Source organism: Paenarthrobacter sp. 10L412, from assembly GCF_056395565.1.
Genome location: NZ_JBFTJT010000018.1, coordinates 56,565 through 110,805 on the forward strand (window position 1 = coordinate 56,565; position 54,241 = coordinate 110,805).

Here is a 54,241-nt window from a genome sequence, read left to right on the forward strand (position 1 = left end):
CGCGTCAAGCCCTGGCGAGCCAGCCGTCACCTCCATCGTCGCCGCTCGTGTGTCCGGTTAGGCTGGACGGCCACAAACACTTTCCGGTATGCATCGAATTCATCAAAGAGCACGGCCGCTTCAGGCGCGCAAGCCACCATCACGCCCGGTCGTGCCGCAACCCGCACGACTGGAGGGAGGTAGGGCACGTCCTGGCGACGTTGTTGGTCCTAGACGTTCCGTCTGTCGCAACCCTCTGCGCGCGGGGGACAGTACATCGCCCGCTGCTAGCTGACCACGGCCACTACGAGGTCGACTCAGGAGCACCCGCTACGCCCGGGTGTGAGAAATTTCACGTCTTAACTTGCGCGCGCTAACTGGCGTCCGTATAGTCGGATGAGCTACGCAGATAGCGCGCGCTAGCGTGTGCGTACATCGCGCGACGCCGACGGCCTCGCCGGTAGCCATCCAAAGCAGACAAGGAAGTCAACGTGAACATGAGATACAGGCGTCTCGCGGCGGTTGTTGCCGCTGTTACAGCGCTCGCGCTCGGAGGATGTTCCTCCACAGGTGACACCGGACCAGATGCAAATAAATCCGCGATTAAGACGCTTCGGTTGCCACTCTCAACCGCGCCCGGGAACTTCCAGATCGGGAACTGGCCAGGCGGCGAGGCCTACATGTTCCTCTCGGTGTACGACACCCTTGTCGGTCGCGGCCTCGACGGAAGCGTCGTCCCTGCGGTTGCAGAGTCGTGGAAATACTCGGAGGACCAGAAGACACTGACGTTCAAGATTCGTGAGGGTATGACCTTCACAGACGGGGAGCCCGTCGACGCCAATGCGGTTGTGGCCTCGCTCGAGGTGGCCAGAACAGGCCCCGCCTCGGCCAGTTCCCTTACAAAGATCGCCGGTGTGGAAGCTCCGGATGAGTCAACTGTGGTCCTGGACCTGTCTGAACCGGATGCGGCGCTACTTCCCATCCTGAGCAGCAATATCGGGGGCATCGGTTCTCCGAAGGTACTCACCGATGAGAGCTCGAAGCTAAAGCCCGTCGGATCCGGACCCTACGTCATCGATGACGCTGCAACCACAGTTGGCGCTGTCTACACCCTGAAACGCAACCCTGGCTACTGGAACTCCAAGGCATACCCTTACGACACCGTTGAGTTCCGTGTGATCGAAGACCCGGTTGCACAGCAGAACGCGATGCAGGCCGGCCAGCTGGATTTCGTCAACATCTCCGCTGACCAGAGGAGCCAGTTTCCTGAGGACAAGTTCACCGTTGGAGAAGGCACACCATCGGGTATCGCCGCGCTGTGGTTGATCGACCGAAACGGGGACATCATTCCCGCACTGAAAGACAAGCGCGTCCGCCAGGCAATTAACATGGCGTTCGATCGATCACTGATCGCGAAGTCTCTCGGTGAAGGCGGCACCTACCCCTCCAATCAGTTGGTGAGTCCACGCGGCAAGGTCTTCAGTGAAGATCTTTTGAAGGTCAATGACTACGATCCCAAACAAGCCAAAGCGCTTCTGGCCGAAGCCGGCTACGCCGACGGGTTTGAGATGAAAATGCCCAGCACTGCCCTGACGACGACCTACGAGTCAGCGATCGCGCAGGCGCTCGGTGATATTGGCATCACAGTGACGTGGGAACCCATCCAGTTCCAGGATCTGTTCCCCAAGATTTTTGCGGGTAACTACGGTGCGTACTTCTTCTACAACGGCCTCACAAGCAATGATGCCCAGGACTTGGCGGGAAGCCTGGTCGGAATCTTCAACCCCTCCAACAACACGTCTCCCGAGTTGACCGAGCTTATGAAGGCTGCGAACAGCGCACCTATTGAGAAACAGGCCGATGCATTCCGAGCGGTCAACGAGTACCTGGTAGAGGATGGCTGGGCTGCACCGATCGGCTACACCTCGGGGTTCTACGCCACGACGAAGGATGTCAAGTACACCCCGCCCTTGGTAAATGGACAGACTGTCCTGCCCTTCGCCCCGGCAGGTTCATAGAAACATCAGTTAGGTGGCGTGGAGCGTCGCTCCACGCCACCCTTCATAGGAGCGAATGAATGTTCTCTTTCATGATTCGGCGATTAGGGCATGGCGTGGTCTTGATCCTCATCGTTACTGCAATCACGTTCTTTCTTACGTACGGCGCGGGTATCCCTGTAGCCACCAACATCCTCGGTAAGAACGCAACACCTGAAGCAATCGCCAAGTTGGAAGCCCAGCTGGGCCTTGACCTTCCAATGGGTCAGCAGTACCTCAACTGGCTTATCAATGCGGTGCAGGGGGATTTGGGCCGGTCGTATTTCTCGAATGAACCCGTGGTGGATGCCATGGCAACGCGGCTGCCGGTCACGCTGTCCATAGTCTTCGTCGCTGCCGCCCTCATGCTGATCCTCAGCACAATCCTCGGGGTGGCCTCGGCCGCACGTCCGGGCATCCTTGACAACATCCTGCAATTCATCTCGGTAATTACCTTCATTTTCCCGACATTGATCCTCGGTCTCGGAATGGTATTTCTCTTCGCGGTCTCCTTGAAATGGGTTCCAGCAGTCGGCTATACGGACCTGAGTGATTCGCCAACGCGTTGGTTCGCGGGAGTCATTCTGCCCGCCATCGTCCTGGCAATCGGCGGGATTGCAGCCCTCGCCGCCCAAATCCGCGGTTCGATGATCGACGAGCTTGAAAAGGACTACATCAGGACGTTGCGCAGTAGAGGAGTGCCCGAACGCTCACTGTTGTTGAAGCACGCACTGCGAAACGCTGCCAGCCCAGCCTTCACCACCTTCTCCCTTCAATTCATCGGCATGTTTGGAGCAGCTCTCTTCGCCGAGAAAATTTTCGCTCTGCCGGGGTATGGAACATATGGCTACCAAGCGACCGTCACCGGAGACCTTCCTGCGCTCCTTGGCGCATCCCTCTTCGGAATCCTTATCGTCGTTGTTGTCAACCTCCTGGTCGATCTTGCCAACGGCTGGCTCAACCCCAAAGCGAGGCTCACATGACAGTCCCCGAACGCCAGGCAACCCTCGATGCAAATCACGTTGAAGAACGTCGCAAAGGATCGTTTGCCCGTATGCTCAGAAACCCACTTGGCCTAGGGGCACTTGTCCTTCTGACCGCCGTGGTCATGCTCGGGTTACTGGAACCTGTGCTGAGCGCGCACGACCCAAATTTCAGTTCCCTGACGGCGGTCAACACACCGCCTTTCTCCCCGGACTACTTACTCGGTGCTGACCAGTACGGACGCGACATCTGGTCACGCAGTCTGGTCGCAATCAACGTCTCCGTCATTTCAGGGCTGCTCGGGGCAGGTGTGGCAGTATCCATCGGTACGGTGTTCGGGCTCATTTCCGGCTATGTAGCCAAACGCACAGACGCAGCCTTGTCCTGGCTGTTCAACCTGGTCATGACCTTCCCGGCACTGATCCTTGTCATGATTCTCTACCCCATCACCGGCGGCGACTACAAGATCATGATGGGCGTCTTCGGGATCTTCATCTCGGCTGGCATTTTCCGTCTGGTCCGCAATCTCGTCCTCGGCGTGCGGAACGAACTATACGTGGACGCCGCGCGCGTAGCGGGGCTCTCCAACGTCCGCATCCTTTCCCGTCACGTTCTCTACGCCGTTCGAGGCCCCATCATCATCGCCTCCGCGTTTCTCGCCGTCGCCTCCATTGGCATCCAGGCAGGCCTGGCATTCCTTGGGCTAGGGTCCAGCCAGCTACCGAGCTTCGGCTTGATGGCGGGAGCTGCGTTCTTGAACATTTACCAGCATCCAATTCAGATGCTCTGGCCCTCCCTCTTCCTGGCCGTCATGACCGGCGCTTTAGTGATGCTCGCCAACGCCTACCGGGACTCCCTCGCAGCTCCAAACGCCGTACCCAAGAAGCCGCGCACGCACACAGTAGTGCCGCCAATAGAAGAGACTGGTGCCACTGATAGCGCTGCAAGCATTGATGGCAACCAGGATCAAGCCAGAAGCAAAGGCAACCTGCTGACGGTTCGAAATCTTCGAGTCGAGTATCCGCAGGCCGATGGCACCTACAGGAGTGTCGTCAAAGGAGTGTCGTTGGACGTCAACCTGGGTGAAGTCGTGGGTGTCGTCGGAGAATCCGGGTCAGGAAAGACCCAGACAGCCTTCTCCATTCTCGGCCTATTGCCCCGCCAAGCCCGGGTCAGCGCCGATTTACTCGAAATTGCAGGCGAACCGATTTCCGCGCAGGATGACCGCACACTACGGCGCATGCGGGGCAGTGCCCTTGCATACATTCCCCAGGAGCCTATGTCGAACCTGGATCCGTCCTTCACCGTCGGTAGCCAACTCATAGAACCCCTGACAGCTGGTATGTCGAAGAAAGAAGCGCGGGCCACCATTCTGGCCCTGCTGGCTCGGGTCGGCATTCCCGATCCTCTACGAACCTTCAAGTCCTACCCTCATCAGATATCCGGTGGCATGGCCCAACGCGTCCTTATCGCCGGGGCTGTTTCATCGCGGCCAAAGCTGCTCATCGCTGACGAACCCACCACTGCCCTGGACGTGACGGTGCAAGCTGAGATCCTTGACCTTCTGCGTGATCTCCAAGGCGAGTTCGGCATGGGAGTCCTCTTGGTAACGCACAACTTCGGGGTTGTCGCCGATCTCTGCAATCGAGTGGTTGTTATGAAGGACGGGGAAATGGTGGAGTCGGGCGACGTGAGATCTATCTTCCACGCGCCGTCCAAGGAATATACCCAACAACTCATCGCCGCGATTCTGGATGAGAACACGACCCGCTCTGACCCGCCCGCAGCGGCGCCGTCTGCACTGAACAAGGAGCATGCTCGATGAGCAACCCACTGCTAAAAGTCTCCGACCTCCGTCTCCGATACCCTGGCACCGGGTTCCGCACAGCGTCACCGGAGGTGCTCCGCGGCGTTTCCATCGAAATCACCCCCGGTGAGACGCTCGGCGTCGTAGGGGAATCCGGCTCGGGAAAAACCACCCTTGGGAGGGCGGTATTGGGTCTCGCTAGACCGACCGGCGGAACGATTAAGTTTGACGGGCGCGACATCACCCACATGAACCCCCGCGAACGGCGACCCCTCGCCCGCGACATTCAGGTGATTTTTCAGGATCCGTACACGTCCTTGAACCCCTCCCTTCAGATTGCTGACATCCTCACTGAGCCGCTCATCGCCCAAGGAACGTCCTCACAGGCGGCTCGCAACTCCGTGCGGCAACTGCTGGACTCGGTCGGACTGCCGGCTAACGCCGCCCAACGCTACCCGAAAGAGTTCAGCGGCGGGCAACGGCAAAGAATTGCTATTGCCCGAGCCGTGGCTCTTAAACCACGCCTTATCGTGTGTGATGAACCCGTTTCGGCTTTGGATCTGACCACCCAGTCACGAGTGCTCGATCTACTCATCGACTTGCAACGCCAAACCGGCGTCGCCTACCTGTTCATTACGCACGACCTGTCAGTGGTACGGCATATCAGCCACCGCGTCACGGTGATGTATCAAGGCGAATTGGTCGAGACCGGTCAAACCCCAGAAGTCACCACCAACCCGCAGCACGAATATACACGGAGCCTGTTGCTCGCCTCGCCGACAGCTGACCCCGACCGCCAAGCTGAGCGACGTGCTGCACGACGCCTCCTTCGTTTGGCGAACTCCTAGTCAATAATTCATATGTAGGTTGGGGCGCCAAGGGCAGTGGGGAGCGGCCCGCATGGTGGTTGCGAGGGCCGCTTGAAGGGGTGGCGCCCGGTGTTGGCTGCTGGCGAGTCTTTAGCGACTGCAATGGTCAGACTGAAATGCGCTGGATGGGTGTCGCATGACGATTGTGCGAGCAGGAGCGTGGCGGTGTCTAAGTTCGAAGCATCGGCAATGGTTCAGGTTCACCAATGCCGGGCACAGGTGCGCCCAGAGAGGAGCGGGCTACTCCAGCCTGGCGTGGCGCAGGTTCTTGGCGTGCGGTCTTCCCACCAACCCCGCATCGCCGGCGGGTCGCTGCTGTGGCAATTGTTGCATCGAGGGCAATTGTTGCATCGAGGCGAAAGGCCATGCTCGTTCTGCCGGCCGCGCTTCACCGGTGTGGACACAAAGGCAAAAGACCTCATCGCAATGAATCGATACAAAGTTACTTGCGCGTGCTAGCTCTGCGGGTGTACGCTCTCGTAAGCCAGCTCACAGTTGTGCATCCTTATTAGTAGACATTGACGATGGAGTCTTCGATGGCAATACGCCCAGGCGATCTTCCCGCCGCCCCTCAGCCTCTGCCGACCGCGCCGGGGGCGCTGGCGGAGGTTATGCAGAACGCACCGCAACCTCCGGCTGAACAGAAAGCCAGCACCTCGTACATCTGGTTCCAAGTACTGGGTCAATTCGGTGTATTCGTAGCATTCATCACGCCTCTGGCGATTTCATTGGCCATTCGTTTGGCGGAGCTGGCGCCGGGCCGTGACGAGTATCTGGGATACATCACCGGCGCTGGATCCTTGGTAGTGATGGTCACAGCTCCGCTTCTGGGTGTGCTCAGCGACCGAACGCGCTCACGAATTGGACGTCGTCGTCCGTTCATGATCGGCGGCATGCTGGTGGGCATCCTTTCACTCTTCGTTATGGCGATGGCACCAAGCGCGCTGGTTCTCGGCATCGGCTGGGTCCTCGCGCAGCTCGGCTGGGGTCAAGTCCTTCAGGCCCTGCTGACATCCATGGCCGATAAGCTATCGGAAACCCAGCGAGGGAAAGTCGCCGGCCTTGCAGGTTTCGCCACCCAGGTGGCGCCCGTTGTAGGTGTTGTAATCGCTGGCAGCTTCGCTGCTGATGCGCTTCTGCTCTTCCTGCTGCCCGGTTTGGTCGGCGTGATCTTTGTGACCCTCTTTGTGTTGTTCACGAAGGAAAACGACACCCGAAACGCCCGGTTCGACGAGAAACTGTCCCTGGGTACGCTGTTCAGCAAGTACCTGTACAACCCCCGCTCGTACCCGGACTTCTCATGGGTATGGCTTGGCCGGTTCCTCTTCTACTTCGGTCTTACCTTGAACACCACGTTCACGGCGTTCTTCTTCGCTGAGCGTCTCGGCGTCAGTGTTGCCGATTCCGCACCCATCATCGCCACCATCAGCCTGATCGGGATTGTTGCTACAACCGCCGGTGCCATTGGAGGCGGATTCCTCTCAGACAAGCTGCGTCGCCGGCGCGTCTTCGTCCTTTACTCAGGTGTTCTTTTCACACTGGGCACGGTTGTCATGGCCGTTGCCTCCGACTTCACTCTGCTGGTGACTGGTTCGATGATCGTGTCTGCGGGAATCGGCATGTTCTCGGCAATCGACCAAGCCCTCATCCTGGATGTTCTGCCGGAGAAGGACACCAACGCCGGACGATTCATGGGCATCATCGGCTTCGCAGTGTCGATCCCGCAGGCAGTTGCACCCTTTATTGCACCGGCATTCCTCGCAATCGGAGTCGTAGCGGGTGGCGAAAAGAACTACACCCTGCTCTACCTCATCGCCGGCGTCTTCACCCTCATAGGCGGCATGGTGGCCATGCGCGTCCGCTCAGTCCGCTAACCCAACCAGCCAGCCAATACCCAGCGTTACAAGGAGTTCCACAATGACCGCCGACTGGTCCGCATCTTTCATCACCCCCAAGCATTCAACAGGCGAACCCGGAGAGCCCGCTTCGTATCTTCGTCGTGAATTCGAAGTACCCGAACTGCCGGTCAAAGCAACGCTCCACAGTACAGCTGTAGGCCTGATCGAAGCGCACGTCAACGGGAACGTTGTGGGAGATGAGGTCTTGACGCCCGGCTGGACTTCTTATCGCCATCGACTCGTTGTCAGCAGCCACGACGTCACGTCGCTGATCACCCCGGGAGTCAATGCGCTGGGCGCAATTATGGGGGAGGGGTGGGCGCTGGGACGCCTCGGCTGGGAGGAAAAACGCAACCACTATTCGGAGCGGCCAGCCGCCTGGTTGCAGCTTGATGTGGAGTACGCCGACGGCCGGACAGAACGGATCACTACAGATGGTTCGTTCCGGGCCGGAACCGGTGCTGTGCTCGCGAACAGCATTTACGACGGCGAAACTTACGATGCGCGTCTGGAACCCTTCGGGTGGGACAAGCCTGGGTTCGACGATTCGCAGTGGGCCGCTGTTGAAATCTTCGACTGGCCGCTCGAAGCACTCGTGGAGCCCACAGCTCCGCCCATCCGGCGGATCGAAGAGCTGGCTCCCGTGGAAATCCTGACAACGGCCTCAGGGCGCACCGTGGTGGACTTCGGCCAAAACATCTCAGGTTGGGTACGGCTCGACGTCCAAGGTCCAGCCGGTACGACAGTGACGCTTAAGCACTCGGAGGTGATGATTGCCGGCGAAGCGGACTTCGAGACGATCCGGACAGCAGCGGCCACTACCCGGTACACGCTGCGCGGAGAAGGACGCGAAATCTGGGAGCCCCGCTTCACTTTCCATGGATTTCGCTACGTCGAGATCGACGGTTGGCCCGGAGTGTTGACCTCCGAGTCTCTGCGGGCCGTTGTTGTCCACTCCGACATGACCCGCATCGGGTGGCTCGAGACATCAAATCCGTTGCTGAACCAGCTGCACTCCAACGCGGTCTGGTCCATGCGGGACAACTTTGTTGGCGTCCCCACCGACTGTCCCCAGCGCGACGAACGCCTTGGCTGGACCGGTGACATCAACGCGTTCGCCCCCACTGCGGCGTTCCTCTACGACGTCCGCGGTGTCCTCGGATCCTGGTTGAGCGACCTCGCCGTTGAACAAAAGGAAAGTGGCTATGTGCCATGGGTTGTCCCTGATGTGCTCTCCACGCCATCTTCCCCGACGGCGCTGTGGAGCGATGTCGCAGTCAGCCTTCCCTGGGCGCTGTACAGGGAATATGGCGATGAACAGATCCTTGCGGACGCTTATGGTTCGATGACCGCCTTCATCCGTCAGGTTGCCGGCCTGCTGGATGACAACGGATTGTGGAGTACTGGCTTCCAGTACGGTGACTGGCTCGATCCGGACGCACCGATCGACAACCCGGCCGGTGGTAAAACCGACAGGCATCTTGTCGCTGCAGCCTACTTGTGCCGCACCACCCGGGAGATGGCTGACACCGCAGCCATCCTCGGACACGAGGCAGACGCCGTCGAATTCAATGCCCTTGCTTACCGCGTCCGCGGAGCGTTCCTGGACGAGTTCGTCAGCAAGACCGGCAGGGTTGTCAACGAGACCGCCACAGCATACGCATTGGCGATCACCTTCAATATTCTCGACGACACCCAGAAAGCGCATGCAGGTGACCGGCTGGCGGAAATCGTAGCCCGCGCCGGCTACCGCATCTCAACAGGCTTCGCCGGCACGCCGCTGGTCACCGATGCCCTCTCTGTCACAGGTCACCTCGACGAGGCTTACCTTATGCTTCTGGAAACGGGCTGCCCGTCCTTCCTGTACCCGGTGACGATGGGCGCCACCACCATTTGGGAGCGTTGGGATTCGGTACAGCCTGACGGGACCATCAACCCCTCCGGAATGACCTCCTTGAACCACTACGCCCTCGGGGCGGTTGTGGACTGGATGCACCGAACCATTGGTGGGCTGAACGCCGTCGAACCTGGCTACCGACGCATGCGAATCGCACCCCAACCGGGCAAACATCTCACTTCCGCAGACCTGAAACATGTCACCCCGCACGGGGAAGTGCGCGTGAATTGGAGCGTGAAAGAGGGCACAGCCCTGCTGGACGTGGCCATTCCGGAGGGGACCAGCGCCGAGGTGGTCCTGCCCCTGCACCCGGATGGGCTGAGAGTAGAGATTGCAGCTGGTGAGCATCAATGGAGTTATGCGGCTGAAATTGCCTCGGCCCGGACCACCTTTGACCTGGACTCAACCATTCGCGAGGTTGCCGAGGATCCGGCCGCATGGCGGCTGTTCAGCAACACCTTCGCTAGCCATTACCCCGGTGTTCCTCTGGACGGCAAGGACCCGGAAGCCGCTGCCATGTCCATCCGCACGCTGCTCGAATACATCCCCGGTGCCTCGGACCAGTTCCGCTCTGACCTTTCAGAGTCACTGGCAGCTGCATCGAACGGAGACAACTGATGACCCTCCACGACGATGCAGCCGGCGCCACCAAACAAGAACGAACAGAGGACCCATTGCCTGTACTGCCCTTCCGTGAATCCACACTGCCAGTGGAGGTCCGCGTCAAAGACCTCCTTGGCCGGCTCACTCTTGAGGAAAAAGCCGGTCAGCTGACACAGTATTTCTACACCGGGGACGGGGAGCCGATTCCGGACGATTTTGACATCGAGTCCCTTCCCCCTGAGCACCGTGTCCACATCAAGCTGCCGCAACTGATTGAGGAGGCCGTAAGCGCAGGAAAGGCCGGTTCCCTTCTCTTTATCCGGAACCCGGAACTCGCGAACCGCCTGCAGCGCCGCGCTGTAGAGGACAGCCGGTTTGGCATTCCGCTCCTCTTTGGGTTCGACGTCGTGCATGGGTGGCGGACCATTTTCCCCGTGCCAATCGCCATGGCTGCTACTTGGTCCGAAAATGTGATCGAAGCGGCGCAGACAGTGGCAGCACGGGAGGCCCGTGCCGCGGGCGTGCACTGGACTTTCGCCCCCAATGTCGACATTGCCCGGGACCCTCGCTGGGGACGCATCGTCGAAGGAGCAGGCGAAGACCCTGTCCTTGGTGCCGCCGTAGCCGGCGCTAACGTGCGCGGCTTCCAAGGTGACCTCGGCCCCGAGCGGATTCTCGCCGGGGTGAAGCACTTTGCAGGCTACGGGGCGGCCCGCGGGGGCAGGGATTACGACGACGTCGACATCTCCGACGCTGAACTTTGGAACGTGCACATCCCGGCGTTCCGCGCCGCTATCCACGCCGGGACGTCGAACGTGATGAGCGCCTACATGGACTTCAACGGGGTTCCAGTCTCTGGAAACCGCCAACTGCTCACCACCATCCTTCGGGACCAGCTCGGCTTCGATGGCTTTGTGGTTTCTGACGCAAACGCCGTGCGGTCTTTGGAGACGCAGCACTTCGCCAAGGATCAGGCAGATGCCGCCGTGCGAGCGGTGACGGCGGGCCTGGATATGGAAATGGCCATGATGGAACCCGCGTACACACGGCTTCCGGAAGCAGTCCAAAACGGTACCCTCAGTGAGAACGTGCTGGATGCCGCCGTCGAACGCGTCCTCACTGCCAAGTTCCGGCTGGGCTTATTCGAGAACCCCTACACTGAGGAATCTGCCACAGAGGCGGTCCTCGCTGCGCCAGAGCACCGCGAACTGGCCCTGACCGTTGCTGAGCAGTCCATGGTGCTGCTCAAGAACGATGCGGATGCGCTTCCCCTGGATGGCGAATCCCTTCGCAAAATTGCTGTCATCGGCCAACTGGCCCAGGCCTCACGGGACGCTCTTGGACCTTGGGTCTTTGACCATGACGTGACGGAGACCGTGACCATTGTGGACGGTCTCCGCTCGGCGCTGGAGGGGTCCGCAGAAGTGCTGCACGAACCCGGAGCGGGTATTCCTGAGCGTTTTTACCCCACGCCTTTCGATCAGTTGGACACCTCCATCGAGCGGACACCGGATGATTACGACGACGACGCCGCGATCGATCACGCCGTGGAGCTCGCCTCCAGTGCCGACGTCGCAATCGTGGTTGTTGGCCAGCGGCAGAACCAGATTGGCGAACGGGCGTCCACAAGTACGCTGGATTTGCCGGGTCGCCAGCTTGAACAACTGCAGCGCATCCACGGCACGGGCACCCCTGTGATCCTCATTGTCATGTCTGGCCGGCCGCTGGACTTGCGATGGGCGGATGAGCATATCCCTGCCATCGTTCAGACGTGGTATCCCGGTACCCGGGGCGGGGACGCGGTGGCCCGTACGCTGCTTGGCGCTGTCAGTCCGGCAGGGCGGTTGCCCTTTACGTGGCCCCAACACGTAGGTCAGGTGCCGCTTATCTACTCCCATCACCGGACCTTCGAACCGGAGCATCAGCAGTCCCGCTACTTCGAAGGATCCAATGCGCCGTTGTATCCCTTCGGCCACGGCCTGTCCTATGCCAGCTTCAAGTACGGCAATCTCTCAACCGGGCAGGCGGCAATCGCCCGAGGCGATGTTGTTACCGTCAACTGCGACGTGACCAACGTGTCGGACCGGGACGCCGATGAAGTGGTCCAGCTGTACATCCACCAACGCTACGGGACCTCCTCCCGACCCGTCCGGGAACTCAAGTCCTTCCAGCGGATCTCGCTTAAGGCAGGCGAAACCCGCACCGTGGAGTTTGAGCTGGGACCGGACCAACTCCGGTACTGGAGTGCAGCCACCCGCGACTACGTTCAAGACGCTACAACGATCGATATCTGGGTCGGCGGAGATTCCGAGGCTGACCTGGCGGCAGTACTGGAAATCACGTAAGCCGTTGCTTCGACCTGCGGAAGGTCCGGGACCGACAGAGCCCCGGACCTTCTTTTCCGTGCCCTGTTCCTGTTGTTGGTCGCGGCAGGGCCAATTGTTAAGGGAACGGATAAAAACCGAGATCCTGATTAACCCTCTGCTGCGAAACAGCCCGAGCTGGTGCAGACAGTTTGCTGCGGTGTTGCCGTTTCGGCTTGATCGTGGGGTTGCCGTAGTAACTGTCGTCAGCGCTTCGGCCTCGCCAAAAGACATCATTGCTGCCTCGCTTCGGCCAAGTCATTGAAGCGTTGTCCGGTGCGCTCCACGACAGAAGGGGGTACTAGCTCGCGCAAGGTACGATTTTTGGATGAGCACGGAGAATAAAGGCCGTAGAGTTACCGCAGCGGATGTCGCGAAGTCTTTGGGTATTTCCAGGGCTACCGTGGGTTTCGTCCTGAATAAAACGCGAGGCCAGACCATTTCGGAGGCAACCCGTAAGCGGGTCATTAACGAAGCTGCGAGGCTCGGGTATCGTCCGCACACGGCCGCTCAAGCTTTGGCCCGGGGTCGAAGCCGCATCATCTTGTTGGTCCTTCCCGATTGGCCTCTCGAATACAGCATGCGCCGTCACATCGCCGAGGCCTCCGGTTTTCTGGAAGAGGCCGGGTACTCTTTGGTCACCTACACAATTCACGAAACATCCAGGCCGCTGTGGGAGTCCCTTGATCCGGACGTCGTTATTGGGCTTCTCCCGTTCTCGGAGGAGGAAGTGGAATCGATACGGGCGAGTGGTATCACCAACATTGTCCCGGTTCCGGATGCGCATACGCCCGCCTGGCAGACAGGGCCGAGTATTGTCGCGGGGCCGGAACTGCAGGTGGAGCACCTCGTTGAACGCGGCCACCGCAAAATAGCTTTCGCGGCGCCCGGAGACAACCGTCTGCGCTCCTTTGGTGAGGCCCGTCGCAATATCGTCACCAACAAGGCGCTGGAGCTTGGTCTTGGTGAAGTGGATTGCCGTCAGATCGACCGCCAGGACGATTCGCCCCAGGTTGCCGTCCGAGAGTGGGTGAATGCGGGTGTGACCGGGGTGGTTGCCTTCAATGACGAGATCGCGGCAGTTGTTACCAGTGCCGCATTGCGCCAAGGCCTGGCGGTCCCCGGTGACCTTGCTGTCATCGGGCATGACGATGACCCGTGGGGCGAGATTCTTGTGCCCGCACTCTCGACTATCCGTATGGACGTCGAAGGACTGGGCCGGCTGTTGGCACTGACAGCACTGAACGCCGTGGACGGCAGGGACGTGCCCCAAGGGGAGCCCAATGCGGTGGCCACTCTCGTCCGACGGGCGTCGACCTAAAACACCGCCTGGCCTTTGTGCGGCCCGTGTGGAGCCGATCGCAGGGCTCGCGATCTGAACTTCTGATTGTGCCGGCATATCGGCGGCGGCACCTACTTGCGCGTGCTAGTCTTTTCAGCACACACCAAGAAGCACCTCTTACCGCCTCGACGATGGAGTCTCATGCCCACCGAAGCTATCAACCTCATTGACTGGGAATTCGCCAATACCAGTGCTGGCTCCTGGACTTCAGTCAGGCTCCCGCACGATGCCATGATCCACGAGACCCGCACACCTGACGCGCCCGGAGGTGCGGATGTGGCCTACTTCCCCGGTGGCTTCTACACATATCGGACCACGTGGAGTGCTCCGAAGGATCCGGCTGCTTGTGCGGCACTGCGCTTTGAGGGTGTCCAGGGCGACGCCACGGTTACCGTCAATGGCAAAGCAGTGGGTTCCATACGCGGCGGGTACACCGAATTCGAGTTCGCAGTGCAGGACCAGGTCCTTTGGGGTGCTGCCAATGAAATCGTCGTCACCGTAGATAATTCACTTCAGCCGGGAAGCAGATGGTACCCGGGCTCAGGGCTATATCGCGGAGTTTCCGTTATTCTGCGACCTGCCCTCCATTTCGCCAATGACGGTCTACGGGTGCGCACGCTGGCCCTCACGGCCAAAGCCGCAACGCTCGAAGTGCAATATGACCTGAACACACCCCACGACGCTGCAGGCATCTATGTGGAATTGTTCGACGGCGGCACTCTGGTCGCCGCCGCGAAGGCAAATGGAGCGGCGGGAACACTAGATTTGCACGTCCCGAACCCCAAACCCTGGAGCGCAGAAACACCGCACCGCTATGAACTCGTGGCAAAGGTTTATGCAGCTGAAGGGCTGATTGATGAACGACGCGAGAAGGTGGGGCTCAGGACGATCACGGTTGATGCCCAGCGGGGCCTGCGAATCAGCGGAGTCAGCACTTTGCTTAGGGGTGCGTGCATTCACCATGACAATGGAATTCTGGGCGCCGCTACGCACCGGGCAGCAGAATACCGGCGCATCCGGTTATTGAAGCAGGCGGGCTTCAACGCTATCCGCAGTGCCCATAACCCGATGTCACGGCACCTCCTGGATGCCTGCGACGAATTGGGCATGTACGTCCTGGATGAACTCGCCGACTACTGGTTCGCTTCCAAAACCCGGTACGACTCGGCAAGCAGGTTCCGGGACACCTGGTCCGAGGACGCGGACCGCATGGTGGAAAAAGACCGCAACCGCCCGTCGGTCATCATGTATGCCGCCGGAAACGAGATCCCGGAAACTGCAACGCCTGAAGGGGTCACTGTGGCCCGGGAGATCACGGAATACCTGCATCGTTTGGACCCGGACCGGCCGGTCACCCTTGCAACGAACCTCTTCCTGAACGCGATGGTGGTCTTCAACCAGTCCCCTTACAAAGAAGCTCCTGAGGCTGAGGGCGAGACATCGCTGGCCGGAAGTACCGAAGCGAACGTTTGGATCAACCAGATCGGACGCATGATGGACCTCGTTTCGAGGCTCCCACAGGCGGACAAGGCATCCAGGGATGGGTTCGCTGCAGTTGATGTCGCGGGTTACAACTACGGCCTGGCCCGGTACAAGCGGGACCTGCGCGTCTACCCCCAACGGGTAATTCTCGGCTCGGAAACGTTGCCCGCGGACGTCGCCCGGTCCTGGCACTTGGTGGAGGAGAACACCGCGGTCATAGGGGACTTTGTGTGGGCAGGCTGGGAGTACCTGGGCGAAGCCGGAGTCGCGGTTTGGGTCCCTGGGAAACGAGCGGGCTTTTCCAAGCCATACCCACACATCCTGGCGGGCCCTGGCATGTTCGATCTCATAGGCCAGCCGGACATCACCCTGCGCCTGGCGCAGGCTGCTTGGGGTGTCCTGGACGCCCCGGCGATCGGTGTGCGACCCCTGGACCGCAGCGGAGTGCCCATGGTGCGGTCGGCATGGCGCGTAACAGACGCCGTCGAAAGCTGGTCGTGGCGCGGGTGCGAGGGACGCAAGGCAGAGATCGAGGTCTATTCAGCCGATGACCATATAGAGCTATTCCTCAACGGCCGCCGGATCGGGCGCCGCAGAGCCGGCCGAAGCCGGGGTTACGTCGCCAAGTTCACAGTGCCATACGAGCCGGGGTCGCTCACCGCTGTGAGCTACCGAGGCGGCAACGAAGTTTCCAGGACAACCCTTCAAAGCGCCAACGGCCAGGTGGGGCTCCGTCTCACCACCGACAACACAAGTATCGCAGCGGACGAAGCTGAACTGGTTTTCGCCGAACTGGCCCTTGTGGGCGCTAACGGTCAGGTTGAGATGCTCGGCGACGAGAAAGTGCAACTGACTGTCACCGGTCCGGGTGAACTTATCGGCTTCGGAACAGCAGCGCCGGCGCCGACGGAAGCATTTACGGGCACCTTAACCACCACGTATCGCGGCCGTGCGCTCGCCATCGTGCGCCCCACAGGGGCAGCGGGAGCCATCACCATCACCGCACACGCACAGAATGCCGGCTCAGCCGAGCTTGTCGTCCAGGCAGCCGCTACAACACCTGAGCCTGTCGTCTTGGAGCCGGCATCGGTCCGGTAGACCCAATTACCCACGTAAGGAACGGCCGGGCATTCCGGTGGAAAATCGAAGGAGAACACATGAACCGCTATGAAGGACGTCGAGTACTCGTTACCGGTGGAGGGTCAGGAATCGGACAGGCCACCGTGCTCCGTCTGCTGTCCGAGGGAGCAAATGTCGTTGCCGCCGATGTGTCGGTAACAGGCCTGGAGGACACCAGAACAGCGGCCGGTCACGTATCCGGGAAGCTCACGACGGTGGTCATGGACGTCGGCAACGAAGCGTCCGTGAATCACGGCGTAAGTCAGGCCGCGGAGGTTCTGGGTGGGCTGGATGTCTTAGTAAACGCTGCAGGGATTCTGCGCTCATCGCACACAGAATCGACATCGCTGGAACAATTTGAACAAGTCATCCGGGTGAATTTGACTGGGACTTTCTTGGTCATCAGACAAGCCCTTCCTCATCTCAGGGCCGGCCGCGCAGCCGCCGTGGTGAACTTCTCATCCACATCGGCAACATTCGCCCACCCTTACATGAGCGCATATGCAGCGAGTAAAGGTGGCATCCAATCGATGACCCACGCACTCGCGTCTGAATATTCAAAAGCCGGTATCCGCTTCAATTCCGTGCAGCCCGGCTCCATCTCGTCGGGGATGACGGACGGGTCGGGGCAGAGCAAGCAGAATCAGGGTCCCGGCCTCCCCGACGATATGGACTACAGTTTGGCCAGCAAGCTGGTCCCCGCCCTCGGAGAAGGCTTCGCAGGACCGGAGACCGTCGCAAGCGTTGTCGCCATGCTGGCCAGCGATGACGGGAAATTCATTACCGGCACCGAGGTTCGCATCGACGGCGGCACCCACTTCTGACGCGTGGTCTGTCCGGGAATTCGGGTACTCACCTCTATGACGTACCTTCCACCCGGGGCCGGTCAGGGGCACCTCTGGATCCCCGGACCGGTCTCACGCTGCAGGTCATCGACAAGCTGCCACATTTTCGGCGTAGCGGCTGAGTAGGAGATGGCTCGCGCCGCACGTTGGCTGTTTGGATCCAACGCGCCAGGCGTGAGTGAAAAATTCCCTGGTCCCGCACGCGTCCAGGGGCGGCGTCACGCCCATTACCGCTGAAATCCAATAGTCCCATCAACAAGGACTCTGATCATGAATCGACGCTTTAGTCTGCGCCCACCGTCGAAGCAGCGAACCGTTTCCGCCGAAGAACCCGGTGTCGCCGAACGAGTGATGAATGCGTTTGAGTCCATCCTCGTAGAGGCGGGCGAGCGGGCTGCCACTCTGGAAGCTGTGGCAAAGATCGCGGGCGTATCGAAGGGGGGCTTGCTCCACTATTACCCAAACAGGGAAGATCTGGTTTCTGCACAGCTTGAGCGCTTTGATGAACTAGTACGGGAAGACATCCGCACCATGAAGGCAGCCGCCGGAGGGGCGGTCATGCACTTCCTCCAAACATCACTTTGGAGCAGTTCGCCCTTAGACAAAGCGTTTGTTGCCGTGAATCGCCTTGCGCCTATAGCACCTGCTGAGACGCAGCGCAGGCTAGCCGACGTCCAAAAGCAGTGGCTAGAGGTCCTGGAAGCAGAAGTCGGCCCAGAACTTGCCTTAGCGATCCGTTATATAGGAGACGGCTTGTTTTTCAATGCCGTGTTCCACCATGGCGAACCAGGCAACCAGCACCGCCGGGAAACCGATGTGGCCGACTTGGTAAGTCTTTTGCGAAATGTGCGAGGTTCCTAATTCTGGGCGCAGGTGCGCGTCCTTCACTCGCGCACGGCCCCGCTAACGGCGTGGTGCTGCGTGCGAGCCCGCTGGTATCACCGGGGCACACGCGCGGCTCGGGAATGAGCAAGGCAGCCTTACGACGCCAAAGTGCTCACGGTCTGGAAGTCGACGGCCAAAATCGCCCGGGACAAGGTAACGGCGCGGTCCGCCAACTTGTCAAGCTCGGCGTCGGTGCAATCGGTGGGAGCCCAGCGCGTGGCGCCCTCCAGGAGCGTGACCACCACCTGCACGTGCTCCGTCGGATTGGCAAAGCCCATGTCGCGGGCGGCTGCCTCGTACATCCGTTCGTGGAGCGTCACCCAATCGTCCACCTGCGCTCGGAGATCCTGGGGCAGGACTTCTGCCATCCTGTCGGTGGCTACGAGCAAATCCCATAAGTTGCTTTCCGGGAGCCGCACCTGCCGGGTGAAATGCAGTCTGACCATGGCGTCCCAGAACTCTTCCGCATTTGTGGCCGGCGCTACCGCCTCAAGCAGAGCGACGCCGAAGCGGTGGAAATGCCAGCGGAGCGATTCGGCTACGATCTCGTCCCGGCCGTCGGGGAAGTGGGAGTAGAGGCTGGGCGGTTTGATATTGACGGCATTTGCGATGGTCCGCATCGAGACGGAATTGAATCCATTGGCAATGGCGAGCTGAAGGAAAGCCTCAAGAATGTTCTGCCGGGCAGCTTTCTGGCCCGCCCAGTTCCACTCCTCCAGCCTGATTTGGAAGGCTGCCTTCGCAGCTTCGTAGGACGTCTCGCTCATAATGCGCCATCCTAACAGTCGTTAGGTAAATACAGACACATACCCTGTTGCCTCACGTCAATAGGTCCGGGAAGAGTGATTCGTTGCCTCACGTGAAAAGGTCCGGTTCAGGGGCTTGTTGAACCAGGTGTTGGTTTTGTAGTCCCTGGCCGGGGCTTTTGCTTTGGCGAGGGTTTCGAGTTCGCCGGTGAGGGCGAGGATCTGCCGAGACAAGGCGGCGGGTTTGATCCGTTTGAGCTGGGCGTTCATGCCGATAACTGCCCTTTTCCGGACTCCGGGGTGCGCTGCGGCCCGCTGGTGCGGGGTGAGGGCATGGTCGTGTTTCTTTACGACTTTCGCGCCGTGACGGGTCTTCGACAGGAGCTTCTGCTGGGGCAGCAGGTAGTTAGTGAAGAGCGCATCGAGGTCCCAGATCTCGTTGAGCTTGGCCAGTTCCGCCGGGGTGTCGTACCGGTAGTACCCAACGAGCTCACGGACCCTGGCCCAGTTCTTTTGCTCCACGTGCGCGCCGTCGTTCTTGTTCCCGGGCCTGGAACGAGTGAAAGTGATCTGCTGGGCGTGGCAGTACTCGAGCAGGTAATCGTTGATGAACTCGGTGCCGTTGTCCGAATCAATCCCCACGATAGGAAACGGAAACCTGCCCATCGCGTGCTGCAGGGCCTCGAACACCCACTTCTGGGCCTTGTTCGGCACGGACCGGTTCACTGTCCAGCCGGTGGCAATATCGGTGACCGTCAGCGTGTAACAGAACTGCCCCGACGCCACACCGCCTTCATGACCCACCAAATCGATTTCCACGAATCCCGGGACCGCGTCGTCCCATTCCGCCCATGTACGGATCGGGATCTGTGATTTCAACAGCGAGCCCGGTTTGGTATGGGAGCGCCCACGCAACACCAACTTCGCCCGTTCCGGTGCCAGCTTCCGGTCGATCGTGGCCGCGCTCATCCGCATCAACAACACCGCTTCATCATCATCCAAGGACAGCTCACCATCACGACGAAGCATCGGAACAAGAACCGGCAGCATCGGTGCCAGGCGTTTACCCGCCGGAGCCCGCAGAACGGCCCAGCACACCACCAACGCCTCCACGATCCGCGGACCATACACCGGCACCGGAGCCGGCCGGGCCCGCACGGGTCTGAGTTCCAACGCCCTTCGCAACGCACGCCGAGCATAATCCCGGTTCCACCCCGTCAACTCGACCAACTCATCGAGGATCCGGACCTTCTCGGCACGCGTTCCCCGGGCATAAGCACGCGCTTTGATCAAAGTGACCGCCTTACGCTGGCTCATCGTCAGACCCATCCCTCAAGGATGTCCGCGCCCAGCCCCAACCGGACCTTTTCCAGTGAGGCAACGTATCCACCCCAGCGGACCTTTTCCATGAGTCAACGCGCATACTTCCCTAACGTCTGTTAGTTAGGTACTCTGGAAGTGGCGCGGAGCACATGCACCCACCAACCCGGATGGTTTGAGGGAAGAGCAAACAATGGTCACCGAAAACGCGAGCCTGGGGGCTGCTCGGAACAACAACGTCATCCTCGGAAGCGGGCTTTCGGGAATGGTTGCTGCGTACATCGGCGCAAGGGCGCTGGAGGAAAACGCATCACAAGATGAGAACTGGAGCGCCGAGCGGGTGTTCCGTCCCATGCTGCCGAGATGGCGGCCACGAAAGTCCAGGCCAGGTGGATCTGGCCCGGCGTTGGCGTCCTGAACCGCATACTCAGAGAGAACCTCCCATGTCTGCAGAAGTACTGTCACCGTGGCCGAATGAAACCCCACGTGAAACCAACCGCGTCCGCGAGCTCTTCCTCATGCAACCCCATACCGACCTCAGCGGCATCCGTCCCATGGTGGCCCGTTCGTGGTACCGCAGCCGTGCTGCGGGCGTCGATGCCTTCGCGGACCGCGGGTTCTACGACGAAGGGCGGGTGGACGAGTACACGATCGCGGCGGCGGGACCGCACCTGCAGAAACTGGATGAAGTGGCTGCCGACTTGGGCGGATACGTCAACATCACCGCCCCCAACGGTGTCCTGGTCAAGGCCAGCTTCCTGCGGGATGACGGATTCCCCGCTGGGTATTCCCTGCTGGAGGAGAGTTGCGGAAGCAATGGCGAAGGTTTGGCCCTGGAAGAAGGGCGCGGTATCTGGCTGGCCCCGGAAGAACACTTTCGGGAGGACATGAGGGGCAACTGGTGCTTTGCTTCCTTGGTCCGGGACCCGTTCCATAACCGTGTGCGGGCCGTGATAGGTCTGACGCTCCCGGCAAACCGGGTCAGCACGCTGGAACCATCATCGACCCTGCTCATGCTCGAAGGCGTCGCTTCCCGGATTGAGCGCGACATCGAAGTCCGCACCTCATCGAAGGAGCGGGCACTGCTCAGTGAGTACCTCAGGATCTCACGCCGAAGGGGCAACCGGGCGGTCATTGCCGTCGACGGTAAAAACGCGCTCCAGAACGCATCCGCGACTGCCACGCTGGTGGACAGCGACTTTTCGATCATTTCCGGTTATGCCAAGGCCGTCATGGCGTCCGGCCGCGACATGAACTGCGAAGTTATCCTGCAAGGGCCGGGGCGTTCCACGCTGGAAATTTCACCGGTAACGCTTTCCGCGGCCAACGTCGGAGCAATTGTGGTGGTCCGGCCGCACGCGCCCGCCAAGGAGCGGGCAAAAGCCGCCGCCGGTGCTGCAATAACGCTGGAATCGGCGCCGCAAGGAACTGCGGATCGCTTATTGAAGCACGTGGACGGCACCAGCACGGAGTTTAAGCGAACCCTTAACCTGGCGCGGAAGGCTGTGGACCAGGACCGGTCCGTGGTGCTGATCGGTGAATTGGGCAGCGGGAAATTGCGGCTGGCCGATGCAATCGGGTCACTGCGGGGTGGCCGCGCGATAGTTGACGCACGCAACGGTGACCTCAGGAACCCCAACTTCAGGGACGTCCTGCACCGGGTGGCCACGGAGCTTCCAGCCACGTTGATCGTGGAGCACGCTGACGAGCTCTCACAGAATGAAGCAGTCGAGATCGCCCGGAACCTTCGCGGCCATTCCACCACCAAGCTGATCTTCACCATTACCCGCCCCACGGACGCGACCCTGCTGCTTTCCGAGGCGTTCGACGTCCTTGAAATCTCGGTGGCACCACTTCGCAACAGGAGGGAAGACATCCCACAGCTGGCGAATGCGATTGCCGGGGAGATGGGGGAGCGGCGGCTTTCCCGCAGGCTGCTCACGACGCTCACGCAAGCCGACTGGCCACGTAACATCGACCAGTTGAGGGCCGTCGTCTCCAACGCCGTGGAACGGGCAGGCGGTGCCGAAGTAACAGTGGATGACTTGCCACAGGGATTCCACCGAGTTTTGACGAAGGGTCGGCTTTCCCGCCTGGAAGACGCGGAACTCAGCGAACTGCGCACGGCGCTCCAGGAAGCAAACGGCAATCGCAGCCTTGCCGCGGAGACCCTGCAGATCGGGCGCTCCACTCTGTACCGGCGCATGGACTACTTCCGCAGCCGCGGCTTCGACCTCTGATTCCACGCAGGCAGCAGCCGACCTCCTAAAGAGGCCGGCTGCTGCGCGCTGCCCAGGCGGCGAAAGCCGGACGGCGGGTGGCCGCTTGTGCTGCCCGGCCCTCCCCAGTCGGTGGGACAAAGTGTCCCACTGTGGTGTCTCGATATGGCACGGATGGCCGCCGCGATATCGCGTTGTACTGGAAATCACCCGGCACCGGCACCCGTCCCAAGGAGTGTCCGGCAGCGACCGAGGGTACGAACACGAACAGGACGACTGACTATGACCCGCGATGCCCAGGGAACCATTCTTGTGGCCCCTCACCATTTCCCGGACCTGGACCGTGAGCACGCGCTCGCGGAGGAGTTCGGCTACACACTCAACCCCGCGGCAGACACCGATGCCTTCCGCGAAGGGCTTCCCGAAGCCGACATTGTGATGATCACGCCCTATGCCAAGCTCACTGCCGCCGACTTCCCGTTGATGACCAAGTGCCGTGCAGTGATCCGGTACGGAATCGGCTACGACAACATCGACGTCGCCGCGGCTACCGAAGCGGGTATCCCGGTCTCGATCGTTCCGGGCACGGCCTCGGAAGAAGTCGCCTCCCATGCCTTCGCCATGGGCCTGGCGTTGGCCCGCCGCCTACCTGCCGGAAACGCCGCCATTGACAACCTTGGCTGGGCCGGAACCATCGGCTACGACACCCCTGTCCTCTCCGAGCTTGAGGTCGGCGTCCTGGGCATGGGCCGCATCGGGCAGCACGTGGCTCGCATGTACTCCTCTGTAGGAGCTCGCGTGCGCGCTTATGATCCCTTTGTCACGGAGAGTTTCGTGGAGATGACGGGGCTTCAAGACATCCTGGAAAATTCCGACGTCGTCTCCCTCCACCTGCCGCTGAACGACGAGACGACGAACCTCATCTCCACCGACGTCCTCGCCAAAATGCGTCGAGGCACAGTGATCGTCAACGTGTCCCGCGGCGGACTCATCGATGAAACCGCGCTCGCCGAAGCATTGGCCTCCGGGCACATCTCAGGCGCCGGCATCGACACCTTCGCCCAGGAGCCGCTCGGTGCGGAACACCCCCTGCGGACGGCGCCAAACGCCATCCTCACGCCGCACATCGCGTGGCGTTCCAACCGGTCGACAGGTGCCCTACAGGACGGTGCCGTGGAGCGCGTACGCCTCGCGCTGACCGGCCAGCCGCTCATCGACCTCGTGAACTGAAACGACTCGTGAACTGAAACGACTCGTGAACTGAAAAGACTGGAGAAACCCGACTTGGCTACCACCAATCATTTGGAAGACCTCGCTGCGTTGCAGAACCCTGCAGAGGATCCGCATCTGCGCCGTGGGCCGCGCGGCTTCCCGCTGCTGCCTGGCGGCTACGGCCGGTCAACCTACTACACCGGCGCACCAAGCCCTTACGCCATCAAGGGCGAGGGCTACCGGGTGTGGGATGACCGCGGCCGTGAACTGATCGACGCGAACAACAACTTCACGTCCCTGATCCACGGCAATGCCCACCCGGAAATCACCGAAGCTGCAACCAAGGCCCTCACCACTGGTGCAAGCTGGGGTATCCCGAACCTCTACGAATGGGAACTCGCCGAACTCCTGCTCGGCCGCCTTCCCGAATTGGACCAGGTCCGTTTCGCAAACTCCGGCACCGAAGCCGTCATGTCCGCGATCCGCATCGCCCGTGCCAGCACTGGCCGAGAGCGCGTTATCGTCACCAAGGGCGGATACCACGGAACGTCCGAGGTTGCCCTGGTTCCCGGTGGACCGTCCTACCAGCGCGGCGTCACCCGCGGCGTGATCGACGACGTCACAGCGGTTCCGCTGAACGACGTCGAATTCCTTCGCCAAGCGGTCGAGGCCGCTCCGGACGCCTACGCTGCCATCATCCTGGACCTGCTGCCCAACCGTGCCGGCCTCCTTACCATCAACGAGGACTTCGTCCGGACTGCCCGGGAGCTGGCCACCCGTTACGGCATTGTCCTGATCATTGATGAGGTCATCAGCCTCCGCCTTGGCTACAGCGGCTTCAGCGGCGAATACGGGGTTACCCCGGACCTGCTGACCACGGGCAAGCTCATCGGCGGCGGATTCCCCGTTGGAGCTGTCTGCGGCACGGCCGAGCTGATGGCCGAAGTGGACCCGACGCTCCCTGGCAGCCTGCCTCACGGTGGCACCTTCTCCGGCAACCCAGTGAGCATGGCAGCGGGTTCCGTCGCCCTGCGCCTTTACACGGAAGATGAGGTCAAGCGCCTGAACCAGTTGGGCGACACCGCTCGCGACACGGTCAACGCCAGTGTTGCCGAAGCCGGCTGGGAGATCCGCGGCCGCGGCTCACTCCTCCGCGCGGTTCCGGCCGGTGCAGAGAAGGTGGACGAACACACCCAGCACAAGCTGTGGTGGGCCTCTTACGAGCGCGGCCTGCTGGGCTCCCCGGCCAACCTGTTGTCGCTGTCCACGCCCATGGACGAAAAGGTTGTCGCTGACATTACGGACCGCCTGGCCGACGCTGTCCTGGCAGTCGCCGCAGGGGCTCCCACCACGGAAGGCGCAAAGTAGCCATGAAGATTGTTTCCTACGAACACGAGTCCGGCGTTCGCGGCGGCGTCCTGATCGATGACACCGTCTATGACCTGGAGCTGCTGCTGCAGGGTTCCCGCCAGGCGGTGCACGGAGCCACGACGTCCGTCCGGGAATTCCTGGAATTCTACGGTGACAGGCTTGAGGCCATTTCGGCCGAGGTCAGCGCATTGGCTGGTCGGGACCCCGAAGCCCATGTGGGTACCCGGGCCGATATCCGTTTGACCGCACCTGTACCCAATCCTTCCAAGGTGCTGTGCATAGGACTGAACTACAAGGACCACGTTGCCGAGACCGGCCGCGCGTTCCCGGAGTACCCGGACGTTTTCGCCAAGTTCGCCTCCACCATGGTTGGACCCGAGGACGAGATCGGCGGTGCGAAGATCAGCGAGAACCTCGACTTCGAAGGCGAGTTGGCAGTAGTCATCGGGCGCACGGCCAGCGGGGTCACCGAAGAAGAAGCGCTGAACTATGTTGCAGCGCTTGCCCCGCTGAACGATGTCACCGCTCGCGACTTGCAGTACCGCGGGACCCAGTGGCTGGCAGGCAAGGCCGTAGACGGCTCAAGCCCGTGGGGTCCGGCCATGGTCACCCTGGACGAAGTGGGCGATCCCCAAAACCTGGACCTCGCAACCCGCGTGAACGGCATCGAAGTGCAGCGCTCCAACACGAGCCACCAGATCTTCCCGATCGCGCGGATCGTCTCCTACCTCTCAAGCTTCCTCACCCTGGAACCGGGCGACGTCATTGCCACAGGGACCCCGCAGGGCATTGGTGCCAAGCGGAATCCACCTGTCTGGCTGGAACCGGGAGACACGGTGGAAATCGAGATCGACAAGGTGGGGCTGCTCCGCAACACCGTGGGCAAGCCCCAGCTCTAACCCCCTGCAAGCTCTACGAAAGTAATGAAGACCATGAGTGATGTACAAACACAAGCAAGTGAGGCCAGGTACCGCATCGCCGTCGACACCGGCGGTACCTTTACCGACGTCGTGGTCGGTTCCAACAGCGGTGACATGGCGGTGGGCAAGGCGCTGACCACCTACGACCGCGTGTTCACCGGCTTCGAAGCGTCCGTCCGCCGTGCAGCCGAGTCCGTTGGCTGGAGCGGTGACGATGTTCTGCGCAACGCAGACGTCATTGTCTACGGCACCACCCACGCCACCAATGCAGTGCTCACCGGTAAGGTCGCCAAGACTGCGCTGCTGACCACGGACGGTTTTGCCGACACCCTGCTGCTGCGCGAAGGTGGTCGCCGTGACGCCTTCGATTCCAAGGCTGCCTACCCGCCGCCGTACATTCCCCGCCAGCTAACCTTCGAAATCACCGAGCGCATCTCTGCCGAGGGCGAAGTCCTGGTGGCACTGGACGAAGAACAGGTCCGCGAAGTCCTCGGATCCTTCAGGGAACAGGGCATTGAAGCCGTAGCCGTTTCCTTCCTGTGGTCCATCATCAACGACCTCCACGAGAAGCGCGTTGCCGAGCTGATCCAGGAAATTCTTCCCGGCGTTCCGTACACGCTCTCCAACGCGGCAAATCCCACCATCCGCGAATACCGACGCTCCTCGGCAGCCTCGATCGACGCTTCCCTGAAGCCGTTGATGGCCGACCACCTGGGCAAGCTCCGCTCCGACCTCCAGGAATACGGCTTCGCCGGGGACCTGCTGGTGGTCACCTCAGAAGGTGCCGTCCTCGACGTCGCCGATGTCCTTGACCGTCCCGTCCTGCTTCTGAACTCCGGCCCGTCCATGGCACCGCTGGTGGGTGCGGCAGCTGCTCCAGACCACGACACCGTGGTGGTCTGCGACATGGGCGGCACCACCTTCGATGTGTCCTTGGTGGAGAACGGCGTGGTCCGTCACACCCGTGAAGCGTGGCTGGGGGAGCCGTTCGTCGGTCACCTCACCGGCCTGTCCTCCGTAGCGGTGTCGAGCATTGGCGCCGGCGGCGGGAGCATCGCCTGGATCGACGGCGGCGGGCTGCTTCGCGTGGGCCCGCAGAGTGCGCGCAGCACCCCCGGTCCGGCAGCCTACGGCCGCGGCGGCGAAGAACCAACCGTCACGGACGCTTGCGTGGCGCTCGGCTACCTCGACACAGAGGGCTTCGAAGGTGGCTTCACCCTGAACCGCGAGGCTGCCATCAAGGCCATTGACACCCGCATCGCCGGGCCGTTGAAGATGGACACCCTCCAGGCCGCCCAGGCCATCCTGGATGTCTCCGCCAACCACATGGCCACCGCCATCCGACAGTCTGCCCTCGAACAGGGCGTTGATCCCCGGGGCGCGCTCATTGTTGCCGGCGGTGGCGCAGGTGCCATGGTCGCAGCGATCATCGGCAGGCTTCTGGAAGCCGACACCGTCCTTGTCCCGGCGACCGCCGGCGTCCTGGCCGCCTACGGCGCCCACCGCGCCCCGATCGCCACAGAGTTCCTCTCCCCGCTGCACAACGACACCCGCAGTTTCGACGCCGGTTCGGCCTCCCGCGCTGTGGAGGATCTGACAGCCAAGGCTGAGGCCTTCGTGAAGCGCTTCGATGGCGTGGGCGAGGCACCCAAGGTCACCTACTTCGTGGATGCCCGGTACCCCGGCCAGGCCTGGGACCTCCGCGTCTACCTCGACGCCGCCCCGGACACCTCCGGCGATGCGGCAGGCATCATCGAGCGCGCCTTCCACGAAGAGCACGACCGCCGCAACGGCACCCACGACCCCGACAGCCGCGTGGAGATTATCACCTGGGGCGTCCGCGTGGAGATCCCGCGTCCGGAGAACGCCAAGTCTGAAAGCGAACTCAGCCGAACGGCGGAAATCCACCGCACCGACGACATCGTGTTTGGCGGCGAACCTTTCAGCACCCAGCGCTACCGCGGCGTGACGCTCGCCCCCCGCGACAAGATCATCGGGCCTGCCGTCATCGACCAGCCAACCACCACCATCGTCGTGCCGCCGGAGTGGGACGCCACGCTCGATGAACGATCCAACATCTACCTCACCCGTAAGGAGGCGTAACCGTGACCCGCGAATTCGATCCCGTAAAGCTCTCGGTCCTTGCCAACGCATTCGACGGCATCGTCCGCGAAATGACCAACGGCCTGCTCCGCTCCGCCCGCTCATCAGTCATCAACACCGCCCGCGACTTCTCCTGCGCCGTACTGACTGCAGACAACCAACTGCTCGCCGCGGCCGAAGGAGTCCCCGTGCACGTCTTCGGTGCCGGTCCGCTGGGCGAAGACATGGTGGAACTGCACAAGGACATCCGGGAAGGCGACGCGTTCCTGCACAACGATCCCTACATGGGTAACTCGCACGCTGCAGACCACGTGATCCTGGTGCCCATCTTCATCCAAGGACGCCACCTCTTCACCGCCGTGACGAAGGCCCACCAGGCCGACTGCGGCAACTCGCTTCCCACCACGTTCTTCGCAACAGCGCGGGATGTCTATGAGGAAGGCGCGCTGATCTTCCCCTGCGTCCGGATCCAGCGCGACTACACAGACATCGACGACATCATCCGCATGTGCAGGTCCCGCATCCGTGTGCCCGACCAGTGGTACGGCGACTACCTCGCATCCGTGGGTGCTTCCCGTATCGCCGAGCGCCGCATCCACGAGCTCGCAGAAAAGTTCGGAGTCGATGACCTGGTGGACTTTGTGGACGCCTGGTTCGACTACTCCGAGCGACTGACCGCCGGCGCAATCGAGAAGCTGCCCGAGTACGTCCTCCACGGCACCTCTGCCCACGATCCCTTCCCCGGCACCGGACCGGACGGCGTGCAGCTGCAGGCGACCCTCGAGGTGAAGCCCAAGCAGGGCAAGATTGTGATCGACCTGCGCGACAACCCGGACAACCTTCCCAACGGCTTAAACCTCACCAAGGCAACGGCCACCGGCGCCGCATTGGCCGGCATCCTTTCCGGCATTCCGGAGAACCTGCCGAGCAACGCTGGAACCTTCCGCCGGGTGGAAGTGCTGCTGCGTGACGGCTGCGCCGTCGGTGTTCCGAAGCACCCGTACTCCTGCTCCTCGGGCACCACCAACCTCGCCGACCGCGTAGTGAACATCGTCCAGGCCGCGTTCTCCCAGATCGACGACGGATACGGCACCGCCGAGGGTGCGGCCGGCCAGGCACCCGCCAAGTCGGTCATCTCCGGCACGGACGAACGCAACGGCAACGCCTATGTAAACCAGATCCTGGTAGGCGGTGTCGGCGGGCCGGCTACCCCGTTCGTCGACGGATGGCCCACCTACCAGCGTCCAGTGTGCGGCGCCCTGCTGTACCACGACAGCGTGGAAGTGGACGAGCAGCGCTACCCGATCCTGGTTCACGAACGCACCCTGGTAGCAGACACCGGCGGAGCCGGCCGCCAGCGCGGCGGACTCGCAACCCGCGTCACCATGGAACCCCGTGGGGAGAGCGTCACCCTCACCTACGGCATCGAAGGCAAGATCAACCCGCCCAAAGGTGTCCGTGGTGGCCACGACGGGGCAGAACCGTCCGCCTGGGTAGAGGACCTCAAGACCGGCGAACGGCGCGAGATCCCGGTAGTAGGCCGCTACGACCTGCAGTCGGGCGAGAAGGTCGTATCCATCACCCCCGGCGGTGGCGGCTACGGCGATCCGCTGGAGCGTGACGTCCTCGCAGTCCTCGACGACTACCGGGAATCCCGCGTCACTGCCGAGGCAGCAGCTGCCGATTACGGCGTGGTCATCACCGACGGCGCAGTTGACGAGGCAGCCACAGCGAAGGCCCGTCAGGAACGCCTGGCCGGCTAGCCGACAGCTATCGCAACCCATCCCGAGGCGGGGTATATTCCTCGCCTCGGGATGTTCCAACAAACATTTACGGAGATTCACATGGAACCCATTCGAGTCGGCATCATCGGCGTCGGAAATGTACTTAACCAATACCTGGACAAGATCGGCGTCCACCCCGACGTCAACATCGTTGCGCTCGCGGATGTGAACCCCGAGGCAGTCCGGAAGCGTGCTGCCGAGTACGACGTTCCCAAGGCCCTCACCCCGGACGAGTTGCTCGCAGATGAAGACGTGGAGTTGGTCCTCAACCTCACGCCGCCCAAGCTCCATGCACCGGTCACCCTCCAGGCGATCGCGGCCGGCAAGCATGTCCTTTCCGAGAAGCCCTTCGCCACGTCCCTTGAGGAAGCGAAGCAGATCCTGGACGCGGCACGGGAAGCCGGCGTCAAGGTTGGCTCCGCTCCCACCACCTTCCTGGGTTCCGGCATGCAGACCAGCCGCAAGCTCATCGACGACGGCTGGATCGGTGAGCCTGTTGCAGCTTTCGCGTCCTTCGCGTGCCGCGGTTATGAGCACTGGCACCCGAACGTGGACCCGTTCTACAGCCCCGGAGCTGGCCCCATGCTGGACATCGGACCGTACCTGATCACCAACCTGGTGAACTTCTTCGGCCCCGTTTCCCGCGTCTCAGCAACCACGCCGCGTTCGTCCGAGACCCGTCCCCGCCCCGGCAAGGAGGGCGAAGTCATCCAGATCCAGACCCCTACGCACGTCACGGGCACCCTCGACTTCGAGTCCAGCGCCACAGCTACGGTGATCGTCAGCTGGGACATCTGGAACCACAACCTGCCGCACCTGGAAATCTACGGCACGGGCGGTTCGCTGGCCGCCCCGAACCCGGACCACTTCTCCGGCGCTCCCGTGCTGCGCCGCGGCGAGCCTGGCGACCTTGCACTGGACATGACCCCTCCCGGTGGCGGAGATTGGCGCGAAACACCCATCACCCACCGGGACGACGCCTACCGTGGCATCGGCCTGGCCGAATTCGGTTACGCCATCCGCAACGGCGTGGAACCCCGGACCGGCGGCGACTTCGCCTACCACGTCCTGGAAGTCCTCCTCGCCTTCGAGGCGTCCTCTGAGCAGGGCAAGCACATCGCGATCAAAAGTACCTGCGAGCGGCCCCGGCCGCTGCCCTCCGTGGGACCGCAGGAGCCTTACCGCTTCGACTAAGACAACCGAAAACAAACAGCAGCCGACGGCGGTACGCACGTACCGCCGTCGGCTGCTGTTGTTTTCGTGTCCGGGAACATGGGTGCTGCGTCCCAAACTGGGACACAACTTTGCTTCCCCATGGTGAAAACCTGATGTTCGGGCGAATCGGTTTGCAAATGCCGACGCACCTACGAATTTAGGAGAACCCATGACTAGCACAGCCGCTGCTGATATCGGCACCGAGGTCAATATCGCAGCCGATAAAAAGGCCGTCCGCCGCCGCACTGTCGCACAAGCCATCGTTGAGTATTTGCAGGTCCAGTACAGCGAACTCGATGGTGAAAAACGGCGTCTGATCGCCGGTATGTACGGCATCTTCGGGCACGGCAACTCCGTTGGCCTGGCCCAGGGCATCGACGAATACGGCGTGGACTTCCCGCATTACCAGGGCAAGAACGAGCAATCCATGGTCCATGCGGCCATTGGTTTCGCGAAGGCTTCCAACCGTGCTGCCACTCTGGCCTGCACCGCTTCAGCAGGCCCAGGATCCACCAATATGGTCTCCGGTGCCGCCACGGCCACCACCAACCGCCTCCCTGTGTTGCTGTTCCCCGCGGACATCATCAACAACCGGTTCGGCGACCCGGTGCTGCAGCAGATCGAGCACCCCGTTGAGCGAGATGTTTCCGCCAACGACTGCTTCCGTCCCGTCAGCCGATACTTCGACCGGATCACCCACCCTGCACAGTTGCTGTCAACGCTCCCGGAGGCCATGCGCGTCCTCACCGACCCGGTGGAAACCGGTGCCGTGGTGGTTTGCCTTCCGCAAGACATCCAAGGTGCCGAGTTCGACTTCCCGGAGTCCTTTTTCACCCCGCGCGTCTGGCACATCCGCCGTCGCCCGGCCGTTGAAGACGAGCTGCGCGACGCCGTCGAAATCATCCGCAACGCCAAGCGTCCGCTGCTGATCTCCGGTGGCGGTGTCCGCTACTCCAAGGCACAAGACGAACTGGCACGCTTCAGCGCGGAATTCGGCATCCCGGTGTCAGAGACCTACGCAGGCAAGGGCAGCGGACCCATCACCGATCTCAACCTCGGTGCGCTGGGTGTGACCGGAACCGTGGGCGCCAACGAGATCGCAGATGGTGCTGATGTGGTGGTGACAGTGGGTTCACGCCTGCAGGACTTCATCACCGCTTCCCACTCGCTCTTCCAAAACCCGGACGTAAAGTTCGTGAACCTCAACGTGGGTTCGTTCGACGCCCACAAGATGGGCTCGTTCCCCGTGATCGGGGATGCCAAGCTGAACCTGGCCGCCCTGCGGGAGCGCCTCGCCACCGTCGGATACTCGACGTCGGACGAGTTCCGCAGCGACATCGCAGATGCCCGCAAGGCCACGCAGGAGGTGCGCAAGCACGACCTTCAGGATTTCGCCGGCGAACTGATGAGCCAGGCCCAGGTGATTGACGTACTCAACAAGTGCACCACCAGCGACGATGCCCTGATTTTGGGATCCGGCGGCGTGGTTGAAGGCATCCATAAAGCGTGGGATCCCTCCAACGGCACCGAAATTCACTTCGAATACGCCAACTCCTGCATGGGCCATGAGATCCCGGCCGGCCTCGGCTACCGTTTGGCCCGTCCCGAAGCGCCGGGCGAGGTGTACGTCCTGATCGGTGACGGTACCTACTTCATGCAGCCCACGGAATTGGTCACGGCTGTCCAGGAACGCAAGAAGATCATCACGATCGTGATCGACAACCGCGGACACCAGTGCATCTGGCCCCTCCAGGTTGCTAAGGGTGGTCCGGGCCGCGAATTCGGCACCCAGTACCGGGAACGCAGCAAAGAGTCAGGTCGACTGGACGGGGCGATCCTCGACTTCGACATCGCAGCCAACGCAGCCAGCATGGGCTGTGCTGCCTGGTCCACGACGACGATCGAAGAGTTCTCGGCCGCCCTCACCGAAGCGCAGGAAGCCGAGGGCCCCGCCGTGATCGTGGCCCGTGTTGAGCCGTGGCGCTACCTTTCCGGCAATGGCGCCTTCTGGGACGTTGGAGCTCCGATGACTTCGGAGCGACCCGCCACCCTGGAGGGTGCTGCCAAGCACCTCAAGGGCCGTGAGCGCCAGCGCTTCTACGCTGCCACCACCGCACCTGAAACGCGCTAAGCGCACCGGGCGGGATCGCTACGCAGCGGTCCCGCCCGTCGTCTTACGGGCTTGCCCGTTCTTTCTGATTTTCGTAACAAAGGAGCATTCATTATGAGCGCATTTGCCGTTACTGATCCGGCCACCGGAACCATCCATGCTGAGTACCCCGCCGCCACTGACGCAGAGGTGGAAGCCGGGCTCAGCGCCGCCCAGCAGACCTACCAGGAATGGTCCCGCACCACCACGGTGGCCGAGCGCGCGGCCTTGGCCAAGCGTCTTGCGGACCTGTTTGTCGAGCGCAAGGACAAGCTGGCCGCCATCATCAACCGTGAAATGGGCAAGCCGCTGCAGCAGGCCGTGGGCGAGGCCGAGTTCTCCGGGTCCATCGCAGCTGCTTTCGCCGAGCATGCCGAGGAATGGCTGGCCGATGAGCAACTCGAAGTAGCCGACGGGCTCCGGAGCTTCTTCCGGTACCAGGGCCTTGGCGTGATCCTGGGCATCATGCCGTGGAACTACCCCTACTACCAGGTGGCACGGTTCGCGATTCCGAATATCATTCTGGGCAACACTGTTATCGTCCGCCACGCCAGCCAGTGCCCCGAATCGGCGTTGGCGCTGGAGGAACTCTTCCGCGACGCATGCTTCCCGGAGGGCGCCTACGTCAACCTGTTCGCCACCCATCAGCAGATCTCGGAGATCATTGCCGACGACCGTGTGCAGGGTGTCTCACTTACCGGTTCGGAGCAGGTGGGAGCGATCGTGGCTGAGCAGGCGGGGCGCGCGCTGAAGAAGTGCGTACTGGAGCTTGGCGGCGCCGATGTGTTCCTTGTTCTGGACACGGACGACGTGGACCTTGCGGTGAAGAAGGCCGTAATGGGCCGCATGGGCAACACGGGCCAGTCGTGCAACGGTTCCAAGAGGATCGTGGTGATGGACAAGTACTTCGACGAGTTCTCGGAGAAGTTCAAGGCCGCCATCGCCGGACAGTCCTACGAGAACGGCGATTTCGGGCCGATGTCTTCCGATTCGGCCACCAAATTCCTGGCCTCGCAGGTGCAGGGCGCCTTGGACCAGGGCGCCGAGATCCTGGTGGGCAACAATGAGCCCAAGGGCAACGTCTTCACGCCGACGGTGATCACCAACATCACCCCGTCCATGGATGTCTACAGCGAGGAGCTCTTTGGCCCCGTGGCCCAGTTGTACAGGGTCGGCAGCGACGAGGAAGCGATCAAACTGGCCAACTCCTCGCCGTACGGCCTGGGCTCCGTGGTGATTTGCGACGACATGGAGCGCGCCGAGCGCGTCGGCAACCAGCTCGACGTCGGTATGGTCTTCGTGGGTGCCTACGACCTCAGCGGTGCGGACGTGCCGTTCGGCGGCGTCAAGAAGTCCGGGTACGGCCGCGAACTCGGCAAGGTGGGCATGCTGGAATTCGCCAACAAGAAGCTGTTCCGCTTCGCCAAGTAGCTTCAGCGCAGCAAAATCAGCGCACCAAAAGGGAGGCCGGATCATCGCGATCCGGCCTCCTTCTGTGTCCAAAGGGCTTAGGCCCCGTACGTCGTCTTTCCGGAGACTTCCGGAATCTCCACCCAGTCGCCGGAACCGGCGCTGCGCAGCGAGGCATCCACCAGCTCCGAGGCCGACCAACCATCGGCCACCGAGGGTCCAAGCTGCTTGCCCTCAGCCACGGAACGCAGGAAGAGCGCGGCTTCGATGGTCTTGAGGTCGTTGAAGCCGATGCCCGGGCCGGGGCCCGGCTGGAAGCGCCCGAACTCGCCGTAGGCCGGAGGGGTCATGATGGTCCGGTAGCCGCTGCGGTCCGTAGCGAGTTCAAGTTGGTTCATCCGTTCGAAGTTCCAGCGCAGGGAGCCTTCCGTGCCGTACACCTCGACGATGTATTCGGCGTGCGGACCAATGGCAACGCGGGTGGATTCGAACATGCCGATCGCGCCGCCTTCGAAGCGGGCCAGCATGGCGGTGTAGTCCTCGTTTTCCACCTCACGGGTGACATCCGAGGCCTGGCCCATGTCGAAGGAGTTGGAGGAGTTGCCGGCCGGCAGCGGGCGGTCCTTGATGAAGGTTTCCGTGACGGCATTGAGCGAAGTGATGCGCCCAACGAGGAACTGTGCAAGGTCAAAACCGTGACTCAGCACATCACCCAGGACACCGGAGCCCGCCCGAGCCTGCTCGTAGCGCCACGTGAAGACCTGCGTCGGGTCGGAGGCGTAGCCGGTCAGCAGGCGGATCTGCACGTTGGTCACCTTGCCCAGTGCGCCGGAGCGGATGAGCCGTCTGGCTTCAGCTACGGCCGGTGCATGCCGGTAGTTGAACCCCACGGACGTGATGAGTCCTGCAGCCTCGGCACCTTGGGCAATCTCGCGGGATTCCTGGGCACTGCGGCCCATGGGCTTCTCGATCCAAAAGTGTTTTCCGGCCTCGATGGTAGCCAACGCAATTTCGTGGTGGAGGAAGTTCGGGGAACAGATCGAGACGACATCAACGTCCGGGTTCTCGAGCACCTTGCGGTAGTCGGTGGCGGTTTCCCTGTAACCGAGCGCGTCCTCGGCGTGGTGGCGGCCGGCGTCGTCGGGGTCTGCCGCGATCACAAGCTCGGGGTGGCGCGGCAGTTCAGGGAAGAACTGCTTGGTGGCGAGGTAGGCGCGGGAATGCAGTCGCCCCATCCACCCCACCGATATGAGGCCAACGCCAATGCGTTTCTGGTCTTCCAAAGTGGACTCCTTAGTCTGTGCCGCTCTCCGGCGGTGCTGTGCCGCAGAGATAGGCGGCATCTGCGCATCAGCCTATGGAGGCAAGGTGTGTGCGCTGTGTCTCAATCTGAGACATCCGGAGCTGGCGTCCGGCTGTTTGAGTGGAACGTACTAGTCCAGCAACGCCAACCAAGAGGAGCCCGTCGACGATGATGGACCGCAGTCAACAAACCCGTAACGAACCTTTGCGGGTGCTCGTCACGGGCGCAACGTCCGGCGTCGGAGAAGCGACCGCAAAACTCTTCGCGGCGCGGGGTGCGCGGGTGGCCCTCATGGGGCGGCGCGCCGGAGAGCTGCAACGGGTTGCAGGAGAGATCGACGGCGGCGCACACCAGGTGGTCACCGACGTCGCTGACGCCGACTCAGTCCGGAATGGCGTCCGGGGCGCCATCCACTCCCTCGGTGGGCTCGACGTGGCGGTCAACGCTGCCGGGGTTGCCGGTTACGCGCCCCTGGAGGACCTGGACGAGCACCGCTGGCGCGAAGTGCTGGACACCAACCTCTCCGGCACGTTCTACGTTGCCCGGGAAGCGGGCCTCCACATGCGCAGAGCCGGGGGAGGAGCGATCGTCAATGTTGCCTCGGACCTCGCAACCATGGGAGTCGCCGGGCTGGCCCATTACTGCGCAGCGAAGGCAGGCGTCGTGGGGCTTACCAAGGCGCTTGCCGTGGAGCTGGCGCCCCATGTCCGCGTCAATGCCGTCTGCCCCGGTCCGATTGATACGCCCATGCTGCGCTCGGGCCTGGACGCCGAGCCGGATCCCGTCCTGGCTCTGCAACAGAAGCAAAGCACTGTGCCGCTGCGCCGGTTCGCTGATCCCGAGGAGGTGGCAGCAGCCATCTATTTCCTGGCCGTTGACGGCACCTTCGCCACCGGCACCAGCATGGCGTTCGACGGCGGCACATCCGCCGCGTAACTGCCACACCCAAGACCTCATAGAGACAAACAAGCCAAGGAGCCTTGAAAGATATGTCCGAGTCGAACTACAACGACCTCCGCAGCGCACGATGGTTCGCGCCACACGACCTCACCGGATTCGTACACCGCACCGCCATCCAGGCTGAAGGCTTCTCACGCTTCGCCCTCAAAGACAAGCCAGTCATTGGCATAGCAAACTCCTGGTCGGAACTGGTCAACTGCAACATCCACTTCAAACTGTTGGCCGACGCCGTGAAGCGCGGGGTCCTCATGGCTGGCGGGCTGCCGCTGGAGTTCCCGACGATCTCCCTGGGTGAGAGCTTGATGAAGCCTTCGGCCATGCAGTTCCGGAACCTGATGGCCATGGACGTTGAAGAGTCCATCCGCGCCTACCCGCTGGATGCCATCGTGCTTCTGGGCGGCTGTGACAAAACCGTCCCAGCACAGCTCATGGGTGCCGCCAGTGCGGATGTTCCCACCATCATGCTGACGGGAGGCCCCCAGGAGCCCGCCCACTTCCGGGGGAAACAGCTCGGGGTTGGCACTGACACCTGGAAGTACGCAGATGAGTTGCGTGCAGGAAAGATCACCGAGGCGGACTTCGACGAGCTTGAATCCGCAGCGAAACCATCTGCCGGACACTGCAGTGAGATGGGCACTGCCTCCACCATGACATCCCTCGTCGAAGCCCTGGGCATGTGCCTGCCGGGTACTGCCTCAATCCCTGCAGTGGACGCGCGCCGCGCCCAAGCAGCCGAAGCCACAGGACGCAGGGCAGTGGAAATGGCCCTGACCCAGGGGCCGAAACCCAGCGAAATCTTGACCAAAGAAGCCTTTGATAACGCCATCACGCTCTTGATGGCTGTAGGTGGCTCCACCAATGCCGTCGTGCATCTCCTGGCGCTAGCGAGGCGCGTTGGTTACGAGCTGCCGTTGGATCGCTTCCACGAAATCTCGCAGCGCACGCCTCGCATCGTCAATGTCCGCCCATCGGGTGAATACTTGGTGCAGCAGCTGTTCCAGGTAGGTGGCATCTCCACGGTACTCAAGGAGCTGGCGCCACTCCTGAACAAGGACGCCATCACCGTCACGGGTGAGTCCCTTGAAGATGGCTACAAGACGGCACCGGAGCCGGACGGTGTCGTAGTCAGCACCCTCCAAGAACCCTTCGACGCTTCAGGTGGCATCGCCGTCGTCCGTGGCTCCTTGGCACCCAATGGTGCCGTGATCAAGAGAAGCGCAGCCTCCAAGGACCTGCTGCAGCACAAGGGGTCGGCGGTGGTGTTCGAGGACATTTACGACCTCGGCCGCAGGATTGATGATCCAGATCTGGATATCACGGAAGACTCCGTACTGGTCTTGCGCAACAGCGGCCCCGTAGGAGCTCCCGGTATGCCCGAGTGGGGCATGCTTCCCATTCCGGAGAGGCTGCTGCGCCGGGGCATCCGGGACATTGTCCGGATCTCCGATGCGCGAATGAGTGGCACGGCCTTCGGCACCACGGTCCTGCATGTTTCGCCGGAGGCTGCTGTGGGCGGTCCGCTGGCCATTGTCCGCGACGGCGATCCGATCGTGCTGGACGTCGAAAATCAGCGCCTCGACCTGGACGTCCCTGCCGAAGAGATCGAGGCCCGATTGGCCGAGCTCAAGCTCCCCGCGCCAAAATACCGGCGCGGCTACGGACGCTTGTTCATCGACCACGTGAACCAGGCACATGAGGGCTGCGACTTCGACTTCCTCAAGGGTTTGCCGGATGAAGAGCCGCAACGGCTGCCGTACGGACTGATGAGCGGTTGGCAGGGCGGCTGGTAGGCCGCCGCCGATACTAAGCACGAGTTTTAGGGGCGCTCCTGCGGAAGCGCCCCTTAAAAGGAGAAAATATGTCACGACCTAAAGTGATTGTCATCGTCCAGGAGGGCCGGCCGGTGCCACCCGTGGAACGTCTGAAGGACGAAGCGGAGGTGGTGGTGGTCCGGACGGCGGACGAGTTCCGGGCGGCGCTGCCGGGAACGGAGATCCTGTTCCTCAACGATTTCCGGACAAAGCTCCTGCGCGACGTTGGCCCGGGACAGTTGCGGTGGATCCACACCTCCAGCATCGGCGTCGACAGCCTCATGACCGAGGAGATCATCAACAGCGACATTGTTGTCAGCAACTCACGGGGCGTGTGCGAGAGGCCCATCGCGGAATGGGTCCTTGGCGTGCTGTTGATGTTCACCAAGGATCTGCGGCGAACCATCGAGCTGCAGCAGGCGCGGACATGGCAGCACCGGGAAACCGAGCCCTTGCTGGGCCGCAACGTGCTGGTGGTCGGCCCGGGACCGGTGGGACGCGAAACTGTATTGCTGTTGCGCGCGGCGGGCATGGAGGTGTCGGTGGTGGGCCGGACCGCCCGCGAGGACAAGCAGTTGGGCGCCATTGCCTCCTTCGACGAGCTGGATGCGCTCCTTGGAAAGGCCCAGGACGTGGTGCTGACTGTTCCCCTCACGGAGGAGACCCGCGGCCTGTTCAACGCCGCCCGGTTCGATAAGATGCGTGCCGGTGCCCGGTTGGTCAACGTAGGCCGCGGGGCCGTGGTGGTGGAGCAGGACCTCCTCGATGCGATCGACGCAGGTCACTTGGGTGCGGCAGCCTTGGACGTTTTCGAGAACGAACCCTTGGCGGCCGAAAATCCGCTGTGGAGCCGCAGCAACATCCTGGTTTCGCCCCATGCCTCCGGTGACCTGATCGGGTGGCGCGGACGTGTGGTGGACTGCTTTGCAAAGAACCTGCAGCAGTGGAAGACAGGGCAGCCGCTGGGCGACGTCGTGGACCTGAAAAAGCTCGGCGGGACTGCTCCAAAAGGGCTGTCTCAAGCTGGTACAGTACTCCCACAATCCGCGTCGATAGTGTGATTCAGCACTTTAAATTTCGTGACGAGGATTACATGTCTAGCTCAATAAAAGGCAAGCCAATAACGCCTACCCAGACCCAGGAAAACAAGCTCAGCGGAAATATGGGGGTGGGCGAGCTCGTGATGAACGTGCTCGCGTTCTCTTCCCCGCTGACCACCGTTGCCGGCACCTTGCCCGTAATGCTACTTTTCAGCGGCCGCACTGCTCCGGGGATTTATCTCCTGGTGACGCTGATGCTGCTGATCTTCTCGGTGGGGTTCGTCAAGATGAGCCGGAGCGTCGAGGCGCCAGGTGGCTTCTACTCCTTCGTCACCGCAGGGCTGGGAAAGCCGGCCGGGCTTGGCGGGGCGCTCTTGGCCCTGGTGGGCTACATCTTCATCGGATTCTTCGCGCCGTCCCTGTTCGCCCTCACGCTGCAGAGCTTTGTGGTCAATACCATGGGCGGTCCGGAAATCCCGTGGTATTGGTACGGGCTGGGCATCATCGTCATCACCACTATGTTGGCGTACAACCGGATCGACCTTTCCGCGAAAGTGCTGACTGTCGTCATGCTGCTTGAGTCAGCGGTTGTCATCATCTTCGATGTTGCGGCGTTCGCCTCGGGCGACGTGTCCCAAGGCGTTGGGTTCTCCATGCCGCGGATTACCGACGCCGGCTTGGGCCTTGCGCTGCTTTTCGCCGTCGGTAACTTCTTCGGTTTTGAAGCCACTGTCATCTACCGGGACGAGGTCAAGAACCCGGACCGGACCATCCCCAGGGCAACCTACCTGGCCGTGGTGGGCATCGGTCTGTTCTACGCAGTCGCAGCGTGGGCTTACACGGCGTTCCTGGGTGCGGATAACGTCCAGGAAGCGGCCAAGGCCAACACCGTGAACCTGTTCAACGACTCCGCAACGGTGCTGGTGGGCAAGATCTTCGCTGACATTGGTGTGGTCCTCCTGATTACGTCGATTCTGGCCTCGATGCTCTCGATCCAGAACATCGCGGCCCGTTACAGTTTCTCGCTGGCCGCTGATGGGGCACTCCCCAAGGCCTTGGGCCGGGTGCACCCCCGGCACAAGTCGCCGTACGTTTCAGCGCTGGCCGTGGGCATCTTGTGGGCCGTAGCAACCGTCCTGTTTACCGTAATAGGGGTTGCTCCTGAAGCCCTTTACCCGATCGCCAGTGGAAGCGGCACTTTCTCGGTCCTGTTGCTGATGTTTATCACGAGCTTCGCCGTCCTGGTCTACTTCGTCCGCCGCCGCGGATTCGCTCCTGAGCCCGTGTGGAAAACGATCGTGGCACCGATAGTGAGCGTGATCTTCCTCGGGTTGATCACCTACCTGGCGATCGCGAATTACCCGGAGCTGATCGGCGGTTCCGCCCTTATGACGGCTATTTTCATGTCCTTCACTTTCACCCTGTTTATTGGCGGAATTATCTACGCATACGTCCTGCGTTCAAGGCGTCCGGAAGTTTATGCACGCTTGGGCAGGCAAAAAATCGACCAATAGACATCTCAACGTCTGGAGACCTGCAATGACGCAACAGATCAGAGTGGGCCTGTTCGGGACCGGCAGGATCGGTCAAGTACACGCCATGAGTTTGGCAACCTTGGAAGAAGCAACGTTGGCCTGGGTGTGCGATCCATTTATAGAGGGTGCCAAGCGAACAGCCGCCGAATACGGTGGGCGCGTGAGCGACGATCCGGAAGAGGTCTTTGCTTCCGGGGAAGTCGACGCCGTTATTGTCGCCTCTCCGACGGCCACTCACGTGGACCTCATTGAACAGTCGATCGACGCCGGGATCCCGGTTCTGTGCGAGAAGCCAATCGACCTTGAGATTGCGCGGGTCGATGCTCTCCGGGCCAAGGCGGCAGCTGCCGACGTTCCCATCGCTTTGGGTTTCAACAAGCGCTTCGACAGGCATTTCGTTGAGCTCAGACGGCGTGTGGGGGCTGGCGAGATCGGGGCCTTGGAGCAACTGATCATCACCAGCCGGGACCCGGGGGAGCCGCCTGCGGCCTACCTCCCGCAGTCCGGTGGGATCTTCCGGGACATGACCATCCACGACCTGGACATGGCCCGCTACTTCATCCCGGACATCGTGGAGGTGTCGGCCGCGGGCGCGAACCTCTTCAGCGATGGCATCCGGCAGGCGGGCGACTTCGATTCGGCGGTGGTTACCTTGCGGGGTTCCAAGGATGAACTTGTGACCATCTTCAACTCGCGGCATTCCGCGTACGGCTATGACCAACGCATGGAAGCCTTCGGATCTGACGGCTTGCTTCACGTAGCGAACAAGAACGACAGCCTGGTCCGGCATTGGGGCGCAAGGTCCGTGGAGGGAATTGCTCCGTACCAGAACTTTTTCCTGGAGCGCTACGCTGAGGCGTATCGGCTTGAAGTCGCAGAGTTCCTGCGCGCTGTTCGCGGACTTCCCTCGCGGAGTCCGGGCTTCGAGGACGGCCGTGCGGCCCTGATCCTGGCTGACGGGGCGGAGAAATCCGCCCGGACCGGGGGAGCAATAGCAGTGGACCTCTCGGCCTGACCCTGAATTGCCCGGTTCGGGCACGGATTCTTTCGCAACAATCCGTGCCCGAACCGGGCTTTGCCCTTTAAGGAAAGTGAATTGTTTCCCACGGCAACAATTCAAGGCAAGGCGGTGTTTCAAAGTGGCACATCTGCCGCATTCTCCGGTCCGCCAAAGTTCAAGTAAGTGAAACAGTGTGGCAAGGGTCACGCAGCTGCGGGGCTTCCTTGGAAATACCCCAAGTCTGCAAAGTCAAACAACGTAGTTTGATGGGCCATCTGTCAAAGGTGTTTCACCGGTTCATTTGCATGGCCCTATCAAACGAGGATGAGATGACCGACGCACCACCGGCGACAGCTCCGCTAGTCGCCCTCAAGGACATACACAAGACATTCGGGGCGGTGTCCGCTTTGCGCGGAGTCAGCATCGATGTCATGCCCGGCGAAACCTTCGCACTTCTTGGAGACAACGCCGCCGGCAAGTCAACGCTCATGAAAGTGCTGACGGGCGTTTACCAACCTGACCGCGGCTCGATTGAGTTGGATGGGAAGCGGACCGAGTTCCCAACCCCTTCCGCTTCGCGCGACCAAGGCGTCGAGATGGTCTACCAAGACTTTGCCTTGGCAGACAACCTCGATGTCCGGACCAATATCTTCCTGGGCCGGGAGCCCCAGAAGAACATCCTGGGTCCGCTGTTGAGGATCATCGACAGGAAGAAGATGGAATCCGAGACCAAGCGCGTGCTGGAACGCCTGGACATTCCCATCAACCCGCGTCTGAAGGTCAAGCGACTCTCCGGTGGCCAGCGGCAGGCCGTGGCAATCGGACGGGCCCTGGCCTTCGACGCCCGCTTGATCATCATGGACGAGCCCACCGCAAACCTGTCGGTGGCCAAGGTGGACAAGCTCATCGAAGTAACCCAGCGCCTCAAGGACCTGGGCATCGCGGTCATCATCATCACCCACCGCCTCGACGAGGCCTTCGCAGTGGCAGACCGCTTCGCCGTCATGCGCCAAGGGCAAGTGGTGGGGCGGTTCCGCGTGGGCGAGGTTTCCGAAGCCCAAGTGGCCCACCTGATTTCCCACGGCACTCTGGACGACTACGTGGACACCGGCAGCGGCATCCCTGAGGAACGCCGCAAAATCGGAAGCACTTCATCAATGGAAACCGTTGATGCCTTGGCCGTGCGCGGTACTACGAACGGGAGCGACTTATGAGCATCACCATGGACAATCTGAAGACCAAGCTGGGCCCTGCCGAGCTTAAGGAAGGCCTGACCGCAACGAAGGTCAAGCGGTTCATTGGCGATTACGGAATCATCATCCTGTTCGTGGTGATCCTGGTCTTCCTCGCAGCAGCGGCGCCGAACTTCCTTACCCTGAACAACATCGTGAACGTCGTCAGGCAGTCCTCCATCATCGGACTGATCGCACTGGGAATGACCTTCATCATGATCACGGCAGGCATCGACCTGTCGGTGGGCTCCGTAGTCGGTCTGGCCGGCATGACCTTCGCCCTGCTCGCTCCTGCCAGCGGGGGCGCTTTTTGGCTCCCGCTGATCGCCGGGCTTGGCGTCGGGCTGTTGGTCGGTTTCCTGAGCGCGGCAATGGTTGTCTGGGGAGCCATCCTTCCCTTCCTGGCCACTTTGGCCACCATGGCCATAGCCCGCACAGCAGCATTGGTGATCACAGACGGGCAGGTTGTCTCCGGCCTGAGCGGACCGGCCGAGTGGCTGGGATCCGGCTTCATTGGGCCCGTCCCGGTACCCGTGATCATCTTCCTGGTGGCCGCCATCATCTGCGAGTTCGTGCTGAGCCGAACCAAATTCGGCTCCCATGTCTACGCTGTGGGCGGCAATGAGGAATCGGCCAAGAAAGTCGGCATCTCCACCAGCCGCGTACTGTTCACCGTCTACCTCATTGGCGGCGTCACTGCCGCCCTTGGCGGACTCGTTCTCACAGCGCGTCTGGACGGCGCCGCGCCGGTGGCAGGTACCGGCTACGAACTCCAGGTGATTGCCGCCGTCGTCATTGGCGGAACGAGCCTCTTTGGCGGCGTCGGCACCATCCGAGGAACCGTCATCGGCGTGCTTCTGCTGGGCGTGGTGATGAACGGTATGAACCTGATGGGCGTTTCCTCCTACTTCCAGCAAGGCGTACAGGGCGTGATCCTGGTCCTCGCCGTCCTACTGAACCGCTGGAAGTCCGACTGACCCAGCAACAAACAACGCATCACAACAATCTCCCAACGCACAGACACAAACCACTGAAAGGAACAACCATGGGTATGCGACGTAAGATCGCCGCGGCGGTCGCCATGATGGCTGCAGGAGCACTCACCCTCACCGGGTGTGCCGGCAGCAGCAACGCAAGCAGCAGCGGAGGGGCGGCCAAGACCTACAACATCGGCGTTGTGGTCCTTGACCTGCAAGACCCGGACCTGGCCCACATGACCGAGGCCATGAAGAAGACGGCGGAGGAAAAGGGCGTCAAGCTCAACATCACCGACTCCAAGAAGGATGTCGGCAGTGAACTGAACCAGGTTGAGGACCTCCTCACCCGTCAGGTGGACGCCGTCATCATGCAGCCGCTGGACGGCGATGCGAGCCAGAACGCGGCCAAGCGGGTCATTGCGGCCAACATTCCGCTGTTCATCTTGTCTACCGAGTTCGCCGACGGATCGGACGTCGGCTACAAGAGCTACATCGGCGTGGATGACACCGTGGCCGGCCAGATGCAGGCCGAATACCTCAACAAGATGATGCCCAACGGCGGCAACCTCGTGTTCGCGGCAGGCATCTACGGTGCATCCTGGACCGACCGCCGCAAGTCCGGCTTCGACAAGACCATCAATAAGAACTTCAAGATCGTGGCCGAATTCCAGGCCAAGGGCAGCCGGGATGACGCCAAGCGCAACATGGAGGACACCCTTCAGCGCTTCCCGTCCGGCCAGATTGACGCGGTTGTGGCCAACAACGACGAAATGGCCATCGGTGCGGCTTCCGCCATTGCCGATGCGGGACGCACCGCGGAGTTCAAGGCAGTGGTTGGCGTCGACGGTACCGATCCCGCGTTGCAGGACATCAAGGCGGGCACCATGTCCGCAACGGTCCGCCAGGACTCCGCGGGACAGGGCGTCAAGGCCGTTGAGGTAGTGACTGACTTCCTGAACGGCGCAAACGTGGACAACCGCTACACGCTGCCGTTCACGCTCATCACCAAGGACAACCTGTCTGAGTTCCTGAAGTAACTCTCCTCCGGACACGGACTCAGTAACGGGCACAGTGGATCCCTCCACTGTGCCCGTTCTGTTTTGGCACACTCCGGCAGGGTAACCACCTGCCTAAAATTCCAGCGGACCACTACGAATTGGAGAAGGCGAACATGCCCCATAGTGACGATGGAGACACGAAAGTTGGGCAGGTGCTGGCCGTGTTGCGCGGGCAAGGCATCGAGGTGGATAACTCTCCGCGACGGCTCTCCGAGTACTCCTACGATGCGTCCAACTACCGTGTCCGGCCTGCCGCCGTCGTCTTTCCGGCCAGCGTCGACGACGTCAGGAAAGTGGTGCGCGAATGTTCCGCCCTGGGCGTCCCCATCACCCCGCGCGGCGGTGGAACGTCCATGGCGGGAAACGCCATCGGTGAGTCTTTGGTGATCGACCTCTCGCGCCGCTTGACGAACGTGGACGCGTTCGACGAGAGTAAGGGGGCGATTTGGTCGGACGCCGGCGTGATCCTTGGCGAACTGCGCTCTTACGTCGAGAAAACGAGTAGTGGGGAGCTGACCTTCGCCCCGGACCCATCTTCGATGACGCGGGCCACGATCGGCGGCTCCATTGGCAACGACGCGTGCGGCAACCACTCGGTGGCCTACGGACGAATGACCCAGCATGTGCAGGAAGTGGAACTGGTTACGGCCGATGGTGCCCACCTGCATGCGGGACGTGGCTTCATCCGGGCCGTGGACACGGGGGACCAGCACTCCGTTGCCAGGGCCGCAGAACTGCTGGCAGGCCTGAAGGAGCTGGCCCAAACAAGCCTGGCCCCGCTGCGGGTTGAGCTGGGAAACATTCCCCGGCAGGTCTCCGGCTACCACCTGGGGCACCTCCTGCCGGAGAACGGCCTGGATGTGGCGGCCGCCTTGGCAGGCAGCGAAGGCACGTGCGCCTTGGTGGTGCGAGCAAAAGTGGGATTGGTCCCGAAGCCCCGAACCACGGCCTTGGTGTGTCTCGGATACGCGAATACTATCGACTCGGCCCGTGACGTGATGACAATCCTCGCTGCCAAGCCCAGCGCCATTGAGGGGCTGGACGCCTCTATTGTGGACATCATGCGCCACCGCCGGGGTGCCGCCAGCGTGGACTCACTCCCGCAGGGCAAGGCGTTCCTGATGGTCGAGTTCCCGGCGGACACCATGGAACAAGCCGCCGCTGACTGCGAACAACTGCTAGAGAAACTCAACGCCGATGGCCGCGTTGTGGACCACGGGATCGTCACCGAGCCGACAGAACGGGCCAAGCTGTGGCGGGTCCGCGAAGACGGCGCCGGGCTTTCCTCGCGCAGGATCGACGGAGTCCAGACCTGGCCCGGCTGGGAGGATTCCGCCGTTGCTCCTGAGCGCCTGGCTGACTACCTCGCGGAACTTCTGCCCCTGGTGCAGAAGTACGGCTACACAGCCTTCATGTACGGGCATTTCGGTGCGGGCTGCGTGCATATGCGCCTGGACTACGACCTCCGAAGCGACACTGGCCGAGAGTCCTTTGAGGACTTCACCCGCGAAGCAGCGGCACTCGTGGTGGCCCAGGGCGGCTCGCTTTCGGGGGAACATGGCGACGGCCGGGCACGCAGCGAACTGCTGGACGTGATGTATTCGCCCACGATGCTAGCCATCTTCAAGGCGTTCAAACACCTCTGGGATCCTGCCGGAGTCCTCAACCCTGGAATAATCGTGAACCCCGAGCCCTTCGCTGCTTCGCTGGCTCTTGAGGGTGTGCCCCAGCCGGGTCCTGCGTACGGTGAGCCGGCCGAGGTGCCGGGTGCCGCCGTCGTACCTTCTTCAGCTGGCCGCAGCCTGTTGCCGGTGGCGAGCCCCTTCGTCGGCAATACTCACGCCTGCATCGGAGTGGGTCGCTGCCGTGCAACCACCGGCGGCTTCATGTGTCCCAGCTACCGTGCCACCAAGGACGAGAAGGACTCGACGCGAGGCCGCGCCAGGGTCCTCCAGGAACTTACCCGCACCAAAGGCACCAGCCACGGAGGCTGGTCCAGTCCGGAGGTCAGGGAGGCGCTGGATCTGTGCCTGTCCTGCAAGGCCTGCTCGGCCGACTGCCCCACTGGGGTGGATATCGCAGAGGCCAAGTCGGAACTGGTGGATGAGCATTACCGCGGCAGGATCCGACCCTTTACGCACTATTCGATCGGTTGGCTGCCGCGGTGGCTACCACTTTTGACGCACATTGCGCCTATCGCCAACGCGGGGACCGGCTTCCGGCCGTTCCGGTGGATGGGCGAAAAGTTGGGCATTAGCGCACGACGGCGGCTCCCGGCCTTTGCGGTGTCGGGCCGCATACAGCGGCGAGTGAGGGAGGCACAGTTCACGGACAATGCCGATGTGCTGCTGTTCATCGACAGCTTCACACGCGCCTTCCGACCCGAAGTGGTTCCGGCCGCTGCCCGGGTGCTGCGCGCATCGGGCAGTTCTGTGGGCTGCACACCGGACGCCTGCTGCGGACTGACCTGGATCTCCACGGGACAGCGCGATGGAGCACGACGGCGGCTGGCGAAGTTGATCAGCAGGCTCGACGACGGCACGGACCGCGACATCGTGGTCCTGGAACCCAGCTGCGCGGCCACCATCCGCGACGAAGGTCCCAAGATGGTGGGCGGTGCAGCAGCCGCGCGCGTGGCTGCCCGGATCCGCTCGTTCTCCGTGGCTGTCGATGAGGCTATCAAACGTGGCTGGAAGCCGTCCGCCGTTCCCCCCAAAACCGCTGTACTGCAAACCCATTGTCACGAGCATGCGGTCTTCGGTTCGGGCGCACAAAAACGGGTCCTGGAGGCGTGGGGAGTACCCAACATTGTGGAGTCGTCCTCGTGCTGTGGAGTGGCCGGAAACTTTGGCTTTGAGGCCGAGCACTTCGACATGTCCATGAAGGTGGCCGATCACTCCATTGCGCCGGCGCTGGAGAGCAGTGACGGGCTTGTCCTCACCGACGGTTTCAGCTGTGCCATGCAGGTCTCGCAAATTGATCCGGAACGCTTCAGCAAGCATCTGGCGATTGCCTTGGATCCCCTGAGTGCCCGATGGACGGAGAACTAGGTGGCGTATCTCGGCATTTTCCTCATTCTGGTGGCGGCGGGGTTGCGTTTGGCAGGCGGGCATTTAGCCGGACCGTCCCGCGGGCCCCGGGTAACGGCCAGCTTCCGTGGCGTCCACGCTGTTCCCTTGGGAGCTGCTGCTTTCCTGGTGGCTGCCAGCGGGGTCTTTATCTTCGCTGTGGGCATCAGCGTAGACGGTTGAGCCGTGTCTCAAACTGACACGGTTGCCTCGGGGTCCCGTGACAGATGCTGGAAGTGACCCACTAGCCCCATTACTTTTGAGAGTTGATCTCGATGATGAACAGGAAGCTCGCGCAGGGACGGCATGTTGAATGGTTGCGGGCATCGGCACACTTCAATGAAACCGATCTCGGTGAACGGACCGACCTTCAGCTGAAGCGCTCCGGGAAACTCGTTCACCGTCTCCTCCAGGACATGGCAGGAGGCCGCGACAGCGACGCCTCGCCGTGGCCAACGCCGGGCACCTAGCCCCTCAAGCCGCGGGTCCGTAGCGTTTGTTCCTGGCACTGTGTCCAAGCGCTACGGCCCGCTTCCTTTACGCCAGGAGGCAGAGTTGGGCATTCATGGATCCGCGGTCAGGGCAGTTTCGCCGCAAGCGGCGTCCGGGGCCTGGGAGGCCTCGCCAACTTCCTACGTGTTGCCTGTCGACTTCGGCGGTTTCGCGGGGCCGGACCTGGCTACGGCTTCCCTGCTTCTCGATATGCCACCGCGAACTTTGATCAGGCGCCTGTGCAGGACCAAGCACACCGTCAGGTCGTTCGCTGCGCCCGCGGCCTCCGCCCTGATAGAGATTCCGTGGGGGAGGCATTGGCACCAAATGGCCTACGCCGGCAGACGGATCAAAGCGGTCCCTCAGGGCTCCCTTACCCTTTCTGTCCTCGGCGTGACTCTCACCAGCTGCGACGGGTACACGGATGACCTCGTAGTGGGACGGGTACCGCAGTGCTTTGCCGACTGCCTCATAGGCAAAGGTGACTCGGTGTGGTTTAGGTCTTCTCAACCTAACGACTGTTAGTTAGACTCATTCCGTTACGACCCTTTTGAGGATGAAATGAGTCCATCTCCGCGTGAGCAGGCGAACGCTGCTGTCCGGGAATTCCTAGCCAAGCGTGACTGGGCGGCGCAGACGCCCGCAAGGAAGCGGATCCTCGTAGCCTTCCTCCGGCTGGCCGCCACCAATGGTTACAACTCAGTGAGCATGCGTACGCTGGGCCGCGAGCTGGGCCTGAAGGCGCCAAGCCTCTATTCCAGTTTTCCGAAGGGCAAGGACCAGATCGTGGCCGAGTCCCTCCTTTGGTTTACCCACGGATTCGCCCGTGACCTCCTTGATGCAGTGCAAGAATCTCCGTGTGCGGGCGACTACTGGGCGGCCCTTGTCCGTTTCCATGTCGCCCAGCAGGTGAGCACGCCCGAAGCTGATCTTTGGAATCTTCTGGTTGCTTCGGACAAGGTGGCAGGGTTCCTAGGTCAAGAACTGCGTGAAGAGCTGGCCTTTTGGCAGAGCCTGCACGAGGAGATGTATACCGCTGCGGCCGAAGAAATGGGGCTCGCCGTCACGCGGCAAACAATCCAAGCCATTTTTACGCTGCTCGACGGGGCCGCCCACTGGTCCGCTTGGGACGGCACGGTGGCGCATCTGGAAAGCCTGACGGACTACGGGGTGGCCCTCAGCCGATCCTTGCTTGAGGCGGGGACCCGAACCCCGGCGGGGGCATAGCCGGGCTGTCCCAACATGACACAACACCCTTTCCTGCCCGGTCGATACTGTGATTCAGAACTCAATATTCAGTGATGAGGATTACATGAACAACACCACGCTCGAGGCACCAAAGGTATCGCTTCAGACCCGGGAGAACCGGCTCAGCGGCAACATGGGAGTGGGCGAACTCGTGATGAACGTGCTCGCTTTCTCTTCACCTCTGGCTACAGTGGCGGGAACGCTCCCGGTCCTGCTGATGTTCAGCGGGCAAACCGCACCTGCCATCTACTTGCTCGTGACGCTCATGCTCCTGATCTTCTCGGTGGGATTTGTCAAGATGAGCCGAAGCGTCCAGGGCCCGGGCGGCTTCTACTCCTTCGTCACAGCTGGACTGGGCAAGCCGGCCGGCCTCGGTGGCGCTTTCCTGGCCCTATTTGGCTACATTTTCATCGGATTCTTCGCGCCATCGTTCTTCGGGGTAACGCTTCAGGGGTTCGTTCTTAACACCCTCGGCGGTCCAGACATCCCTTGGTACTGGTACGCGCTGGCCATTACTGCCGTAACTACTCTGCTGGCCTACAACCGCATTGATCTGTCGGCCAAACTGCTGACCATCGTGATGCTGCTTGAAGTGGCGATCATCGTGGTGTTTGACGTCGTTTCGTTCTCGGCCAACGGACTGGGGGCAGTGCAGAGTGCAGGGTTCGCTCTGCCGTCCATCACTGACGCAACCCTTGGCCTGGCACTGCTTTTCGCCGTTGGCAACTTCTTCGGGTTCGAAGCCACTGTTATCTACCGGGACGAGGTCAAGAACCCCGACAAGACCATCTCTCGCGCCACGTATCTGGCCGTGGCTGGCATCGGCATCTTCTATGCAGTGGCAGCGTGGGCCTTCATCGCCTTCTTCGGTGCCGACAAGATTCAGTCCGAGGCAGCGAACAACACGGTGAATCTTTTCAATGACGCACTCGTCGGCCTTATGGGACGGATCTTCGCCGATATCGCAGTCATTCTGCTCATCACGTCGGTTTTGGCTTGCATGCTCTCCATCCAGAACATTGCCGCCAGGTACAGCTTCGCGCTGGCCTCGGACCACGCTCTGCCTTCTTTCCTGGCCCGGGTGCATCCAAAGCACAAGTCGCCGTACGCGTCGGCATTGGCCGTAGGTATTGTGTGGGCGGTAGCAATCGTGCTGTTTACAGTCATCGGGGTGGCTCCGGAGGTGTTGTATCCGATTGCAAGCGGCAGTGGCACGTTTGCGGTGCTGCTCCTGATGTTCATTACGAGCTTCGCTGTCCTGGTGTACTTCATACGCCGCCGCGGCTTCGCTCCGGAATCGTTGTGGAAGACGGTCGTCGCACCTTTCATCAGCGTTCTGTTCCTTGGAGCCATCACCTACCTGGCAATCGCCAACTACCCGGAGCTCATAGGTGGATCGGCGGTGCTGACAGTCATCTTCATGACGTTCACCTTCGCGCTTTTCTTCGGCGGAATCGTCTACGCCTTTTTCCTGCGTACAAAGCGTCCCGACATCTACGCGCGGCTGGGCCGGCAGAAGATCGACTGATTCGAACTCCTTTATAGATCCCGATCCGGGTCACCTTGCATGAGATCGCCTACCCATGGCAGGTATCCGCGGTGGAAGACCATTCCCTCCGGCAGCCCGTCTACGGAAACCGATGAGCCGGAAATGTTGATATTGATCCTGCCCTCACCGATCGGCGCGTTGGCGATGTGCAAATCGCCGTAACTTTCCGGAAGGACAGGGTCCATCCAAATGCCACCCTGGGATACATCGGGATCGTACCGCATGAGAGTGGACACCAGCATTATGGGTGTGGTGGCGGCCCACGCCTGGGGCGAGCAGGCAGTGGGGTAGGGCACGGGAGCTGAGAACGCCTCGCGACTGAAGCCACAGAACAATTCTGGCAGCCGACCATCCGAGAACTCGGCAGCCTCCAGTAGAGCCGTCGAGATACGCTGTGCTTCCTCCACGAAGCCATAGCGCATAAGGCCCACCTGGATAATGGCGTTGTCGTGCGGCCAGACAGATCCGTTATGGTAGCTGACGGGGTTATAAGCGTCCATGTCGTCAGCCAGGGTACGCACCCCCCAGCCGCTGAACATTCGATCGGACATCAGATGCTCTACTACGCTGGGTGCCTTGTCGTCGTCGACGATGCCGGTGGCCAGACAGTGTCCCATGTTGGAGGCGCAGGCATCGACCGGGCGCTTGTGGCCGTCCAGGGCGATTGCAAAGTAGCCCTTGTCCGGCAACCAAAACCGGTCATTGAACTGCTGCTTCAGGCGGAGCGCGCGAGCGCGGAGTTGGGCCGCTTTGGCCTCGTCGCCGACCTCATGCGCCATCCAAGCCGATGCTAAACATGCGCTGTAAACATAGCCCTGCACCTCGCTCAGCGCTATTGGGGCTTCGGCCAGGGTTCCGTCGGCGAAGTTAATGCCGTCCCATGAGTCTTTCCATCCTTGGTTGATGAGGCCTCTATCGTTAAGGCGGGCGTATTCGACGAAGCCGTCTCCATCCCTGTCGCCGTAATTCCAGATCCAGTCCATGGCGCGGTCCGCATGGGGCTGCAGGTCAGCGATGGTCTCTTTAGCGAAACCCCATCGGCTGACTTCGCCCAACACCATCAGAAATAGCGGCGTAGCATCGACGCTCCCGTAATACGCCGACTTTCCGCCAAGTGCAAGGCCACTGGACACGTCCAGACGTACCTCGTGAAGGATCTTTCCGGGTTCTTCCTCGCTCAGGGGATCTACGACACTTCCTTGCAGGTCCGCTAGCGTTTGTAAAGTACCCAGTGCCAAAGAGGGATCGACAGGGAGTGCCATTGTCGAGGCCCAGAGAGAGTCCCGCCCGAAGAGTGCCATGAACCACGGCGCCCCCGCGGCAACGACCACGCGCTCGGGATGCTTAGGGTCCTCGATCCGCAATGCCCCCAAATCTTCGTAGCTGCGCCGAAGTGTTCGTTCGATGGACCGATTGCCCATGTGCACCAGGGGGATTTTGCCCACCCACTCCTGCCTGCGACGGTCGCTTGGCGAGAGGGTCTCTTTGTCCAAGTGCACACGGGGCAGAGTGCCTTCCACGCCCCACGGCGCCACCCTAAGCTGCGCGTTCCATTGTCCGTGCGGAGGAACTGTCGTCCTGTACGTGACAGCCTCTGGTGTCACCACTGCGGCGGGGCCACCGTCGATATTAACGCCCTTGGTAATTTCCTGCCACGTTGCCCGGATGATCAGCGAGTGGGCCTCCACTTGCCTGGTTTCCTGCCACGTGCGCTGCACGCGCGCCTCCTTCACTTCGAAGAGGTCCGCAAAATCTGACTCAACCTCCAGCGCGATGACACATTCCGCGGGCAGTCCAGAATAATTCCGGACGGTGATCTGCTCGGTGATGCCAGTGTCCACTTCGCGTAGTCGTTCCACGACCAGCGGGCTGTCTGCCCTCCCGTCCCGGCGTGGTACCCGACCGGCAAAGAGAACCCGGTAGGGCTGTTTGACGTCCGAGGCAAGTGCCTCAACGGGCTGTCCATCCACCGAGAGCTTCCAACAGGACAGGATGCGTGTGTCTTCGTAGAAAAGCCCATGCGGGAGGCCGGGAACTATGTCCCCGTTGGTTAGCGAGATGCAGAAGTTGGATCCTTCCACCAGCGTGACGGCCGCGCCCAATGCTCCGGCCGCCGTGTCAGCATTCCACCCAGCCATTGTGGCTCCTTTGAGGATCGACATCGGAGTGGTTGTTCACGGACGCCCGCTGTCACCGTGCTATCTGATGCCTCGTCGTCAGTATTTCTGACGCTACGCTTGTCGTCGCGCGGGTACCAGCCCTCGCGTTGACTCGTAATTAACCTCCGCGAGGGGGGATACGTTGCCTCATTAATAATCCTCCGGCTGGGTGGGCGGTTGCCTCGGTCAGTGGACGGGGGTTACGCCGGGTGAATGGGATTGACGATGGCTGAGCGGAAGGCCGTGACGAA

Annotated in this window: 37 protein-coding genes; 33 read left to right on the forward strand and 4 right to left on the reverse strand. The window is 61.7% G+C overall.

What is annotated here, in order from left to right:
* The first annotated feature begins 476 nt into the window (after nt 1-476).
* The 11 genes from AC1DD7_RS21315 (at nt 477) to AC1DD7_RS21365 (ending at nt 18,085) form a co-directional block, all read left to right on the forward strand.
* On the forward strand, nt 477-1,997 hold the full coding sequence (locus AC1DD7_RS21315; protein ID WP_242633469.1) for an ABC transporter substrate-binding protein: 1,521 nt from the start codon (nt 477-479) through the stop codon (nt 1,995-1,997).
* A gap of 59 nt (nt 1,998-2,056) precedes the next feature.
* Nucleotides 2,057-2,998 (forward strand): ABC transporter permease, encoded by a 942-nt coding sequence (locus AC1DD7_RS21320; RefSeq protein ID WP_131134376.1) that lies wholly within the window; start codon nt 2,057-2,059, stop codon nt 2,996-2,998.
* Between the two features lie 71 nt (nt 2,999-3,069).
* The gene (locus AC1DD7_RS21325; RefSeq protein WP_442016883.1) at nt 3,070-4,824 is read left to right on the forward strand and encodes a dipeptide/oligopeptide/nickel ABC transporter permease/ATP-binding protein; all 1,755 of its coding nucleotides are present in this window, start codon (nt 3,070-3,072) and stop codon (nt 4,822-4,824) included.
* Complete coding sequence (locus AC1DD7_RS21330) at nt 4,821-5,654, forward strand: ATP-binding cassette domain-containing protein (protein ID WP_131134378.1); 834 nt, start codon at nt 4,821-4,823, stop codon at nt 5,652-5,654. The genes AC1DD7_RS21325 and AC1DD7_RS21330 overlap by 4 nt, the downstream gene beginning before the upstream one ends.
* 557 nt (nt 5,655-6,211) lie before the next feature.
* A complete protein-coding gene (locus AC1DD7_RS21335; protein ID WP_442016884.1) occupies nt 6,212-7,549 on the forward strand; it encodes an MFS transporter in 1,338 nt (445 codons plus the stop codon).
* 43 nt (nt 7,550-7,592) lie between these two features.
* On the forward strand, nt 7,593-10,088 hold the full coding sequence (locus AC1DD7_RS21340; RefSeq protein ID WP_131134379.1) for a glycoside hydrolase family 78 protein: 2,496 nt from the start codon (nt 7,593-7,595) through the stop codon (nt 10,086-10,088).
* Nucleotides 10,088-12,418 (forward strand): glycoside hydrolase family 3 N-terminal domain-containing protein, encoded by a 2,331-nt coding sequence (locus AC1DD7_RS21345; RefSeq protein ID WP_131134380.1) that lies wholly within the window; start codon nt 10,088-10,090, stop codon nt 12,416-12,418. Before AC1DD7_RS21340 ends, AC1DD7_RS21345 begins: the two co-directional genes overlap by 1 nt.
* A 346-nt stretch (nt 12,419-12,764) precedes the next feature.
* Nucleotides 12,765-13,757, forward strand: a complete 993-nt coding sequence (locus tag AC1DD7_RS21350) for a LacI family DNA-binding transcriptional regulator (RefSeq protein ID WP_131134381.1) — start codon at nt 12,765-12,767, stop codon at nt 13,755-13,757.
* A 162-nt stretch (nt 13,758-13,919) separates the two neighbouring features.
* A complete protein-coding gene (locus AC1DD7_RS21355; protein ID WP_131134382.1) occupies nt 13,920-16,358 on the forward strand; it encodes a glycoside hydrolase family 2 protein in 2,439 nt (812 codons plus the stop codon).
* A gap of 59 nt (nt 16,359-16,417) precedes the next feature.
* A complete protein-coding gene (locus AC1DD7_RS21360) occupies nt 16,418-17,203 on the forward strand; it encodes an SDR family NAD(P)-dependent oxidoreductase (RefSeq protein WP_131134383.1) in 786 nt (261 codons plus the stop codon).
* Nucleotides 17,204-17,494: 291 nt separating this feature from the next.
* Entirely contained in the window at nt 17,495-18,085 is a 591-nt protein-coding gene (locus tag AC1DD7_RS21365) for a TetR/AcrR family transcriptional regulator (protein WP_131134384.1), read from the forward strand.
* 119 nt (nt 18,086-18,204) lie between these two features.
* Here AC1DD7_RS21365 and AC1DD7_RS21370 read toward each other — a convergent pair whose 3' ends face one another.
* On the reverse strand, nt 18,205-18,876 hold the full coding sequence (locus AC1DD7_RS21370) for a TetR/AcrR family transcriptional regulator (RefSeq protein WP_131134385.1): 672 nt from the start codon (nt 18,874-18,876) through the stop codon (nt 18,205-18,207).
* A 57-nt stretch (nt 18,877-18,933) separates the two neighbouring features.
* Nucleotides 18,934-20,172 (reverse strand): integrase catalytic domain-containing protein, encoded by a 1,239-nt coding sequence (locus AC1DD7_RS21375; RefSeq protein ID WP_131134426.1) that lies wholly within the window; start codon nt 20,170-20,172, stop codon nt 18,934-18,936.
* Nucleotides 20,173-20,618: 446 nt separating this feature from the next.
* On the opposite strand from AC1DD7_RS21375, the gene AC1DD7_RS21380 reads away from it, so the two are divergent.
* From AC1DD7_RS21380 to AC1DD7_RS21420, 9 genes are all read left to right on the forward strand, one after another.
* Complete coding sequence (locus tag AC1DD7_RS21380) at nt 20,619-22,415, forward strand: sigma-54-dependent Fis family transcriptional regulator (protein WP_131134386.1); 1,797 nt, start codon at nt 20,619-20,621, stop codon at nt 22,413-22,415.
* Nucleotides 22,416-22,676: 261 nt separating this feature from the next.
* Nucleotides 22,677-23,624, forward strand: a complete 948-nt coding sequence (locus AC1DD7_RS21385) for a C-terminal binding protein (protein WP_131134387.1) — start codon at nt 22,677-22,679, stop codon at nt 23,622-23,624.
* A gap of 54 nt (nt 23,625-23,678) precedes the next feature.
* Nucleotides 23,679-24,974 carry an aspartate aminotransferase family protein gene (locus AC1DD7_RS21390; protein ID WP_207307799.1) on the forward strand — a complete coding sequence of 432 codons (1,296 nt, stop codon included), beginning with the start codon at nt 23,679-23,681 and terminating at the stop codon, nt 24,972-24,974.
* A gap of 2 nt (nt 24,975-24,976) precedes the next feature.
* Complete coding sequence (locus AC1DD7_RS21395) at nt 24,977-25,876, forward strand: fumarylacetoacetate hydrolase family protein (RefSeq protein ID WP_131134388.1); 900 nt, start codon at nt 24,977-24,979, stop codon at nt 25,874-25,876.
* A gap of 33 nt (nt 25,877-25,909) precedes the next feature.
* The gene (locus tag AC1DD7_RS21400; RefSeq protein WP_131134389.1) at nt 25,910-28,000 is read left to right on the forward strand and encodes a hydantoinase/oxoprolinase family protein; all 2,091 of its coding nucleotides are present in this window, start codon (nt 25,910-25,912) and stop codon (nt 27,998-28,000) included.
* A 2-nt stretch (nt 28,001-28,002) separates the two neighbouring features.
* Nucleotides 28,003-29,763 carry a hydantoinase B/oxoprolinase family protein gene (locus tag AC1DD7_RS21405; protein WP_131134390.1) on the forward strand — a complete coding sequence of 587 codons (1,761 nt, stop codon included), beginning with the start codon at nt 28,003-28,005 and terminating at the stop codon, nt 29,761-29,763.
* A gap of 81 nt (nt 29,764-29,844) precedes the next feature.
* Nucleotides 29,845-30,978 carry a Gfo/Idh/MocA family protein gene (locus AC1DD7_RS21410; protein ID WP_242633463.1) on the forward strand — a complete coding sequence of 378 codons (1,134 nt, stop codon included), beginning with the start codon at nt 29,845-29,847 and terminating at the stop codon, nt 30,976-30,978.
* 190 nt (nt 30,979-31,168) lie between these two features.
* Entirely contained in the window at nt 31,169-33,130 is a 1,962-nt protein-coding gene (gene iolD, locus AC1DD7_RS21415) for a 3D-(3,5/4)-trihydroxycyclohexane-1,2-dione acylhydrolase (decyclizing) (RefSeq protein WP_131134392.1), read from the forward strand.
* A 93-nt stretch (nt 33,131-33,223) separates the two neighbouring features.
* Complete coding sequence (locus AC1DD7_RS21420; protein WP_207307800.1) at nt 33,224-34,579, forward strand: aldehyde dehydrogenase family protein; 1,356 nt, start codon at nt 33,224-33,226, stop codon at nt 34,577-34,579.
* A gap of 77 nt (nt 34,580-34,656) precedes the next feature.
* Here AC1DD7_RS21420 and AC1DD7_RS21425 read toward each other — a convergent pair whose 3' ends face one another.
* Nucleotides 34,657-35,841 carry a Gfo/Idh/MocA family protein gene (locus AC1DD7_RS21425; RefSeq protein ID WP_131134394.1) on the reverse strand — a complete coding sequence of 395 codons (1,185 nt, stop codon included), beginning with the start codon at nt 35,839-35,841 and terminating at the stop codon, nt 34,657-34,659.
* Between the two features lie 188 nt (nt 35,842-36,029).
* On the opposite strand from AC1DD7_RS21425, the gene AC1DD7_RS21430 reads away from it, so the two are divergent.
* From AC1DD7_RS21430 to AC1DD7_RS21490, 13 genes are all read left to right on the forward strand, one after another.
* A complete protein-coding gene (locus AC1DD7_RS21430) occupies nt 36,030-36,797 on the forward strand; it encodes an SDR family NAD(P)-dependent oxidoreductase (RefSeq protein WP_131134395.1) in 768 nt (255 codons plus the stop codon).
* Nucleotides 36,798-36,850: 53 nt separating this feature from the next.
* Nucleotides 36,851-38,611 carry an IlvD/Edd family dehydratase gene (locus AC1DD7_RS21435; RefSeq protein WP_165478340.1) on the forward strand — a complete coding sequence of 587 codons (1,761 nt, stop codon included), beginning with the start codon at nt 36,851-36,853 and terminating at the stop codon, nt 38,609-38,611.
* A 68-nt stretch (nt 38,612-38,679) separates the two neighbouring features.
* Entirely contained in the window at nt 38,680-39,693 is a 1,014-nt protein-coding gene (locus AC1DD7_RS21440) for a D-2-hydroxyacid dehydrogenase (protein WP_131134397.1), read from the forward strand.
* Between the two features lie 32 nt (nt 39,694-39,725).
* On the forward strand, nt 39,726-41,186 hold the full coding sequence (locus AC1DD7_RS21445; protein ID WP_131134398.1) for an APC family permease: 1,461 nt from the start codon (nt 39,726-39,728) through the stop codon (nt 41,184-41,186).
* 25 nt (nt 41,187-41,211) lie between these two features.
* Nucleotides 41,212-42,222, forward strand: a complete 1,011-nt coding sequence (gene iolG / locus AC1DD7_RS21450) for an inositol 2-dehydrogenase (RefSeq protein WP_131134399.1) — start codon at nt 41,212-41,214, stop codon at nt 42,220-42,222.
* A 314-nt stretch (nt 42,223-42,536) separates the two neighbouring features.
* Nucleotides 42,537-43,421 (forward strand): ATP-binding cassette domain-containing protein, encoded by an 885-nt coding sequence (locus tag AC1DD7_RS21455; RefSeq protein ID WP_165478341.1) that lies wholly within the window; start codon nt 42,537-42,539, stop codon nt 43,419-43,421.
* Nucleotides 43,418-44,416 (forward strand): ABC transporter permease, encoded by a 999-nt coding sequence (locus tag AC1DD7_RS21460; RefSeq protein WP_242633464.1) that lies wholly within the window; start codon nt 43,418-43,420, stop codon nt 44,414-44,416. The genes AC1DD7_RS21455 and AC1DD7_RS21460 overlap by 4 nt, the downstream gene beginning before the upstream one ends.
* A 68-nt stretch (nt 44,417-44,484) precedes the next feature.
* Nucleotides 44,485-45,453: a sugar ABC transporter substrate-binding protein gene (locus tag AC1DD7_RS21465; protein WP_131134401.1), complete on the forward strand. Its 969-nt coding sequence runs from the start codon at nt 44,485-44,487 to the stop codon at nt 45,451-45,453.
* Between the two features lie 134 nt (nt 45,454-45,587).
* Nucleotides 45,588-48,524: an FAD-binding and (Fe-S)-binding domain-containing protein gene (locus tag AC1DD7_RS21470; RefSeq protein WP_207307801.1), complete on the forward strand. Its 2,937-nt coding sequence runs from the start codon at nt 45,588-45,590 to the stop codon at nt 48,522-48,524.
* The gene (locus AC1DD7_RS21475) at nt 48,525-48,725 is read left to right on the forward strand and encodes a hypothetical protein (protein ID WP_131134403.1); all 201 of its coding nucleotides are present in this window, start codon (nt 48,525-48,527) and stop codon (nt 48,723-48,725) included.
* Between the two features lie 92 nt (nt 48,726-48,817).
* Nucleotides 48,818-49,012: a hypothetical protein gene (locus AC1DD7_RS21480; protein WP_131134404.1), complete on the forward strand. Its 195-nt coding sequence runs from the start codon at nt 48,818-48,820 to the stop codon at nt 49,010-49,012.
* A 583-nt stretch (nt 49,013-49,595) separates the two neighbouring features.
* On the forward strand, nt 49,596-50,261 hold the full coding sequence (locus AC1DD7_RS21485; protein WP_131134405.1) for a TetR/AcrR family transcriptional regulator: 666 nt from the start codon (nt 49,596-49,598) through the stop codon (nt 50,259-50,261).
* 85 nt (nt 50,262-50,346) lie between these two features.
* On the forward strand, nt 50,347-51,810 hold the full coding sequence (locus tag AC1DD7_RS21490) for an APC family permease (protein WP_131134406.1): 1,464 nt from the start codon (nt 50,347-50,349) through the stop codon (nt 51,808-51,810).
* Nucleotides 51,811-51,821: 11 nt separating this feature from the next.
* Here the strand turns inward: AC1DD7_RS21490 and AC1DD7_RS21495 are convergent, their stop codons facing one another.
* Nucleotides 51,822-53,969: an amylo-alpha-1,6-glucosidase gene (locus tag AC1DD7_RS21495; protein WP_131134407.1), complete on the reverse strand. Its 2,148-nt coding sequence runs from the start codon at nt 53,967-53,969 to the stop codon at nt 51,822-51,824.
* Nucleotides 53,970-54,241 lie beyond the last annotated feature (272 nt).

Excerpts from the sequence above, each read along its gene's own strand:
- AC1DD7_RS21315 (WP_242633469.1), top strand. The coding sequence starts at position 477 with ATGAGATACAGGCGTCTCGCGGCGGTTGTTGCCGCTGTTACAGCGCTC.
- AC1DD7_RS21320 (WP_131134376.1), top strand. The coding sequence starts at position 2,057 with ATGTTCTCTTTCATGATTCGGCGATTAGGGCATGGCGTGGTCTTGATC.
- AC1DD7_RS21325 (WP_442016883.1), top strand. The coding sequence starts at position 3,070 with ATGCTCAGAAACCCACTTGGCCTAGGGGCACTTGTCCTTCTGACCGCC.
- AC1DD7_RS21330 (WP_131134378.1), top strand. The coding sequence starts at position 4,821 with ATGAGCAACCCACTGCTAAAAGTCTCCGACCTCCGTCTCCGATACCCT.
- AC1DD7_RS21335 (WP_442016884.1), top strand. The coding sequence starts at position 6,212 with ATGGCAATACGCCCAGGCGATCTTCCCGCCGCCCCTCAGCCTCTGCCG.
- AC1DD7_RS21340 (WP_131134379.1), top strand. The coding sequence starts at position 7,593 with ATGACCGCCGACTGGTCCGCATCTTTCATCACCCCCAAGCATTCAACA.
- AC1DD7_RS21345 (WP_131134380.1), top strand. The coding sequence starts at position 10,088 with ATGACCCTCCACGACGATGCAGCCGGCGCCACCAAACAAGAACGAACA.
- AC1DD7_RS21350 (WP_131134381.1), top strand. The coding sequence starts at position 12,765 with ATGAGCACGGAGAATAAAGGCCGTAGAGTTACCGCAGCGGATGTCGCG.
- AC1DD7_RS21355 (WP_131134382.1), top strand. The coding sequence starts at position 13,920 with ATGCCCACCGAAGCTATCAACCTCATTGACTGGGAATTCGCCAATACC.
- AC1DD7_RS21360 (WP_131134383.1), top strand. The coding sequence starts at position 16,418 with ATGAACCGCTATGAAGGACGTCGAGTACTCGTTACCGGTGGAGGGTCA.
- AC1DD7_RS21365 (WP_131134384.1), top strand. The coding sequence starts at position 17,495 with ATGAATCGACGCTTTAGTCTGCGCCCACCGTCGAAGCAGCGAACCGTT.
- AC1DD7_RS21370 (WP_131134385.1), bottom strand. The coding sequence starts at position 18,876 with ATGAGCGAGACGTCCTACGAAGCTGCGAAGGCAGCCTTCCAAATCAGG.
- AC1DD7_RS21375 (WP_131134426.1), bottom strand. The coding sequence starts at position 20,172 with ATGAGCCAGCGTAAGGCGGTCACTTTGATCAAAGCGCGTGCTTATGCC.
- AC1DD7_RS21380 (WP_131134386.1), top strand. The coding sequence starts at position 20,619 with ATGTCTGCAGAAGTACTGTCACCGTGGCCGAATGAAACCCCACGTGAA.
- AC1DD7_RS21385 (WP_131134387.1), top strand. The coding sequence starts at position 22,677 with ATGACCCGCGATGCCCAGGGAACCATTCTTGTGGCCCCTCACCATTTC.
- AC1DD7_RS21395 (WP_131134388.1), top strand. The coding sequence starts at position 24,977 with ATGAAGATTGTTTCCTACGAACACGAGTCCGGCGTTCGCGGCGGCGTC.
- AC1DD7_RS21400 (WP_131134389.1), top strand. The coding sequence starts at position 25,910 with ATGAGTGATGTACAAACACAAGCAAGTGAGGCCAGGTACCGCATCGCC.
- AC1DD7_RS21410 (WP_242633463.1), top strand. The coding sequence starts at position 29,845 with ATGGAACCCATTCGAGTCGGCATCATCGGCGTCGGAAATGTACTTAAC.
- iolD (WP_131134392.1), top strand. The coding sequence starts at position 31,169 with ATGACTAGCACAGCCGCTGCTGATATCGGCACCGAGGTCAATATCGCA.
- AC1DD7_RS21420 (WP_207307800.1), top strand. The coding sequence starts at position 33,224 with ATGAGCGCATTTGCCGTTACTGATCCGGCCACCGGAACCATCCATGCT.
- AC1DD7_RS21430 (WP_131134395.1), top strand. The coding sequence starts at position 36,030 with ATGATGGACCGCAGTCAACAAACCCGTAACGAACCTTTGCGGGTGCTC.
- AC1DD7_RS21435 (WP_165478340.1), top strand. The coding sequence starts at position 36,851 with ATGTCCGAGTCGAACTACAACGACCTCCGCAGCGCACGATGGTTCGCG.
- AC1DD7_RS21440 (WP_131134397.1), top strand. The coding sequence starts at position 38,680 with ATGTCACGACCTAAAGTGATTGTCATCGTCCAGGAGGGCCGGCCGGTG.
- AC1DD7_RS21445 (WP_131134398.1), top strand. The coding sequence starts at position 39,726 with ATGTCTAGCTCAATAAAAGGCAAGCCAATAACGCCTACCCAGACCCAG.
- iolG (WP_131134399.1), top strand. The coding sequence starts at position 41,212 with ATGACGCAACAGATCAGAGTGGGCCTGTTCGGGACCGGCAGGATCGGT.
- AC1DD7_RS21455 (WP_165478341.1), top strand. The coding sequence starts at position 42,537 with ATGACCGACGCACCACCGGCGACAGCTCCGCTAGTCGCCCTCAAGGAC.
- AC1DD7_RS21460 (WP_242633464.1), top strand. The coding sequence starts at position 43,418 with ATGAGCATCACCATGGACAATCTGAAGACCAAGCTGGGCCCTGCCGAG.
- AC1DD7_RS21465 (WP_131134401.1), top strand. The coding sequence starts at position 44,485 with ATGGGTATGCGACGTAAGATCGCCGCGGCGGTCGCCATGATGGCTGCA.
- AC1DD7_RS21470 (WP_207307801.1), top strand. The coding sequence starts at position 45,588 with ATGCCCCATAGTGACGATGGAGACACGAAAGTTGGGCAGGTGCTGGCC.
- AC1DD7_RS21480 (WP_131134404.1), top strand. The coding sequence starts at position 48,818 with ATGATGAACAGGAAGCTCGCGCAGGGACGGCATGTTGAATGGTTGCGG.
- AC1DD7_RS21485 (WP_131134405.1), top strand. The coding sequence starts at position 49,596 with ATGAGTCCATCTCCGCGTGAGCAGGCGAACGCTGCTGTCCGGGAATTC.
- AC1DD7_RS21490 (WP_131134406.1), top strand. The coding sequence starts at position 50,347 with ATGAACAACACCACGCTCGAGGCACCAAAGGTATCGCTTCAGACCCGG.
- AC1DD7_RS21495 (WP_131134407.1), bottom strand. The coding sequence starts at position 53,969 with ATGGCTGGGTGGAATGCTGACACGGCGGCCGGAGCATTGGGCGCGGCC.